Source organism: Microbacterium sp. 01T413_2 (assembly GCF_056398985.1).
This window is the reverse complement of record NZ_JBFTQL010000003.1, coordinates 166336-221820: the sequence shown is the minus strand read 5'-3', so window position 1 is coordinate 221820 and position 55485 is coordinate 166336. Positions and strand designations below refer to the sequence as shown.

General features: G+C 70.6%; 55 protein-coding genes (1 of these 55 only partly in view). 25 read left to right on the top strand and 30 right to left on the bottom strand.

All coding sequences use genetic code 11. The features are described from left to right. The 6 genes from pilM to AC1DMN_RS03655 form a co-directional block, all read right to left on the bottom strand. Positions 1-185, bottom strand: the 5' end (the start) of a protein-coding gene (pilM, locus tag AC1DMN_RS03680; RefSeq protein WP_477230226.1) for a pilus assembly protein PilM. The gene continues 874 nt to the left of window position 1, outside the view; 185 of the gene's 1059 nt are visible here — the first part of the coding sequence; its start codon is at positions 183-185; its stop codon lies beyond the left edge, outside the window. 47 nt (positions 186-232) lie between these two features. Continuing rightward, a complete protein-coding gene (locus AC1DMN_RS03675) occupies positions 233-1144 on the bottom strand; it encodes a prepilin peptidase (protein ID WP_477230225.1) in 912 nt (303 codons plus the stop codon). Further along, entirely contained in the window at positions 1141-2772 is a 1632-nt protein-coding gene (locus AC1DMN_RS03670) for a hypothetical protein (RefSeq protein WP_477230224.1), read from the bottom strand. Before AC1DMN_RS03670 ends, AC1DMN_RS03675 begins: the two co-directional genes overlap by 4 nt. Beyond that, the gene (locus AC1DMN_RS03665; RefSeq protein ID WP_477230223.1) at positions 2763-3296 is read right to left on the bottom strand and encodes a prepilin-type N-terminal cleavage/methylation domain-containing protein; all 534 of its coding nucleotides are present in this window, start codon (positions 3294-3296) and stop codon (positions 2763-2765) included. The genes AC1DMN_RS03670 and AC1DMN_RS03665 overlap by 10 nt, the downstream gene beginning before the upstream one ends. Further along, positions 3293-3709 (bottom strand): type IV pilus modification PilV family protein, encoded by a 417-nt coding sequence (locus AC1DMN_RS03660; RefSeq protein ID WP_477230222.1) that lies wholly within the window; start codon positions 3707-3709, stop codon positions 3293-3295. The genes AC1DMN_RS03665 and AC1DMN_RS03660 overlap by 4 nt, the downstream gene beginning before the upstream one ends. A gap of 68 nt (positions 3710-3777) precedes the next feature. Further along, positions 3778-4302, bottom strand: a complete 525-nt coding sequence (locus tag AC1DMN_RS03655) for a type II secretion system protein (RefSeq protein WP_477230221.1) — start codon at positions 4300-4302, stop codon at positions 3778-3780. 715 nt (positions 4303-5017) lie between these two features. On the opposite strand from AC1DMN_RS03655, the gene AC1DMN_RS03650 reads away from it, so the two are divergent. Together AC1DMN_RS03650 and AC1DMN_RS03645 are read left to right on the top strand one after the other, a co-directional pair. Then, positions 5018-6628: an HNH endonuclease signature motif containing protein gene (locus AC1DMN_RS03650; protein WP_477230220.1), complete on the top strand. Its 1611-nt coding sequence runs from the start codon at positions 5018-5020 to the stop codon at positions 6626-6628. Positions 6629-6737: 109 nt separating this feature from the next. Continuing rightward, positions 6738-8915: a M66 family metalloprotease gene (locus AC1DMN_RS03645; RefSeq protein ID WP_477230219.1), complete on the top strand. Its 2178-nt coding sequence runs from the start codon at positions 6738-6740 to the stop codon at positions 8913-8915. 81 nt (positions 8916-8996) lie between these two features. On the opposite strand, the gene AC1DMN_RS03640 is transcribed toward AC1DMN_RS03645, so the two are convergent. Continuing rightward, positions 8997-10148: a sensor histidine kinase gene (locus AC1DMN_RS03640; protein ID WP_477230218.1), complete on the bottom strand. Its 1152-nt coding sequence runs from the start codon at positions 10146-10148 to the stop codon at positions 8997-8999. Positions 10149-10233: 85 nt separating this feature from the next. Beyond that, positions 10234-10944 carry a response regulator transcription factor gene (locus AC1DMN_RS03635; RefSeq protein WP_477230217.1) on the bottom strand — a complete coding sequence of 237 codons (711 nt, stop codon included), beginning with the start codon at positions 10942-10944 and terminating at the stop codon, positions 10234-10236. A 143-nt stretch (positions 10945-11087) separates the two neighbouring features. Between AC1DMN_RS03635 and AC1DMN_RS03630 the strand changes: the two genes are divergently transcribed. Together AC1DMN_RS03630 and AC1DMN_RS03625 are read left to right on the top strand one after the other, a co-directional pair. Continuing rightward, on the top strand, positions 11088-11561 hold the full coding sequence (locus AC1DMN_RS03630) for a DM13 domain-containing protein (RefSeq protein ID WP_477230216.1): 474 nt from the start codon (positions 11088-11090) through the stop codon (positions 11559-11561). Further along, positions 11558-12100: a hypothetical protein gene (locus tag AC1DMN_RS03625; protein ID WP_477230215.1), complete on the top strand. Its 543-nt coding sequence runs from the start codon at positions 11558-11560 to the stop codon at positions 12098-12100. Before AC1DMN_RS03630 ends, AC1DMN_RS03625 begins: the two co-directional genes overlap by 4 nt. A 212-nt stretch (positions 12101-12312) precedes the next feature. Here the strand turns inward: AC1DMN_RS03625 and AC1DMN_RS03620 are convergent, their stop codons facing one another. Next, entirely contained in the window at positions 12313-12876 is a 564-nt protein-coding gene (locus tag AC1DMN_RS03620; RefSeq protein WP_477230214.1) for a DnaJ family domain-containing protein, read from the bottom strand. 347 nt (positions 12877-13223) lie between these two features. Between AC1DMN_RS03620 and AC1DMN_RS03615 the strand changes: the two genes are divergently transcribed. Together AC1DMN_RS03615 and AC1DMN_RS03610 are read left to right on the top strand one after the other, a co-directional pair. Continuing rightward, the gene (locus AC1DMN_RS03615; protein ID WP_477230213.1) at positions 13224-13817 is read left to right on the top strand and encodes a hypothetical protein; all 594 of its coding nucleotides are present in this window, start codon (positions 13224-13226) and stop codon (positions 13815-13817) included. Then, positions 13706-14734 (top strand): HNH endonuclease signature motif containing protein, encoded by a 1029-nt coding sequence (locus AC1DMN_RS03610; protein WP_477230212.1) that lies wholly within the window; start codon positions 13706-13708, stop codon positions 14732-14734. Before AC1DMN_RS03615 ends, AC1DMN_RS03610 begins: the two co-directional genes overlap by 112 nt. 27 nt (positions 14735-14761) lie before the next feature. Here the strand turns inward: AC1DMN_RS03610 and AC1DMN_RS03605 are convergent, their stop codons facing one another. After that, positions 14762-15247, bottom strand: a complete 486-nt coding sequence (locus AC1DMN_RS03605) for a hypothetical protein (RefSeq protein WP_441977986.1) — start codon at positions 15245-15247, stop codon at positions 14762-14764. A gap of 153 nt (positions 15248-15400) precedes the next feature. Here AC1DMN_RS03605 and AC1DMN_RS03600 point away from each other — a divergent pair, with 153 nt between their 5' ends. Further along, on the top strand, positions 15401-16732 hold the full coding sequence (locus AC1DMN_RS03600; RefSeq protein WP_477230360.1) for an MATE family efflux transporter: 1332 nt from the start codon (positions 15401-15403) through the stop codon (positions 16730-16732). Between the two features lie 108 nt (positions 16733-16840). Here AC1DMN_RS03600 and AC1DMN_RS03595 read toward each other — a convergent pair whose 3' ends face one another. From AC1DMN_RS03595 to AC1DMN_RS03580, 4 genes are all read right to left on the bottom strand, one after another. Next, positions 16841-18049: a hypothetical protein gene (locus tag AC1DMN_RS03595; protein WP_477230211.1), complete on the bottom strand. Its 1209-nt coding sequence runs from the start codon at positions 18047-18049 to the stop codon at positions 16841-16843. A gap of 90 nt (positions 18050-18139) precedes the next feature. Further along, complete coding sequence (locus AC1DMN_RS03590) at positions 18140-18796, bottom strand: response regulator transcription factor (RefSeq protein WP_477230210.1); 657 nt, start codon at positions 18794-18796, stop codon at positions 18140-18142. Further along, a complete protein-coding gene (locus AC1DMN_RS03585; RefSeq protein WP_477230209.1) occupies positions 18793-20067 on the bottom strand; it encodes a sensor histidine kinase in 1275 nt (424 codons plus the stop codon). The genes AC1DMN_RS03590 and AC1DMN_RS03585 overlap by 4 nt, the downstream gene beginning before the upstream one ends. Positions 20068-20137: 70 nt before the next feature. Next, on the bottom strand, positions 20138-20833 hold the full coding sequence (locus tag AC1DMN_RS03580; protein WP_441977983.1) for a TrmH family RNA methyltransferase: 696 nt from the start codon (positions 20831-20833) through the stop codon (positions 20138-20140). Positions 20834-20969: 136 nt separating this feature from the next. Here AC1DMN_RS03580 and AC1DMN_RS03575 point away from each other — a divergent pair, with 136 nt between their 5' ends. Beyond that, positions 20970-22259, top strand: coding sequence for an Nramp family divalent metal transporter (locus AC1DMN_RS03575; protein WP_477230208.1), 1290 nt, complete (start codon positions 20970-20972; stop codon positions 22257-22259). A gap of 88 nt (positions 22260-22347) precedes the next feature. Here the strand turns inward: AC1DMN_RS03575 and AC1DMN_RS03570 are convergent, their stop codons facing one another. Then, positions 22348-23031 (bottom strand): DUF1003 domain-containing protein, encoded by a 684-nt coding sequence (locus AC1DMN_RS03570; RefSeq protein ID WP_477230207.1) that lies wholly within the window; start codon positions 23029-23031, stop codon positions 22348-22350. 216 nt (positions 23032-23247) lie between these two features. On the opposite strand from AC1DMN_RS03570, the gene AC1DMN_RS03565 reads away from it, so the two are divergent. The 5 genes from AC1DMN_RS03565 to AC1DMN_RS03545 all read left to right on the top strand — a co-directional run bounded on the left by AC1DMN_RS03565 (position 23248) and on the right by AC1DMN_RS03545 (position 26123). Continuing rightward, complete coding sequence (locus tag AC1DMN_RS03565) at positions 23248-23598, top strand: hypothetical protein (protein WP_477230206.1); 351 nt, start codon at positions 23248-23250, stop codon at positions 23596-23598. Between the two features lie 112 nt (positions 23599-23710). Then, positions 23711-24343 (top strand): metal-dependent transcriptional regulator, encoded by a 633-nt coding sequence (locus AC1DMN_RS03560; protein WP_477230205.1) that lies wholly within the window; start codon positions 23711-23713, stop codon positions 24341-24343. Between the two features lie 212 nt (positions 24344-24555). Continuing rightward, entirely contained in the window at positions 24556-25383 is an 828-nt protein-coding gene (locus AC1DMN_RS03555) for an HAD-IIA family hydrolase (RefSeq protein WP_440734369.1), read from the top strand. A gap of 3 nt (positions 25384-25386) precedes the next feature. Then, entirely contained in the window at positions 25387-25959 is a 573-nt protein-coding gene (locus tag AC1DMN_RS03550; protein ID WP_477230204.1) for a YdeI/OmpD-associated family protein, read from the top strand. Beyond that, positions 25956-26123: a hypothetical protein gene (locus tag AC1DMN_RS03545; RefSeq protein ID WP_440734371.1), complete on the top strand. Its 168-nt coding sequence runs from the start codon at positions 25956-25958 to the stop codon at positions 26121-26123. The genes AC1DMN_RS03550 and AC1DMN_RS03545 overlap by 4 nt, the downstream gene beginning before the upstream one ends. Positions 26124-26230: 107 nt before the next feature. Here the strand turns inward: AC1DMN_RS03545 and AC1DMN_RS03540 are convergent, their stop codons facing one another. Both AC1DMN_RS03540 and pyrE read right to left on the bottom strand, forming a co-directional pair. Then, positions 26231-27157 carry an ROK family protein gene (locus AC1DMN_RS03540; RefSeq protein WP_477230203.1) on the bottom strand — a complete coding sequence of 309 codons (927 nt, stop codon included), beginning with the start codon at positions 27155-27157 and terminating at the stop codon, positions 26231-26233. Between the two features lie 133 nt (positions 27158-27290). Further along, positions 27291-27866 (bottom strand): orotate phosphoribosyltransferase, encoded by a 576-nt coding sequence (pyrE, locus tag AC1DMN_RS03535; RefSeq protein WP_233311770.1) that lies wholly within the window; start codon positions 27864-27866, stop codon positions 27291-27293. Positions 27867-28019: 153 nt separating this feature from the next. Here pyrE and AC1DMN_RS03530 point away from each other — a divergent pair, with 153 nt between their 5' ends. The 3 genes from AC1DMN_RS03530 to AC1DMN_RS03520 all read left to right on the top strand — a co-directional run bounded on the left by AC1DMN_RS03530 (position 28020) and on the right by AC1DMN_RS03520 (position 31304). Further along, positions 28020-28562 carry a YbhB/YbcL family Raf kinase inhibitor-like protein gene (locus tag AC1DMN_RS03530; RefSeq protein WP_477230202.1) on the top strand — a complete coding sequence of 181 codons (543 nt, stop codon included), beginning with the start codon at positions 28020-28022 and terminating at the stop codon, positions 28560-28562. Positions 28563-28689: 127 nt separating this feature from the next. Further along, positions 28690-29121: a GlcG/HbpS family heme-binding protein gene (locus AC1DMN_RS03525; RefSeq protein WP_441977959.1), complete on the top strand. Its 432-nt coding sequence runs from the start codon at positions 28690-28692 to the stop codon at positions 29119-29121. Next, complete coding sequence (locus tag AC1DMN_RS03520; RefSeq protein ID WP_477230201.1) at positions 29118-31304, top strand: malate synthase G; 2187 nt, start codon at positions 29118-29120, stop codon at positions 31302-31304. Before AC1DMN_RS03525 ends, AC1DMN_RS03520 begins: the two co-directional genes overlap by 4 nt. Before the next feature lie 86 nt (positions 31305-31390). On the opposite strand, the gene AC1DMN_RS03515 is transcribed toward AC1DMN_RS03520, so the two are convergent. Further along, the gene (locus AC1DMN_RS03515) at positions 31391-31918 is read right to left on the bottom strand and encodes a DUF6611 family protein (RefSeq protein ID WP_477230200.1); all 528 of its coding nucleotides are present in this window, start codon (positions 31916-31918) and stop codon (positions 31391-31393) included. Between the two features lie 219 nt (positions 31919-32137). On the opposite strand from AC1DMN_RS03515, the gene AC1DMN_RS03510 reads away from it, so the two are divergent. Then, on the top strand, positions 32138-32986 hold the full coding sequence (locus AC1DMN_RS03510; RefSeq protein ID WP_477230199.1) for an exodeoxyribonuclease III: 849 nt from the start codon (positions 32138-32140) through the stop codon (positions 32984-32986). Beyond that, positions 32986-33867 carry a Cof-type HAD-IIB family hydrolase gene (locus tag AC1DMN_RS03505; protein WP_477230198.1) on the top strand — a complete coding sequence of 294 codons (882 nt, stop codon included), beginning with the start codon at positions 32986-32988 and terminating at the stop codon, positions 33865-33867. Before AC1DMN_RS03510 ends, AC1DMN_RS03505 begins: the two co-directional genes overlap by 1 nt. A 46-nt stretch (positions 33868-33913) precedes the next feature. Here AC1DMN_RS03505 and AC1DMN_RS03500 read toward each other — a convergent pair whose 3' ends face one another. From AC1DMN_RS03500 to AC1DMN_RS03465, 8 genes are all read right to left on the bottom strand, one after another. Beyond that, a complete protein-coding gene (locus AC1DMN_RS03500) occupies positions 33914-34678 on the bottom strand; it encodes a hypothetical protein (protein WP_477230197.1) in 765 nt (254 codons plus the stop codon). 89 nt (positions 34679-34767) lie between these two features. Next, positions 34768-36081 carry a C2 family cysteine protease gene (locus AC1DMN_RS03495; RefSeq protein WP_477230196.1) on the bottom strand — a complete coding sequence of 438 codons (1314 nt, stop codon included), beginning with the start codon at positions 36079-36081 and terminating at the stop codon, positions 34768-34770. Next, on the bottom strand, positions 36081-36362 hold the full coding sequence (locus AC1DMN_RS03490) for a hypothetical protein (protein ID WP_477230195.1): 282 nt from the start codon (positions 36360-36362) through the stop codon (positions 36081-36083). Before AC1DMN_RS03490 ends, AC1DMN_RS03495 begins: the two co-directional genes overlap by 1 nt. A 194-nt stretch (positions 36363-36556) precedes the next feature. Beyond that, positions 36557-38608: a carboxypeptidase regulatory-like domain-containing protein gene (locus tag AC1DMN_RS03485; protein ID WP_477230194.1), complete on the bottom strand. Its 2052-nt coding sequence runs from the start codon at positions 38606-38608 to the stop codon at positions 36557-36559. A 288-nt stretch (positions 38609-38896) separates the two neighbouring features. Next, the gene (locus tag AC1DMN_RS03480) at positions 38897-39514 is read right to left on the bottom strand and encodes a dihydrofolate reductase family protein (protein ID WP_477230193.1); all 618 of its coding nucleotides are present in this window, start codon (positions 39512-39514) and stop codon (positions 38897-38899) included. Positions 39515-39607: 93 nt separating this feature from the next. Beyond that, positions 39608-40288: a winged helix-turn-helix transcriptional regulator gene (locus AC1DMN_RS03475; RefSeq protein ID WP_441977949.1), complete on the bottom strand. Its 681-nt coding sequence runs from the start codon at positions 40286-40288 to the stop codon at positions 39608-39610. Positions 40289-40306: 18 nt separating this feature from the next. Next, entirely contained in the window at positions 40307-40747 is a 441-nt protein-coding gene (locus tag AC1DMN_RS03470; protein ID WP_477230192.1) for a VOC family protein, read from the bottom strand. Between the two features lie 92 nt (positions 40748-40839). Then, positions 40840-42036, bottom strand: coding sequence for an MFS transporter (locus tag AC1DMN_RS03465; protein ID WP_477230191.1), 1197 nt, complete (start codon positions 42034-42036; stop codon positions 40840-40842). A gap of 116 nt (positions 42037-42152) precedes the next feature. On the opposite strand from AC1DMN_RS03465, the gene AC1DMN_RS03460 reads away from it, so the two are divergent. From AC1DMN_RS03460 to AC1DMN_RS03435, 6 genes are all read left to right on the top strand, one after another. Beyond that, entirely contained in the window at positions 42153-43505 is a 1353-nt protein-coding gene (locus AC1DMN_RS03460) for a sensor histidine kinase (RefSeq protein ID WP_477230190.1), read from the top strand. Continuing rightward, positions 43502-44206 (top strand): response regulator, encoded by a 705-nt coding sequence (locus tag AC1DMN_RS03455; RefSeq protein ID WP_477230189.1) that lies wholly within the window; start codon positions 43502-43504, stop codon positions 44204-44206. The genes AC1DMN_RS03460 and AC1DMN_RS03455 overlap by 4 nt, the downstream gene beginning before the upstream one ends. Positions 44207-44451: 245 nt before the next feature. Continuing rightward, positions 44452-45681: a benzoate/H(+) symporter BenE family transporter gene (locus AC1DMN_RS03450; protein ID WP_477230188.1), complete on the top strand. Its 1230-nt coding sequence runs from the start codon at positions 44452-44454 to the stop codon at positions 45679-45681. Between the two features lie 121 nt (positions 45682-45802). Beyond that, positions 45803-46687, top strand: coding sequence for an ABC transporter ATP-binding protein (locus AC1DMN_RS03445; RefSeq protein ID WP_441978083.1), 885 nt, complete (start codon positions 45803-45805; stop codon positions 46685-46687). Continuing rightward, positions 46684-47790, top strand: coding sequence for an ABC transporter permease (locus AC1DMN_RS03440; protein WP_477230187.1), 1107 nt, complete (start codon positions 46684-46686; stop codon positions 47788-47790). Before AC1DMN_RS03445 ends, AC1DMN_RS03440 begins: the two co-directional genes overlap by 4 nt. A 294-nt stretch (positions 47791-48084) precedes the next feature. Beyond that, entirely contained in the window at positions 48085-48669 is a 585-nt protein-coding gene (locus tag AC1DMN_RS03435; protein WP_440734391.1) for a nitroreductase family protein, read from the top strand. Positions 48670-48746: 77 nt separating this feature from the next. Here AC1DMN_RS03435 and AC1DMN_RS03430 read toward each other — a convergent pair whose 3' ends face one another. The 3 genes from AC1DMN_RS03430 to AC1DMN_RS03420 all read right to left on the bottom strand — a co-directional run bounded on the left by AC1DMN_RS03430 (position 48747) and on the right by AC1DMN_RS03420 (position 52131). Next, positions 48747-49475 carry a hypothetical protein gene (locus AC1DMN_RS03430; RefSeq protein ID WP_477230186.1) on the bottom strand — a complete coding sequence of 243 codons (729 nt, stop codon included), beginning with the start codon at positions 49473-49475 and terminating at the stop codon, positions 48747-48749. Between the two features lie 82 nt (positions 49476-49557). Next, a complete protein-coding gene (locus AC1DMN_RS03425) occupies positions 49558-50148 on the bottom strand; it encodes a hypothetical protein (protein WP_477230185.1) in 591 nt (196 codons plus the stop codon). A 138-nt stretch (positions 50149-50286) separates the two neighbouring features. Beyond that, positions 50287-52131 carry a glycoside hydrolase family 15 protein gene (locus tag AC1DMN_RS03420; RefSeq protein WP_477383886.1) on the bottom strand — a complete coding sequence of 615 codons (1845 nt, stop codon included), beginning with the start codon at positions 52129-52131 and terminating at the stop codon, positions 50287-50289. A 150-nt stretch (positions 52132-52281) separates the two neighbouring features. On the opposite strand from AC1DMN_RS03420, the gene AC1DMN_RS03415 reads away from it, so the two are divergent. Continuing rightward, positions 52282-53655 (top strand): glucose-6-phosphate dehydrogenase, encoded by a 1374-nt coding sequence (locus tag AC1DMN_RS03415; protein ID WP_477230183.1) that lies wholly within the window; start codon positions 52282-52284, stop codon positions 53653-53655. Between the two features lie 180 nt (positions 53656-53835). Here AC1DMN_RS03415 and AC1DMN_RS03410 read toward each other — a convergent pair whose 3' ends face one another. Continuing rightward, a complete protein-coding gene (locus tag AC1DMN_RS03410) occupies positions 53836-55203 on the bottom strand; it encodes an 8-oxoguanine deaminase (RefSeq protein WP_477230182.1) in 1368 nt (455 codons plus the stop codon). Between the last annotated feature and the right edge of the window lie 282 nt (positions 55204-55485).

Genomic DNA, 55485 nt, shown 5'->3' with positions numbered 1-55485 from the left:
GTCCGCCATAGCTGCTGGATCGCGAATGCGACGGCCCCCTGGTCGAGCACCTCGGAATCGTGCGCGGCGTCGGGCGGCAGCGCGACCTCGCCGAAGGCGGTCAACTGCGGTTGGCGTTCGTTGCTCACCTCGACGGCGCGCACGCTCTCTTCGGTGATCTCGACACCGACGTGACTTTTCGCCATGTTTCTCTCCCCAAGTCCCCAGTGCTTCTACTGCCCCCACGGCAGATTCAGCTCAGTCCCAGCATTCCGACATACCAGCGCCCGACAGGCTCACCCACTGCGATCCCAGCCCAGGCACCCGCGATCATCCACGGCCCGAACGGGATCGCCGTCTTGCGTTTCGCTCGGCGGAGCAGGATCAGCCCGATCCCGAACACTCCGCCGAACACGAAAGCTGCGAAGGCTCCAACGACGAGCGTCGCCCAGCCGCACCATCCGAGGTACAGGCCGACGAGCGCCGCGAGCTTGACGTCTCCGCCGCCCATCCCGCGTGGGCTGATCACCCGCACGATGAAGTAGAAGGCGTAGAGAATCGCCCCACCGGCCAGCGCCCGCAGGAACTTCCCCCAGCCAGCCGCTGAGCCTGTGATCCCGGTCGCTGAGCCTGTCGAAGCGCCCACCGCGGCAGCGATGCCGAGCAACACGATCCCCACGACAATGCTCGGCAGCACGATCACGTTCGGCAGCCGCTTCGTGTCGAGGTCGATAAGGGTCAGCACGACCGAGACCGCCGCGAAGTAGAGGAACGCGACGAGCACGATCCAGAACACCGGATCCGCGACCGCTGCCCAAACCGGATCGTCGAGCGATACTCCGCCCTGGGCGTTGAGCGAGCGAAGCGAGACGAAACGGCCCCCGACCGCCCCCCATGTCACCACAACGAACACGACACCTGTGAGCGCCTCGACAATGGCATACCGCCCGCTGATCGGAGCCGCACAGCTCGCGCATCTGCCCCGCAGCAGCACCCACGAAAGCACGGGCACGTTCTGCCACCAGCGGATCCCCGCGTCGCATTCGGGGCACCGGCTCTCGCGCATCAGCGAGATCCCTGCCGGCACGCGGTATGCGACCACGTTGAGGAAGGATCCGATGACGAGCCCGAACAGACCCGCGAAGACGAGGAGGAAGGCGGTCATGGCGCGACCTCCTGCTCGGAGGTCAGGGTCGGCGGGAGGATGGTCGTGGTCGTGGATCCCGGTGAGCCCGCCGCCGTCGCCACCTTGCAACCGAGGTCGATGACAGGGCTCCAGGTCATCGGCGTGCAGGTGAAGTCGGGGTGCACCCAGTGCGGGGTGCCGTCGTTGTTGGCGTAGTACTGCCCCTGGAAGATCAGCCCGTTCTGCGAGCTGTTGTTGAGCCCGCAGGGTGTGTAGAACATCAACCGCGCCTGCACCGTGCTCGGCAGGGTCAGCGCATCGCTCGCCGATCCGGATCCGCAGCTGGGCGCGGTGTCGGTGAGGTTCGCATCGGCATGGATGAAGAACAGCTGCGGCGCCGTCGCCAGCGACGGGGCGCTCGAGGTGAGCGGCCCGGAGACGTTGACGTTCATCGGCGACCCGGACGCGATCAGCATGACGGCGTCGTTGACGAGCCCCGTCGCGCCGATATTCACGGTGACCGTGCCGGTGCACGAGCTGAAGTCGATGCCGACGCGCGTGTTGGGCGGGGTCGGCGCGGCCGCGAGCAGGCCGCTCACGTTGGATCCGTTGCACGGTCCGGTGGTCCATTGAATGTTCGATCCCCACGCGGCACGTGCCGAGCCGAGGTTGCGCCAGGTGGTCATCGCCGTCACCGCGACGAGCGTCGGGTTGGTGCGATTGGTGCCGGGCTTCGCCGCGGGCGTTCCGCAGAGCGAGGCGTTGGCCGCGGGCGTCGGGCTCGTCGAGCAGTTCGCGACCGTCTGCGCGGGCTTGCCCACGACGCCGGCGCCGCTGAACCCCTTGCCGATCGAGTAGCCGCCCAGGATGACGGGCTTGTTGCCCAGGGTGAACGTGCCGTCGGCGTACACGAACCCCGAGGTCGGGACGGCCGAGTCCCCGAGCGAGAAGCCGTTCGCCACGAGGTTGACGTTGCCCGCGGTGATCAGGTTGCCCTTCACGGTCGCCGCGTTTCCGCCGCTGGCCGTGATGTCGCCGAGCGCGTAGACGTTGCCGTTGACGGTGCAGTTCGCGCTGAGATCGACGGCGCCGTTGGGCACCCAGAGGTCGCCCGTGATCACGGACGACGAGTTGCAGGTGTAGTTGCCGCTGCGGATCACCAGATCGCCGGTGTAGTTGGCGTGGGTGGCGAGGAACGACCCGTCGAAGTACGACATCGTCCCGCCGGGCGCGTTGGAGAGCGAGACCGGGCGCTGGTACAGCGCGACGATCTTGGTGGTCGAGCCGTCGGGCCCCTTGCCGCTGGCCGTGATCTGGATCGTCGAGGTCGCGGTCGCACTCAGGCACGCGTCGGTCAGATGATCCTTGTCGGGCCCGAACAGCGCGCTGACCGCGTAGTAGAGAGGTGCGGACCTGGCATCCGCGATGGACTTCGCGCACGGGTTGGCGAGCACCGTCGCGAGCATCTGGTCGCGTCCCGACTCGGCGGCGACGAACGCCTGGGTCGTGCTCTTGTTCTTGGCGTTGGACTGGATCGTGAACATCACGGTCGCGGCCACCAGCACGGCGGCGACCACGCCGACGATCATCACGATGAGCACCGCGACCAGCGCCGCACCGCGGTCGTCGCGGTCGGCCGTCTCGAGTCGATCCCGGATCACCAGCATGGGCTGAGGCTTCCTGCTGCGGAGTTGCGCATGTAGGCCGTGCCCTGGAAGTGCACGGGCGCCGCGACCGCCTGGGCCCCCGACCTGCTGAGCGCATCGAAGTTGTACGCGACGCTGTTGCCGCTCTGGGAGATGAACGCCCCGGATCCGGCGGCCACTTCGGCCTGCCAGACGGGCCAGCCCGACGCAGGGGCAGGCGAGGAGGAGACGGTCATGTGCAGACCGTCCGCGGCGAGCTGGAACGCCTGGCACTGGAGCCCGCCGCCGAGCGCGGTGTTGACCCGGATCGTGGATCCGTCGGCCGAGACGTCGAAGGCCACTGCGTTGCGCATCGCTCGCTCCACCTCTGATGCGACGAGCTGCCCCCGGGTCGTCGCCTGGCTCTGCGCCGCGACGGCGACCTGGGAGCGCCACATGTTGCTGAACAGCGTCCCCAGCACCAGGCTGACGACGCCGAGGATGGCGACCACCACCACCAGCTCGATCAGGGAGACTCCCCTGTCGTCCTGCGATCGGGGCGTCATGGCGACGTCACCGGATCCGGAGGGACGATCACGAGCGCATCCGCCGCCGCGAGGGCGTTCCCGCTCTGCGTGGCGGTGAGGTGGATCGACACCGTCGACCCTTTGCTGCACGATCCGATCGCCGCCTGGGTCGTGTAGCTGTTGCCGTGTCCGTCCAGGAAGGTGCGCGGCGTGGCCGCCGTGCCGAGGATCGACCCCATCGTCGCGCAGTCCGGGCTCTGCCGCACCTGGTCGATGAGGCCGTTGAGCTGCCGGGTGGCCGTGGCCACCGACGACTGCTGCGCCGAGAAGCGCAGTCCGTTGACCAGGGCCGGGAGGATCGAGACGGCCACCAGCGCGAGCAGGAACATCGCAATGACCACCTCGACGAGGCCGAGTCCGTCCTCGCTGCCCTGATTACGCTGGTTCGCCATCGTTCTCCGCCCCCAGATCGCGCTCGGCCCCGGAGCTCCCCGCCCCGGAGCCGAGCACGACGGTCGTGTCAGCAGCCGGGCCCGGCTTTTGCGGTGACACCGCCCGCGGTGGAGCCGGTGCCCGCCGCCGAGACGCAGAAGCCGTCCAGGGTCAGGGGCCCGGCGACCGTGACGGTCGAGTTGCCGGACGAGTTGTACACGGTGGTCGGCACCGCGCCTGCGGCCGTGATCGTCGGCGTCGTCTTCGCCAGATCCGCCGCCACCGCCGAGGCGGCGCTGCCCGCGATCGACTTCAGCGAATTGTCCTTGGCCTGCTGCTGGATCCCCGCGAAGATCGGGATTGCGATCGCCACCAGGATTCCGAGGATCACCACGACGATGATCAACTCGATGAGTGAGAAGCCGGCCTCTTCGCCGTCTTCCCGTGCCTTCTTCTTCGCCTCGAGGGCGCGCTGAATAGCGAGCATTGCTTGTCCCCATTCCAGAGAGTCGTTTCGGGTTAAAACGCACTCTGTGAACCGGCGCGTCCCCTGCGCCAAACGAACAAGCTCCGGTTGGTTCCGGTCCCCAGATTCGGAGTCGAGCTGTCCCATAGCTCTCGTCCTGGACAAAGGATGGACCCAACGGGGCACCGACGCAAGACCTATGTCGAAACCGCTATTTCGGCATACCGAGACGCAACGGGGCTCCGGAGTCCCACGAGGCACAACCGATCTCCATGGTGTGCGCCCGCCGGACTACCGCTAGGGTGCTCCCCATGGACTTCTGGGGAGTTCTCCGCACGGCCGAAGCTGGGTATCTGTACGCCGGGGCCGTGCTCGGCGCGCTGGTCACGCTCGCCGTCTTCGTCATTGTCAACGCGATCGTTCGCGACTCCCCCGCGCGTCGGATCCGTCGCGCCGAGCGCGCGAAACGTCGCCTCGATCGTGCCGTGCGATCAGCAGCTCGGCACGGAATCGTTCCGCGTCCGGCACAGTCCGCGCCGCGTCCGTTCTCGAAGAGGGTCGGCACCATCGGTCCTCTGGATCGCACGGGGTTCGTGGATTCCGGCGCACCGCAACCGGGTCCGCGCGATTGGGCACCGGGCGGGCACTGAGCAACCACCTTGCCGCGGCTGAAGCCACTGCCGAACTCCGCGCGCGCGTGCAGCGAGCGGTCCGAGCACTCGACCCGACGCGGGCGTTCCCGCAAGGCGGTAGCTAGTCGTTCCGTCCTTCACAGGGAGCGATCCCGACGAGTTCTCCACAGATTCAGTAATCCTGTCTGATCTGGGGTTCAAATGTCGGTGCCCCTGAGTTCAATAGGGGTATGGCATCCACGACGGGAGAGCTCCTGGAGCAGGTCGAGCACCTGCTCCAGGAGGTCGCTGCGTCCGAGGAGATGGGCGCTCAGTTCGACCGCGTGACGGACGGCGAGACGATCGAGACGCTGAAGGCGTTCGGCCGGGTGCAGCGCCTGCTGGATGGCCAGATCACCACGATGACCGTGCACGCCCGGCAGCGAGACGTGGGTGCCGCGTCGACGACGATCAGCACGGCGGCGGGGTGCACGGATGTGACCGAACTGCTGCGCCGGGCGCTGCGGGTCGACGTGGCCACGGCTCGCCGATTTGTGCGCGCTGCGGAAGGGGTGGGCAGGGAGTTCCTGTTCTCCTCAGGCGCGCACGGACCAGCCCGCTACGAGCAGCTCGGGCAGGCGCTGCGTGACGGCGAGCTCTCCGTCACCGGCCTGCTCGCCGCGATGGGTCCCGTGGAGGCGGCTCGTGCCCGAATCGGTGACGACGCCCGCGAGGCGGTCGACACGCTCCTCGCGACCACCGCTCGGGGCCTGGATCTGCCCGACGAGCACGGTAACCCGGGGCCTGTGCCGTCGACGGACGAGCTCGCCGACTACGCGAAGGCATTAATGCTTGCGCTCGACCCCGATGGCGCCGAACCGGCGGATCGGAAGGCCGAACGCAACCGCGGGGTCACGATCGGACGCCTCAACGCGAATGGCGTCCATCCGGTGCACGGCGGGTTGCTGCCCGAAGTCGCCGGGGCGCTGCAACGACTCTTCGACGCGTTCAACAATCCCGCTGCGACGGACGCACCCGATCTCGATGGGCGGCTCGACCAGGATCCAGAGCGGGGATCCAGCGGGGCGCATCCCCGCGTTGGTCCCGACCGGTCCGACACCGAGACGTCGCGCGCAGGCGGCGGTCAGGATGAGACAGCCGGGAACGTCCGTTTCGCCGCAGACGACGAAGATGCAGCCGAGTCCGTGTTCCCCGGCGGTCAGGCCGCCCCGGTCGACACCCGCACGCGGTCGCAACGCAATCACGACAATCTCGCCGCGATCCTGCACGCCGCCGCCGGATCCGGTTCCGTCCCCGACCTGGGCGGGGCCGCACCGACCCTCGTTGTGTCGGTCACCGCCGAGGCGTATGCGACCGGGGTGGGCCGGGCACTCATCGAAGGCACCGGCGACGACGTTCCCCTCAGCGCGGCACGGCATACCGCGTGCGCCGGCGGGATTCAACGGGTCCTGTTCGACGAGCACGGGCAGATCGTGTCCATCGGCACGACCGCGAGGATCTTCACCGCCCTGCAACGCCGTGCCATCCAGCTGCGGGACCGGGAATGCCTCATCCCTGGTTGCCACGTCCCCGCGACCTGGTGCGAGATCCACCACGTCCAGGAATGGGCCGAGGGCGGCGCGACGCACACCAGCAACGGGGTCGCCCTGTGCTGGCACCACCACCGCACCCTCGAGGTCTCCGGATGGCAGATCCGCATGCGCCATGGAGCGCCGGAGCTTCGCGGACCGCGCTGGTGGGACCCCACGCGCACCTGGCATCGTCCCCGCACCCGCAGCGGAGGCCCGCAGCACATCCATCGGATCCTCGCCGACGCACACGCCGGAGCGCCGCCGGGCTGACGCCGGAGCACTCCCGGCTGAGGCCGCCGTCGGCGCCAGATCCGACACATGTATCACCACGCCCATCCCTGCCTCCTCACCGTCACACCACCGATCGATGGAGGCTGTCATGCCGGATCTCAGCGATGTCGTCCAGACCCTCGAGCGCCTGCGCGATGTCATCGATATGCGCTCGCCCCTGCTCACACAGCGCCCCACGGGCGTCGAGGTGACCCAGGCGGTGCAGTACTACCACGCGTCGGAGCATCTGACGGATCCGGGCGATCGCAAGAAGGACAACGCGGCGCTTCTGATCGCCTACAAACCCGCGCTGGTACGCGTGTACGTCGCGCCCTCGGCCCTCGTGAGGACGGGGGATCCGACCGGCGGATCGCTGCTGCTCGAGCGCCGGCAGGGATTGTTCGGACCGTGGCGTTCGATCGTGACGATCGCGCCCTGGCTGCTGTCCACCGTCACGCCCATGGACGACGGCTACGACGACGAGCGCAGCCGCTTCGACCGGACGCTGAACTTCCGGATCCCGGCGGAGCAGTTCTTCGGCGACATGCGACTGACGGCGACGCTGGACGACGGGCAGCAGTACAGCACCACGGTGTCGGCACGTCTCGTGCAGACGCTGCGCGTCCGCGCGATCCTCGTCAGCTACCAGGGCCCCAGTACGGCCAACCCGGCACCCGGCACCATCGCGCCCACCATCTCCCTCGCCGCCCCGACGCTCGCCGACGTGCAGACCACCGCGGCGCTGGCGTTCCGGATGATGCCCGTGCAGCAGACCGGATCCTTCATGACCGCCGGCACCCTCGCCTGGACGCAGCCCCTCGATGACGTGCGCAGCTCCCCCGGCGCCTGCTCGACGAACTGGGGCGCCCTGCTCACGGCGCTGGGCAACATCCGCACGAACGACGGCAACCGCGCCGATGTCGTCTACTACGGGATCCTGCCGTCGGGGATCCCGCTCAACGTTCCCGGCTGCGGCAACGACGGACTCGGAGCCGGCGCCGCGGGTGACACCGCCACGTTCGTGCACGAGATCGGACACGGCTACGGCTTCCCCCACGCCCCTGCAGGCAACGCGGGAACCACGGATCCCGACTACCCCGTCTACGAGCCGAACATGTCCGGATCCATCGGCGAGTACGGCACCGACATCCAGACCGGCGCCGTCTTCAACCCGGCGACCTCCACCGACTACATGAGCTACGGCGCCAACCGCTGGATGTCGCTCTACCACCACGCGAAGCTCATCGAGCATGACCGCCTCGCTCCCAGTTGGATGTCGGAACCGAACCCGTTCGACCGCACCGCCGTGGAGTTCGATCCGAAGCACCTCTGGTGGCCCAACCCGCCGTGGAGCCGCGACGAGATCGAGAAGTACGCCACCCACCGGATGATCGTGATGAGCGGCGTCATCGACGAGGCCGGCGTCGTGACCGTCGACTCGGTGGCCCGCGTCGAGGCGAACTCCGCCCTGATCGGTCCGCCGATCAGCTGGTCCGCCCAGCTCGTCGGCGCAACCGGAGAGATCGCTGCGCGCGTGGTCATGGCGCGGGAGCTGCAGTACGGCGAAGACTGCGGCTGCGCTCCCTCGCATGGCGACGACGACCCCGACCGGCTTCCGCTCCGTTTCCGCGCGATGATGCCCGACACCGAGCTCGGCTCGGCGCTGCGCATCGTCGACGGGCGTGGCGAGGAGGTGTGGGTCAGGAAGGCTCCTGCGGATCCGGCGCGGTTCACCCGGGTCACGGCCGAGGTCGTCGAAGGGCGCGCCGTGCGACCGCGCTGGGACATCGCGGGTGAACCCGCGACGGACGTGTGGGCGCAGGTCAGCACAGACGGCGGGCAGACCTGGCGCGGACTGGCGGTGGGGCTCGGAGGCGGGTTCGGTGAGGGACTCGCGGATCTGGACCTCACCGGCCTGCCTGCCGGAGAGGCGCATGTGCGCCTGCTCGCGCACGATGGGTTCAGCACGGCCGTCTCCTACACAGCGTCGATCGACGTGCCCGAGCTCGCACCCTACCCGGCGATCCTCTTCCCGCCCGACGGCAGCGATGTGCCGGCCGGCGTGGAGATGGAGGTGCACGGTAGCGCCGTGAACCAGTCCGGGGATCCGATCGATGACGAGCTGCTGAGCTGGGAGGTCGACGGGGAAGCATTCGGGCGCGGTCGCATCGGCACCCTGCGGCTCGAACCGGGCGAACACGTGCTGACGCTGCGCTGCGAGACCCGCCTCGTGGCGGATGCCTCGGTGCGGATCACCGCGCTGCCATTGCCTCGCCGGACGCGGTGACGACGGGCCCGCGCTGAACGGCCCGGTCTCTGGGAACGCATCGGGGACCGGGCGGATCCACGCCCGGGCCTTGAGCGGACCTCAGGCTCCGGGCTCGCCCACCGGCAGCAGCACCTTCAGGCAGAAGCCGGCGTCGGTGTGCTCGGCGAACACGTCGCCGCCGTGCGCCCGGGCAAGACCCCGCGCGATCGCGAGGCCGAGACCGGCCCCCGACGCCACCGCGTCCGGCGCGGTGCCGCTGGTGCGGGACGGATCCGAGCGCCATCCCACCTCGAACATGCGGTCCAAGTCCTCCACGGCCACGCCGCTGCCGTGGTCGAGGACGGCCAGCACCAGCCGGTGCGGCGAAGGCGATTCGGCGAAGACGAGGATCTCGGATCCCTCGGGCGCATGCCGCACCGCGTTGGTGAGCAGGTTCACGATCACGCGCGTGAGCTGGTGCGGATCCGCCCACAGCACGTGGCCGTCGATGCCTTGCTGCACGATCCGCACGTGGTGCTCCCCCGCGGCGGCGCGCACGTCGGCGACCGCGTCCGAGACCACGTCGAGCAGTTCGACCTGCTCGGTGCGCAGCCGCAGCGAGCCCGAGGTGATCCGCGACAGCTCGAACAGGTCGTCGACCATCCGGCCCATCGTCTCGACCTGTGCGCGGACCTGACCGGGGAACGCCTCCGGATCCGCGAGCCCCTCCTCCGCGGACTCGGCGAGCGCGCGGATCGCGGTGAGCGGGGTGCGCAGGTCGTGCGAGATCCACGCGAGGAAGCGCCGGCGGTCGGAGTCCAGCCGTTCCAGCTCGGCCCGCGCGTCGCTGAGCTTCGCCGACACCTCGGCGAGCTCGACGGACAAGTCGTCGAACTCGCGCCAGCCGCTGGATCCGCGGTCGACGACATCGCCCTCGCCCACCCGACGCACGGCCGCCGACAGCCCCCGCACCGAGCTCCGCGCCGCGCGCGCCGTGATCCACGCCGTCGCGAGCGCGCACAGCAGCGCGGCGCCGAGAACCCACACCAGCACCGTGAAGTCATGCGCCGACAGGTACATCTCGGCCGAGATCGCGAGCACGCCCGTCGCCAGCGCGAGCACCGATGCCACCCCGACGACCACGAGGCGCAGCGTCAGCCCCGCCCGCCGCGCGCGGCGCAGCACCAGCACCGCCGCGCACGTCACGACCGCCGCGCAGACGAGTGCGGTGAGCAGGATCAGCAACACATCCGCGACGCCGAGGGGCATCATGAGCCGGATCCGCTCCGCTGCTGAACACGCACAGCCCGCCCGGGCACGCGCCGGGTCCGCCCCGCAACCGAGCGCAAGCGCGCCATCATGAGCCGGCTCCGTCCGCCGAGAACCGGTAGCCGGCGCCCCATTCCGTGAGCAGGTGCAGGGGGTGGCGCGGATCGTGCTCGATCTTCTCCCGCAGCCGGCGCACGTGCACAGTCACCGTGCTGGCCTCGCCGAACGACCAGCCCCAGACCTCGCGCAGGATGTCGTCGCGCGAGAGCACCTCCCCGTCGTGCTGCACGAGGTGCGCGAGCAGCTCGTACTCTCGGGCGGCGAGCGGCACCTCCTCGCCGCGCACGTGCACCCGGCGCCGGGCCGGATCCAGTCGGAAGTCGCCGCGCACGATCTCCCGCGTCGGCGCGGACGCCGCCAGGGACCGGCGCAGCAGCGCGCCCACCCGCAGCAGCAGCTCGCGCAGCGCGAAGGGCTTCACGAGGTAGTCGTCGGCGCCGGTCTCGAGGCCCTCGATGCGCTGCTCCACCTCGCCCAGCGCGGTGAGCATGATGATCGGCACCGCAGAGCGCGCCCTCGCATCGCGCGCCAGCTCGTCTCCGCTGATGCCCGGAAGCATGCGGTCGACGATGAGCACGTCAGGCGGATCCGCCTGCACCGCGCGCTGCGCGCTGACGCCGTCGCCGAACCCGTCGACCCGGTAGCCGTTCGCCGCGAGATAGCGCTCGACCGCGGCCCGCACGGTGGGATCGTCTTCGACGAGCACCACCCGGGGCAGAACGGATCCGGGCATCTCCATGCTCAGAGGCTAGCCCCGGCGACCGAGGCGGATCCGAGTTCCTTACGGCCCTGAAAGAACTCCCCCGCGGCGATTCCGGCCGTTCTAGCGTCGCCACTGTCCTCGAAACCATGTGGCGGATCCCGCCACGGAACGGAGCAATCATGCGCAAGACCGCACTCGTCCCCGCCTCGCTCGGCGTCGCCGTCCTCGCCCTGGGCCTGTCCCTCGCGGGCTGCAGCTCGACCCCCGCGGCCTCACCGACCTCCGGCGACACCATGTCGTCGTCCACCCCGATGCCATCCTCCTCTCCGATGGCGTCGGCCATGGACGACATGCACAAGACCGGCACCTTCATGGGCCTGAACGGCAAGAAGGTGCAGGGCACCGTCACGATCTCCGGATCCGAGCTGACGCTCACCGGCTTCTCCTCCGACGAGGGTCCCGACCTGCACGTCTACCTGACCAACGGCACCGACGAGGCCGCCGTCTCGGCCGGCAAGCAGATCGACCCCGTCGCCTTCGACAAGGACTCGCAGACGTTCATGCTGAACGGCGTCGACGCGTCGATGTACACCGACGTCGTGATCCACTGCGACAAGGCCAAGGCGGTCTTCGGGGCCGCTGCGCTGTCATGACCGCGACGGCGGTGCGGACCGGCTCGGGGGCGCCGGCCCGCACCGCGTCCTGGCTGCTCGCCGGCACTCTTCTCGGCGCGGCGGCTCGGATCGTCGCAGGCGTGCTGTGGCTGAACGAGGGGATCCTGAAGTACCGCGCCGGGTTCGGATCCGCCGACATCCTGCTCGTGGCGCAGGGCACCGCGGGCAACACCCGGGTGCCGTTCTTCTTCCGTCCGCTGGGGGCGCTCATGCAGTCGGCGCCGTGGCTGTTCGGGATTGCGATCCCCGTACTCGAGGTGGGGCTGGGCGTGCTGCTCATCCTCGGCCTCGGGCGGGTGCTCACGACGCTGGTGGCGCTCGGATCCGTCGCCACGCTGATGCTCTACTGGTCGTCGGACCAGCTCATCGCGCAGTATCCGGCGATGGTGCTGCTGTCTGCCGTCGTGCTGGCGCTGCCGTGGTCGGGGCGCGTCGGCGTCGCGTGGTGGTGGGAGCGGCGGCGCGGGCGGGACTCGTCTACGCCGGCTTCGTCCAGGCGGGGAGCCGCATTCCGCTGAGGGGAAGGTGGGGCTGGGAACCGCGTTCGGCTGGGTCCGGGCGGTGAGGCTGGAACCGCACACGGTCGAGTCGGAGCGGTGAGGCGTTCGCTGGTCGCCAGATGCCCTTTCGCGAGGGACGAAAGGGCATCTGGCGTCAGGTGAGCGCCTCGTTCCAGTGGGGTCCGGAATCAGCGTTCCGAGTGCGGTGACACGGATCCGGATCCGGTCCGTCAGGCTTTCCGGAACCAGCGCTTCTTCCGCTCGGCGGCGGGGGCGGGCTCGACCCTGGCTGCCTCCCGGCGGTCGCGCCGCTCGTGCCAGGCCTCGATCTCAGCCGCCACGTCGCGGGGCTTCGTCACGACGGGTGGCCCGCCGAGCAGCTGACGCCTGGCCTCGATCACGCGGCGATTGAAGTCCTCCACCACGGCGCGCACGTCGTTCTCGCGCCGCAGGTCGTCGAGCTGCGAGTCGAGTTCGCGGTCCTCGACGCGCAGCATCAGCGCCGGCGGGCCGAGGCCGGTGAGGTTCTCCCGCTCGATCTTGCGCCGGATCCACCAGTCCGGATCGTGATGGTCGCCGAGCCCGGGGATGGGCTTGCCCGCTCCCGGGAGGTCGTCGAACTGGCCCTGACGGATGGCCACCTGGATCGCGGTCTCGACGATCGCCGGCATCGTCTCGGCGTTCAGGACCGCGGGCGGCGCGGTGGGCGGCGTGGTGGCCGCGCTGGACTCCGGAGGCGTGCGGCCTAGCAGGCGCTCGGCATGCGAGCGGCGCCGGTGCGCTTCATCCGTCATGACGCTCCTCCGGTTCTGGTCGGACCTCGGGTCCTTCCAGACTACGGGACGCGGGTGACGCGGCGTCGGGTTCCTCGCGCCCCCTCCTTTTGCGCCCGTTCCTTCCATCCCTCGTTCCTTCATACTTCGTTCCCCCTTCTGCTCGTTTGCCCGCCTGCTCCGCGCGTCAGTCCTTCCGCTCAGTGGTCGCGAATTGCGGCTATTCGGGTCGGACAACCGCAATCTGCGACCACCGAATACGTCCGGTTCGTCCTCCACAGGTGCGGATCCTGACGAGTTCTCCACAAGTTTGGTTCTGTGGCCTGATCTGGGGTTCGAATGTCGGTGGCCCGGAGTTGAATGAGGGTATGACATCCCCGTTGCGCGAGGCTCTGGAGCAGGTTCAGCACCTGCTCCAGCAGGTGAGCGTGCGGAGTGAGCTCGACGCCCAGTTCGAGGGGACTGAGGATGCGGCGACGATCCGGGTCCTGCGCGAGTGCGGGCAGGTGCAGCGCCTGCTGGACGCGGCGATCACCAGCGCGGTGGCCCGTGCGCGCCACCGCGACACGGGGTTGCCCTCGGAGAAGATCACCACCTTGGCTGGCTGCCGGGATGTCACGGAGCTGATCCGGCGGGCGCTGCGGGTCGACGCCGGCACCGCGCGCGGGTATGTGCGAGCAGCCGACGCCGTGGGCAAGGACTTCCTGCTCTCCTCGGGCGAGCGCACCGCAGCCCGCTACGAACATCTCGGGCAGGCGCTCAGGGACGGTGAGCTCTCGGTCACGGGCCTGCTCGCGGCGGTCGGTCCGGTGGAACGTGCCGGTACCCGGATCAGCACGAGCGGGAAGCGGTGGACGCCCTGCTCGCGAACACCGCGCGCGGGTTGGACCTGGCCGATGAGCACGGCCGGCCAGGGCCGGCACCGTCGACGGACGAGCTCGCCGATTACGCACGGGCGTTGATGCTCGCCCTGGACTCGGACGGTGCCGAACCCGACGACGCCAAAGCGGACCGGTCCCGCAGTTTCTGGATCGGGAACCTCCGTGACGGCACGCACCCGTTCGGCGGGCGCGCCCTGCCCGAGGTCGCCGGGCTGCTGCAACGGCTGATGGACGCCTTCAACAACCCCGCCGCACCCAGCTCCCCGAACCTCGACTCCGGGACAGTCACCTTCGAGACCGACGACACGGACCCGGCGGGTCCTGATCCTGCGGTTGATTCGGATCCTGGTCTCTTCGACGGTCTCCCCGCTCCCGAGGACCCGCGCACCCCGGCACAGCGCAACCACGACAACTTTGCCGCGATCCTGCACGCCGCAGCCGCCTCCGGGGCCACCCCCGACCTGGGCGGGGCGGCACCGACCCTGGTCGTGTCCGTCACCGCGCAGGATTACGCCGCCGGGCGCGGGCGGGCGTTCATCGAAGGCACCGGCACCGACGTGCCGTTGTCCATCGCCCGGCACACCGCCTGCACCGGCGGGATCCAACGGGTCCTGTTCGACGAACACGGACAGATCGTGTCCATCGGGACAACCGCCCGTATCTTCACCGCGATCCAGCGCCGCGCCATCCAGCTCCGGGACCGGGAATGCCTCATCCCTGGCTGTCACGTCCCCGCCACCTGGTGCGAGATCCACCACGTCCAAGAACACGCCCACGGCGGCCCGACCCACACCAGCAACGGCGTCGCCCTGTGCTGGCACCACCACCGCACCCTCGACACCTCCGGATGGCAGATCCGCATGAACGCGGGCGTCCCCGAAATCCGCGGACCAGCCTGGTGGGACCCGCACGGCACCTGGCACCGACCGCGCATCCGCGGCGGCGACCCGCAGCACGTCCGCCGCGTCCTCACCGACGCCCTCGGCCCACCCGGATGACGATACGACGCCGCCCATGACGGCGGGCTATTCCTCCAGCGGTCGATCAGCCTCCGCCGAATGACGGGCCGCCCGGTGCGCCCTCCCCGATCGAAGGGTCCGCCACACAACCGCGATCAAGGCGGCAAGGAGAACAGCCACGCCTATGACTGACAGCATGATCGCGGCAAAGCCGGCAAGTGAAACGAGAGTCGGCGTGAGATTTCCGCTCACTATCGAAGCGAGTAGCACACCTAGTGCCAGTAGCCCCATCCCGAGCAGCATCGCCCGATCGAGATCCGAAAAGATCTCGGTACTCGACTCGCCGTATTTCTTGGCGATGAGTTCTCGACGTTTGGCGAGCGCCTGGCGGCCCGGACTGGGTGGCATGTCTTTGAGGATCTCCGATAGCGCACGTAGTTCTTTGGCTTGGCGTGGTTCACCTCGCGAGGAAATGAATGAAAGAAGTCCAGAGATCACAACAAAGGTGCCCGTCACTGCCGCAGCCGCGATTACGATCCAATTGCTTCCCATAGTCGCTGAGCCTAGACAGCACGCCATCCTGACGATTGCCGTTTCGTGGCGATGTCGGCCGGCCCGCCGCAGACCCGTGTCCCCGCCCGCCCCTAGGCTCGTACAGTGCCCTCCCCGACGCCGAACCCGCAGCCCGGCGACACCCCACGTGGGGTGCCGCACCCGGACGCGGCGCCGACCCTGAACCGCGAGATCATCCGCCTCGCCGTACCCGCCCTCGGCGCGCTCGTGGCAGAGCCGGCGTTCCTGATGGTCGACGCGGCGCTCGTCGGGCACCTCGGCACGACGCCGCTCGCCGGGCTCGGCATCGCATCGGCGGTCCTGCAGACCGTCGTCGGACTGATGATCTTCCTGGCCTACTCGACCACGCCCGCGGTCGCCCGACGGTTCGGCGCCGGAGAGCACGGCGATGCCGTGTCAGTCGGCATCGACGGCATGTGGCTGGCGCTCGGCCTCGGTGCGTTGCTCGCGGTGATCGGGTCCCTGCTCACCCCCGCGGTGATCCCGCTGTTCGGCGCCACTCCCGCAGTCGCAGTGCAGGCGGCCGCCTACCTCGCGCCGTCCATGTGGGGGCTGCCCGCGATGCTCGTCGTCTACGCGGCGACGGGCCTGCTGCGCGGCATGCAGGACACCGTCACCCCGCTGTGGATCGCGGGCATCGGCTTCGCCGCGAACGCGCTGCTGAACTGGCTCTTCATCTACGGCTTCGGCTGGGGCATCGCCGGATCCGCGTTCGGCACGGTCGTCGCCCAGTGGGGCATGGTCGGGGCGTACGTGCTCGTGATCGGGCGCCTGGCGCGCCGGCACGAGGCCTCGGTCGCACCAGAGCTCGCCGGAATCCGCGGATCCGCGCGCTCCGGCGGCTGGCTGTTCCTGCGCACCGTGAGCCTGCGGGTGGCGCTGCTCGCGACGGTGGGAGTCGCGACCGCAATCGGCACGCGCGAGCTCGCCGGCTGGCAGGTCGTCTTCACCATCTTCTCCGCCGCGGCCTTCGCGCTCGACGCCCTCGCGATCGCCGCGCAGGCGCTCATCGGCAAAAGTCTGGGCGCGGCGGATCCGAACGGCGCCAGGCACGTACTCGCCCGCACCGTCGCATGGGGCGCCTGGTTCGGCGTGATCGTCGGAGTGCTCATCGCGGCGCTGTCCACCGTCATCGGGCTCGCCTTCACCGGCGACCCGGCCCTCGCCGCGCTGATCCAGCCCGCACTCATCGTGCTCGCCGTCGCCCAGCCGATCGCGGGCATCGTGTTCGTGCTCGACGGGGTGCTCATGGGGGCCGGCGACGCACGCTATCTCGCCCTCGCCGGCGGCCTGAACCTCGTGCCGTTCCTGCCAGCGCTCGCGATCATCGCGGCGACCGGGGTGAACGGCGTCGCGGGCCTGATCTGGCTCGCCGTCGCGTTCTTCGGCGTGTACCTGTGCGCAAGGCTGGCGACCCTCGGCCTGCGCGTGCGCACCGGACGCTGGCTCTCGATCGAGGTCTGACGAATCGATGTCTGACGAACGGAACGCCCGTCCAAAGGAGCCGGGATCCGACGAAGCGCCGGGATCCGCACAGCAACGGCGCGGATCCCCGGTGCCTCGGGGTCGCCGTCAGCGCCGGCTGCGATGCACTTCACGCTCCTCGATCGCGTCGAGTTCGGCCGTGGCGCGCGCCCGCAGCGTGTCCGACAGCCCGCGGTCGCCGATCGCCCGCGGCACCACGGGGCGTTCCTCCGGCCGGCCGCGGTGCATCGCGTAACCCCATGTCGCGACGCCGAGGAGCGGCCCCCACAGCCAGAACGGCAGTACCAGCATCAGCTCGACGACGCCCACGGCGAGGGATCCGCGCGTCGTGGCGACGCGCAGCAGGTCCACGCCCCCGACCGTGAACATCACCGCCACGACCGATGCGGCGATCACCGCGAGTCCGGCGGGCACCGGACGTCCGCCGACGCCGCTCAGCCACTGCGGGAAGCGGTCCGCCCACGGCAGGCACAGGGCGAGCGTGAGCAGCCCGGCCGCGAGCATCGCCCCGCCGAGCAGCAGGCCCACCATCAGGACATCGGGCGTCAGGGCGGCCGGCGGCGCGAACAGCGGCCACGGCGTCAGCCACGTGAGGCGACAGAACGAGTACGGCAGCGCGCACAGCGCTGCGGCCACGGTGATCGCACGCCGGTGCCGCAGCACGCTCGCGGCGAACCGCCCGCGCACCGCGGGTTCGCCGATCGCCCAGGCGGCGAGCGCGCCCGCGGCGACCAGGTGCACGAACGAGACGGTCAGCTCGCCGAATCGCGGAGCGAGCGCCTCCAGCACGCGTGGCGCGAACGTGCCAAGCGGCAGCCGCAGCGCGGCGAACCCGACAACGCCGATCACGAGCAGGATCCCGGCCGCCCCGATCAACGGATGGCGCACCGTCAGCAGCACGAGACCCGCGACGACGAGCCCCGCCACGACGAGCACGAACGAGTACCCGGCGACCGGGATGATCCCGCCCGGGATGAGCGCCGCCACCAGCAGCGCCACGGTCACGGCGATGATGCGCAGCCCGGCGGGCGCCGCGACGGTGACACCGACCGCGCTCACCGACGCGTCCGCCCGGCGCCCGCGCAGTCCGAGCACTCCGACAGCCATCGCGGCGAGCCCCGCCGCGATCGACACCACCGCCGCCGTGGGCGCGCCGACGACCGCCGAGACCAGGCTCGGGCTCACCCCCGTGGGCACCACTCCGGCGAAGAGCAGTCCGATGGCGCCGAGCAGCGCGACAGCGGCGCCCAGCACGACACCGAGGATCAGCAGTGCGACACGCGTTCTGTTTCTCATGTCCGGCACGCTACGGATCCGGAACCGTTCTCCGCGTCGCCCCCGAGGACGGTTCCGGATCACCCGCGGGGATGATCCCGGGGCGCGTTGTCAGCGCCCGGGGCGGCGGATGCCGTTCTCGTAGGCCCAGATCACGACGTGCACGCGGTCGGCGAGGCCGAGCTTCGCGAGCACCGCCTTCACGTGCGTCTTCACCGTGTTCGCACTGAGGAACAGAGTCCGCGCGATGTCATCGTTCGAGGCACCGGTCGCGAGCGCCCGCGCGACCTCGCGCTCCCGGCCGCTGAGCGGCGCGAGCGCGGTTTCGGGATCGACCGTGGGCCCGCCCTCGCGCACGAAGCCCAGCAGCGCCGCCGTCGCGCGCGGCGACATGGCCGCGTCGCCGGCGGCCGCCGCGACGACGGCGTCGGCGAGCTCCTGCGGCGCCGCGTCCTTCGTCAGGAACCCGCTCGCCCCCTCGCGGATCGCCTCGACGACGTACTGGTCGAGGTCGAACGTGGTGAGCATGAGTATGCGGATCCCGGACTTCAACCGCAGGATCTCCCTGGTCGCGGCGATGCCGTCCATGCCGGGCATGCGGATGTCCATCAGCACGACGTCAACCGCGTGGCCGCGGACGTGCTCGATGCCGCCCTGCGCATCAGCGGCGGTCGCGACCTCGGCGATGCGCGGGTCCCGGGCCAGCATGATCGCCACGGCCTCGCAGAACAGCTCCTGGTCGTCGACGAGCAGCACCCGGATCGTCATTCGCCGTCCCCCTCATCCGCCGGGCGCGTCACCGTCGCTACCCTGTCCGAGTCGCTCTCGCGCAGCACCGGGAGCTCGACCCGCAGCAGCCAGCCGCGGGATCCGGCGAGCCCGGACGAGCCGCTCCCGACGTCCGCAACCGGCCCCGCCACGAGCGACCCGCCCGCCAGCCGGAGCCGCTCGGTCAGGCTCACGAGACCGGTGCCTGTGCCGAGGTCGGATCCGCTGCGTCCGGATCCGCCGTCGTCCTCGACCTCCGCGACCACGTGCCCCTCGGCCCAGGAGAGGCGCACCTCGACCCGCGCCGGCGGCAACGCGTGCCGCATGGCGTTCGTGAGACCCTCGCGCACCGCACGGTGCAGCGCCAGCGCCGGCGCCGGGGCCAGGTCGCGGCGCTCTCCGCTCTCGGCGAGCTCGACCGCGCACGCGGGGCTGCGCACCGAGGCGACCAGCTCGGCCAGGGAGTCCGCCGTCGGCAGCGGCTCCTTGGGCGCGTCGCCGTCGGCCGCGACGATCGCGCGCATGCCGCGCAATGCGTCGCGGCCCGTGTCCACGACGACGCCGAGCGCCTGCTCGCTGACGTCCGGACGCTCGCGCACCAGCGCCCGCGCCACCTCGGACTGCGCGATCATGACCGTCATCGCGTGCGCCACCACGTCGTGCAGCTCGCCGCTGATGCGCATCCGCTCGTCCGCGATCGCTTGCTGCACGCGCACGACGGTGCGCTCCTCGGCCCGGCTCGTCGCGAACCGCACCAGCAGACCGCACGCCCACGCGGCGGTCGCGCTGGCAGCGAGCCCGAGGAAGGCGCCGAGCCGCAGCAGCCCCACATCGGCGCCCGACCCGGTTCCGGACCCGAAGGACGGCTCGGCCCACGCGATCATCCCTGCACCCACGAGCGCGACGGCCAACGCGATGACCGACAGCCGCACCCGCTCGCGCACGGCGACCTGGGCCAGGCAGAGCAGGTAGACGACGACCGAGGGGTGCATGGCCGCAGAGGCGTCGCGCGCCGCGGGGATCAGCACGAGCAGCAGCATCACGGCGCTGGCCAGGAGGAATGCCGGCCTCGGATGCCGCACCGCGAGCAGGGACGCGCCGTGCAGTGCGGCGAAGGAGAGGGCGAGCCCTGCGGTCACCAGGGGCGCCGCGTGCGGCGTCGACCACGCGAGCGAGGCGAGACTGATCGGCAGCAGCAAGACGAGGGCGGCCAGCGCCACGATCAGCACGGTGCCGCCGCGCCCGCCGCTCCGCGCCTTCCCTGTCCGCACGTCCCCATGCTCGCACGCGGCTCTGCGCGCGTCCTCGCCCGTGCGAGTGAGACGGATCCGGATCATGGCGTCAGCCGGCGTGCCTCCGGCACCACTCGTACATGATCACGGCCGCGGCCGCTCCGGCGTTGATCGAGCGGGTGGATCCGTACTGCGTGATCTCGACGTGCCCTGACGCCGCCTCGAGCGCCTCGTCCGACAGCCCGGGCCCCTCCGCGCCGAACAGCAGCACGCAGCGCTCCGGCAGATCCGCCCGGTCCACGGGCACGGCGCCGTCGAGGTTGTCCACGGCGATGATTGGGATGCGCTCGGCCTCCGCCCACGCGGTGAACGCCTGCACGGTGTCGTGGTGCATCACGTGCTGGTATCGATCGGTGACCATGGCTCCGCGCCGGTTCCAGCGCCGTCGTCCGATGATGTGCACGGTGTCGGCGAGGAACGCGTTGGCGCTACGCACGATCGAGCCGATGTTCATGTCGTGCTGCCAGTTCTCGATCGCGACGTGGAAACCGTGCCGCCGGGTGTCGAGGTCCGCGACGATCGCCTCCATCCGCCAGTACCGGTAGCGGTCCACGACGTTGCGCCGGTCGCCGTTCGCGAGCAGCTCGGGATCGAGGTGATCTTCGGCAGGCCACTCCCCCTCCCACGGGCCGACACCGTGCGTGGGCTCCGGTTCGGGCGCGGGCTCGGGAGCACGCGCTGGCTCGGGTGCAGCAGTGGACTCGGGCGTGGGCTCGGACTCGCCGACGACCTCTGGATCCTGCATCCCGCCAGCGTATCTGCGCGCGATCCCCCACCCGGCGCTGTCGAGCGGGCGCGCCCACCTCGGGTCGTCGAGCGCGCACGCCCGCGAACGGGATCCGACTATTTCGGCGCACCTAAAAGTGGGGTAGGTTTTCGGTGTGCCTAAATCCACGGTGACCTTCGCACCCGCGCGCGCCGATGCCGCGGCGTCCGCCCGCGGTGCGGCGCTGCTCGGCCCTGCGCTGGTGGCAGGAGTCGCCTATGTGGACCCGGGCAACGTCGCCAGCAACATGACGGCGGGAGCAGGCTACGGCTACCTGCTGGTCTGGGTGGTCATCGTGGCGAACGTGATCGCGTGGCTCGTGCAGTACCTCTCCGCGAAGCTCGGCGTCGTCACCGGGCGCAGCCTCCCCGAGCTGATCGGCGACCGGCTGCAGCACCGGTTCGCGCGGCGCGCGTACTGGCTGCAGGCCGAGCTCGTCGCGATGGCGACCGACATCGCCGAGGTCATCGGCGGCGCGGTCGCGTTGCAGCTGCTGTTCGGGATCCCCCTGCTGCTCGGCGGCCTCATCACGGGCGCGGTCTCGATGGCGCTGCTCGCCGTGCAGGGCCGACGCGGCGCCCGGCCGTTCGAGTTTGTCGTGATCGGCCTGCTCGCCGTGGTCACCATCGGGTTCCTCGCCGGGCTGCTGGTCGCCCCGCCGGATCCGTCCGCCGCCCTCGGCGGGCTCATGCCGCGCTTCACCGATTCCGGATCCGTGCTGCTCGCCGCCTCGATCCTCGGCGCGACGATCATGCCGCATGCGATCTACGCGCACTCCGCCCTCGCCAGGGACCGATTCGGATCCGCCCCCGTGCACCCGGGCGGAGACCCCGAGCCGACCACGCGCACCCCGATCGCGCGGCTGCTCACCGCCACCCGATGGGATGTCACCCTGGCGATGGTCGTCGCGGGAGCCGTGAACCTCGGCATGCTGCTGCTGGCCGCCACCACGCTGCCCGGTGTGGACGGCACCGACTCCCTCGAGGGCGCGCACGCCGCGATCAGCGCGCAGCTCGGGCCGCTCATCGGCACCCTGTTCGCGGTCGGCCTGCTCGCGTCCGGCCTGGCCTCGACCGCGGTGGGGGCGTACGCGGGCGCCGAGATCATGCACGGCCTGCTGCGGATCCGCATCGCGATGCCGGTGCGGCGACTCATCACGCTCATCCCGGCGCTGCTGATCCTCGGGCTCGGCGTCGACCCCACCTTCGCCCTCGTGCTCAGCCAGGTGGCGCTGTCGTTCGGGATCCCGTTCGCGCTCATCCCCCTCGTCGCACTCACCGCCCGGCAGCGCACGCTCGGGCGCTACGCCAACCGACCGTGGACCACGATCGCGGGCATCATCGCCGCCGCCCTGCTCATCGCGCTCAACGCCGTGCTGCTCTGGCTGCTGCTGAGCGGGTCCTGACACCGGACCGGATCCGGCGTCCGCGTTTCCTGACCGCGAGACTGCAACGGAGTAACGAGACAGCGACTCAGGCGTGCAGTCTCGTTACTCAGTTGGAGTCTCGCGGTCGAAGGGACCCGGATCCGGATCCGTTCTCGGACACGGCCGGTGAGTCGCTTCCGTCCTCCTGGACGTGCGCCTCCGCCCGGACTTCGGCCCGGGTCTCCGCCGCTCTCGCCGTCGCCTTCGCGGCGGCCACCTCGGTCGCGACGTCCTGCGCATCGACGTCCGTCGCGGCCGCCCCACCGGTCTGCGCCGGTACCAGTGCGCGGGCGATCCCCTGCAACTCGGCGATCATCTCGAGTTGATGCCGGTTGATATCGAGCAGCGCCTCGATGTCGACCCTGGCGGCGACGTTGGTGTCGAAGTCGTGGTGAGCGAGCGCGGCGGAGATCGCGTCCTGCCGCTTCGCGGCGATGAGCAGGATCGCGCCCTGCAGACCGGCCAGCATGCTGAGGAACAGGTTCAGCAGGATGAACGGATAGGGATCCCACGCCGTGCTCTTGATCGTGTTGAGGGTCCACCACACCGCCATGAACAGCACGAACCCGCCGACGAAACCCCAGCTGCCCATCGCGTTGCGCAGGCGATCGGCAGACCGCTCCCCCAGTGTGAGGTGCTCCTGCGCCTGTTCGTGCCAGGTGCTCTCCGGCAGCGGCCGTGCGCTGCTCTCCGGCAGTCGCCCGAGGAACGCATCGAGGTCCTCGCTCGAGATGGCCTGCTGGCTCGACATGGTCTGCTCCCTCGCCCGCCCGCGCCGTCGCGGGGTCGGATCCAGTCTCCTGCGTCGTCCCGGCATGCCACGGCGGCGCGCTGAGCGGGGCGACGCGGCGGTCCTGGCGGATCCGGCCCCGTCCCCGAGGCCGGGCCGCAGCTCACACGTCCGGATCCATCGGACGGACGATACGGCCCAGGCAGGACCCACAGCCTCCGCCGGTAGGCTCGAGGGATGGCCAGATCCCGCCGCCCGTCCGCCGCGCAGCGCGCCGCCGAGAAGGCCGAGGCGCAGGCATCCGCACGCCGGGCCGTACGCATCTGCACCTGGGCATCGCTCGTCACAGGCGCACTCGGGATCCTGCTCGTCGCTCTGCCGAAGCTGCTGCCGGCGGGCGGCCCCTGGGTGCAGCTCGCACTGGGCGCCCTGACCCTGATCCTGTCGTTCCGCGCTCGTGCGATCGGCATGCGCGGCGTCGAGGACTTCGACGGTCGGCTCTCGCTGCTGGGCGCGTTCGCCGGCTTCGGGATCATGTTCTTCGCCGGCCAGGCCGCGTTCGCCGTGCTCTCCGCGATCGGCCGCTGACCTCGTTCCTCCGGGGCCCTCGCCCCGCGTGGGCCCGGGGGCTGAGCGCCGGGCGCCAGTCGCGCTCGCGGGGCCGGCTCGTGCCGAGAGCCGTGCCGGTTAGGCTGGACCCGTGGCATCCCCCGCGGCCGACGACTACCTGAAGACGGTGTTCGCGCACACCGAATGGCAGCCGGCACCGATCACGCCGTCGCAGCTCGCCGCGAAGCTCGGCATCGCCCCGTCCAGCGTCACCGAGATGGTGAAGAAGCTCGCCGCCGCCGGCCTCGTCTCGCACGTGCCCTACGGCGCAGTGCGCCTCACCGAGGAGGGGGAGCAGCGCGCCCTCGCGATCATCCGCCGACACCGCCTCATCGAGACCTGGCTGGTGCGCGAGTTCGGCTACGCGTGGGACGAGGTGCACGACGAGGCGGAGGTGCTCGAGCACACCATCAGCGACCGTCTGCTGGAGGGCATCGATGCACGCCTGGGACGGCCGCGATTCGATCCGCACGGTGATGCGATCCCCGACGCCGACGGCCGCATCGAGCGCGAGCCGTTCGTGCTGCTCGCCGACGCCGCCACCGGCCACGCGGGCCGGGTGCTGCGCGTGGACGATCGTGATCCCGAGCTGCTGCGCGCTCTGGAATCCGCGGGCCTGGTGATCGGCGGCGAGGTCGTCGTCACCCGCGACGGACTGCGGATCGAGGGCTCCGATGTTCCGCTCCCCTCCGACGGCGCCGACGCGGTCTGGCTGACGGCCTGACCGCGGTCATCGGATCCACGGCACTGGTTCCGCGGCACCGGATCCACGGCGGCCGCTCGGCGGCGGCGGGTGTCGGCGTGCCGTATTCAGGACGGATCTCGCATGATGGCGTGAACATGGCCGGATCCGGGCCTCCAGAGCAGATCCGACCTGAATTACGCACAGGGCCACGCTGTCATCCCCCCGTAATCCGGGAGTCCTAGGCTGGGCGCATGGCACAACGCGACGACATCGAATGCTGGCTCACCGACATGGATGGTGTGCTCGTGCACGAGAACGACGCCATCCCCGGGGCGTCCGAACTGCTCGCCGGTTGGGAGAGCAGCGGCATCCCCTACCTCGTGCTGACGAACAACTCGATCTTCACCGCGCGGGATCTGTCCGCACGTCTGCGCACGAGCGGGCTGAACGTGCCGGAGGAGCGCATCTGGACCTCGGCGCTCGCGACCGCCGACTTCCTGCAGCAGCAGCTCCCCGGCGGATCCGCGTTCGTGATCGGCGAGGCCGGGATCCTCACCGCCCTGCACGACGCGGGCTTCATCATGACTGAGACGAACCCCGACTTCGTCGTGGTCGGCGAGACCCGCAACTACTCGTTCGAGGCGATCACGAAGGCGATCCGCCTGATCAACGACGGCGCCCGGTTCATCGTCACCAACCCGGACGCCACGGGCCCGAGCGCGGACGGACCGCTGCCCGCCACCGGCGCGATCGCCGCACTCATCACGAAGGCGACCGGCAAGGACCCGTACGTCGTCGGCAAGCCCAATCCGATGATGTTCCGCTCCGCGCTCAACAAGATCGGCGCCCACTCCAAGCGCACCGGCATGATCGGCGACCGCATGGACACCGACGTCGTCGCGGGCATCGAGGCGGGCCTGCACACGATTCTCGTGCTCACCGGGATCAGCGACACCGCGGAGATCGAGAAGTACCCGTTCCGCCCGGACGAGGTCGTGCAGTCGGTCGCCGACCTGCTCCCCCGCATCACGGAGACGATCCGCACGATCCCGCAGAAGGCGCCGAAGACGAAGGGCTGATCCATGGGCGCACTCGACGAGGGCGAGCGGGTCGTCGCCACCGACGCCGCCGCCTGGCGGACCTGGCTCGCGGAGAACCATGCGACCGCGACCGGCGCCTGGCTGGTGCGGCCGCGGTCGGGGAACGACGACGTGCACGTCGGGTACGAGGAGGCCATCCTGCAGGCGCTCTGCTTCGGATGGATCGACGGTCCGGTACGCAGCTTCGATGAGCGGATCGGCGGGCTCTGGTTCGCGCCGCGCCGCGCGTCCAGCGGCTGGGCGGCGACGAACAAGGCCCGCATCGCCCTGCTCGAGGAGGCCGGCCTGCTCGAGGCCGCGGGGATCCGCGCGATCGAGGTCGCCAAGGCCAACGGCGCCTGGAGCGTGCTGGACGGTCCCGAGGCCGGCATCGAGCCGGACGACCTCATCGCCGCGCTCGACGCATCCCCTGCTGGGCGCGCGGGATGGGACGCCTTCCCGCCGTCGGCGAAGAAGGTCGGCCTGACGCAGATCGCGATGGCGAAGCGGGCCGAGACCCGGGCCGCGCGCATCGCCAAGATCGTCGCCGACGCGGCGGAGGGGAAGCGGCCGTGACGTCGAATCCGATCATCTGGGTCGCGGCCGTCATCGCGCTCGGCTCACTCACCGCGTGGATCGTGCAGTTCGCGCGCAACCGCCGCGGCGGCTCCGCCCGCGACCGTGGCGCCTGGTGGGAGGGCCCCTGGGACGAGGACGACAAGGGCTCACCCGGTCGTTGAGCGCCCCTCGACCACCGGACCGGTGAGCGCGCCATTCCACAGGACTTTCGCACGTCTGTAGGACGGATCCGTGGATTCCGTCCTACAGAAGTGGAACCTTCCTTGATCTATGCGCGCAGCACGAGCGCCGCGGCGCCGATGAGCGGCCCCTCGTCGCCGAGCCCGGAGCGCACGACGCGCGTGCGGCGGGAGTAGTCGTGCTGCGCGCTCTCGGTGAGCGCCGCCCGGACCAGGTCGATGTAGTCGTCGGCGACGCGGGAGAAACCGCCTCCGATCGCGACGACCTCCAGATCCACGAGCGTCGAGGCGTCGGCGAGCGCCGCACCTACCGTGCGGGCGGAGCGCTCGATCGCGGCGCGCGCGATCGCATCCCCCGCCTGCGCGTCGCGGGCCAGATCCTCGCCCTGCTGTCCCGACCATCCCTGCGTGCGGGCCCAGGCCACGCTCGCAGGACCGGAGGCGACCTGCTCCACGGTGAGCTCGGGTGTCGCATGCACCTGGCCGAGGTGGCCGGCGTTGCCCGAGGATCCGGGCAGGTAGCGGCCGTCCACGACGAACCCTCCACCGACGCCGGTCGACACCACGATCGACAGCGACGCCGCGGCGCCGCGCGTGGCGCCGTACCGCGACTCGGCCAGCGCGAGGCAGCCGCCGTCGTGCGCGAGCACGGTCTCGACCGCGGTCCCGTGCACCTCCTCTGCGGCGGAGCGCACGGCGTTGCGCAACCCGAAGCCGTGCGCGCCGGGCATGTTCACCGGGACGATCGTGCCCTGCACGCGGTCCACCGGGCCCGCGCTGCCGATGCCGGCGCCGACCAGCTCGTCATCCGCGCCCAGCCCGGTGAGGGCGAAGGCGACGACCTCGCCGATCGCGGCGCGCAGCGAGTCGAAGGTTGCGTCGGGGCCGGTCGGGCGACGGCTGCGCGTGCCGTCGACGACGGTGCCGTCGGCGCGCACCAGGGCGGCCTCGAGCTTGGTCCCGCCCACGTCGACGGCGAGCGCGACCCGGCGGTCTGCGGATCCGGATCCGGTCATGCGATGCTCCTGATGTCGGGGACGGATGCACTATCCGGGGACGGATGCAGGACGGGATCCGGGATCCGATCGTGCAGACGTCGCAACGTCGTGCAGACGTCGCGGAGAGCCGCGGCCGAGGTCGCGGCGAAGGTCACTGCGGGTCGAGCCCGAGGTCGTCCAGGTCGATCGCAGCGAGCCACTGCAGGCCCGCGGCCTCGATCGCGGCCTGCGCGCCGGTCTTGCGGTCGACGATCGAGATCACGGCGACCGGCTCGGCGCCCGCGGCGCGCAGCACTTCGACGGCCTTGAGCGGCGATCCACCCGTGGTCGAGGTGTCTTCTACCACCACGACGCGCTTGCCCGTGACGTCGGCGCCCTCGATCTGGCGCCCGCGGCCGTGGTCCTTGGGCTCCTTGCGCACCACGAAGGCGTCGACCGGGGATCCGGCGCGCACCGACTCGTGCATCACGGCGTTGGCGATCGGGTCCGCGCCCAGCGTGAGGCCCCCGACGGCGGCGATGCCGTCGAGCCCCTGCATGAGGTCGAGGACGATGCGGCCGATCGCGGGCGCTGCGCGGTGGTCGAGCGTGAGACGGCGCATGTCGACGTAGTAGGTGGCCTGCTTCCCACTGGCCAGCGTGAAGTCTCCGTGGAACACCGCCTCATCCTTGATCAGGGCGATGAGAGCCTGGCGGTCGGCTTCGAGTTCGGGGGTGCTGAGCGTCACGGCACAAGTCTAGGGCGGCGCTCCCCGGCCTCAGGAGCTCCCGGCGGATCCGGATCCGTGCTGGTCGCGTCCGGCAAGACGGTGCGAGGATGGGCCGTGGCCGCCACGGCGCCGCGAACGACGCGACGGCGCGGCCGTGACTGGAGGTTCCGCATGCTCGACGTCGACACCTACGCCGCCCTCGCCCGGCTCAAGCCCGTGCCTCCGCTGGAGCTCTCCAGCCCCGACTTCGACGCGGACGGCCCGCTGCCGGTCTGGGCGTGGTCCGCGTCCCGCGGCGGGGTCGACCGCTCCCCCGGCCTGGTCTGGGGCGAGCCGCCGGCAGGTACGAAGAGCTTCGCCCTCTCGATCTACGACCCCGACGCCCCGACCGGATCCGGCTTCTGGCACTGGGCCGTCGCGAACCTCCCCGCCGACGTGCGCTCGCTGCCCGCGGGCGCCGGCGACGGCGAACCCGGATCCCTTCCCGCCCCGGCGATCACGGTGCCGAACGAGGCCCGCCTGCAGCGCTACATCGGCGCCGCCCCTCCCGCCGGCACGGGCGTGCACCGCTACGTCATCACGGTCGATGCGCTGGACATCGAGCAGATCGACCTCGACGGCGACGAGACGCCCGCCTACCTCGGCTTCAACCGGCACTTCCACGTGCTGGCGCGCGGGATCCTGGTCGGGACGGCGGACCCCGCCGTTCGCTGAACGAACCAGATGGGATACCAATTTCCGCCTCCTTCTTTCGAGATGTGGAACTTAAGCTTCACATTGTGGTAATCTCGCGTCGAGAGGTAATCTCGACATCGAGATAAATCACGCCGAGGAGACGCCGATGTCCACACACCGACAGACCGTCACGATCACGTACGAGACGGCCGCGCGCGCCGTGGCGCTCGCCCTCGAGATCGGCGCCGAGCGCGGCCTGCCGACAGTGGCCGCCGTCGCCGATCCGTCGATGACTCTCATCGCCTACGGCATGGCCGACGGCTCGACGCCGCACAGCGCCGACACCTCGCAGCGCAAGGCGAAGAGCAGCGCCTCGATCCGCCGCCGCACCGGACAGATCGCCGAGGCCCTCTCGGCGACCCTGCCCCTCGGCACGGGCGGCACCATGACCACGATCGACGGGGGCATGCCGATCTTCTTCGGCGAGCTCCACGTCGGCGGCCTCGGCATCGCCGGAGGTCCGCCCGCGCTCGACGCGGAGATCGCCCTGGAAACCCTGAAGCGCCTCGGCGCCCGCACAGAAGGAATGGAACTATGACCTCGTACCTCTCCCGCGCAGACCTGTCGGTCGCCGCGCCGATCGTCGAGTTCGCTGAAGCGTCGCTTGCCGATTCCGGCCGCGACGCCACGGCGTTCTGGGCAGGCGTGAACGAGATCGTCCACGACCTGGAGCCGCGCAACGCCGCGCTGCTCGCCCGGCGCGATGAGCTGCAGCAGCAGATCGACGAGTTCCACCGCCAGAACCCGGGTCAGCCGGATCCTGCCGCCTACCGCGCCTTCCTCACCGAGATCGGCTACCTGGTCCCGGTGCCGGAGCAGGTCGCCGTCACCACGGAGAACGTCGACCCCGAGATCGCCACGATGGCCGGCCCGCAGCTCGTCGTCCCGCTGCTGAACGCCCGCTTCGCCCTGAACGCGGCGAACGCCCGCTGGGGCTCGCTGTACGACGCGCTCTACGGCACCGACGCGATCGAGCGCACTGGCGAGCTCGCCCCGGGCAAGGAGTTCAACCCCGCCCGCGCGGCCGCGGTGGTCTCCTTCGGCCGCGAGCTGCTCGACGAGATCGCCCCGCTGGCCGAGGGCTCGCACAGGGACGCCACCGCCTACCTCGTCGACGCCGACGGACTCGTCGTGACGACCGACTCGGGCGACCGCCGCCTGGCGGATCCGGCCCGCTTCGTCGGCTACACCGGCGACGCCGATGCCCCCGACACGGTGGTCCTGGTGCAGAACGGCCTGCACGCGGAGATCCTCGTCGACCGTTCCGGCCCCATCGGCCGCACCGACGCCGCGGGCGTGCAGGACATCATCCTCGAGTCGGCGCTCACCGCGATCCTCGACCTGGAGGACTCCGTCGCCGCCGTCGACGGGGACGACAAGGCGCTCGGCTACCGCAACTGGCGCGGCTTCATGGACGGCACCCTCTCCGAGACGGTGACCAAGGGCGACCGCACCTTCACGCGCACGCTGAACCCGGACCGCGTGTACCGCACCGCCGACGGCGGCGGCGGCGAAGTGACCCTGCCCGGCCGTGCCGTGCTGTTCGTCCGCAACGTGGGCCACCTCATGCGAACCCCCGCCGTGCTCGACCGCGACGGCGACGAGGTCTTCGAGGGCATCCTCGACGCGATCATGACCGCGCTCGGATCCCTTCCCGAACTCGAGGGCGCGAACAAGGGCGCCAACTCGCGCACCGGATCCATGTACATCGTGAAGCCGAAGATGCACGGCCCCGAGGAGGTCGCGTTCGCGGCGGAGCTGTTCGGCCGCGTCGAGGAGCTGCTGGGCCTGCCCGCGAACACGATGAAGATCGGCATCATGGACGAGGAGCGCCGCACCTCGGCGAACCTCGCCGCCTCGATCGCCGCCGCGAGCGACCGCGTCGTGTTCATCAACACCGGGTTCCTGGACCGCACCGGTGACGAGATCCACACCTCGCTGCACGCGGGCCCGTTCCTGCCGAAGGCCGGGATCAAGGCGCAGCCGTTCATGCAGGCCTACGAGGACCGTAACGTCGCGATCGGCGTCGCGAGCGGCCTGACCGGCCACGCCCAGATCGGCAAGGGCATGTGGGCCGAGCCCGACCTCATGCACGACATGCTGCAGAAGAAGATCGCGCACCCGCTGGCCGGCGCGTCGACGGCGTGGGTGCCGTCGCCCACGGCCGCCACGCTGCACGCGCTGCACTACCACCAGGTCGACGCGTTCGCCGCGCGCGCGGCGCTGCCCCCGGTCTCGGCCGAGGCGCTCGACCGGCTGCTGGTGCCGCCGCTCGCGGATCCCGCTGCGCTCACGCCCGAGGTCGTCGCGACCGAGGTCGACAACAACGTGCAGTCGATCCTCGGCTACGTCGTGCGCTGGATCGACCAGGGCATCGGCGTCTCGAAGGTGCCGGACATCCACGACGTGGGCCTCATGGAGGACCGCGCCACCCTGCGCATCTCGAGCCAGCTGCTGGCGAACTGGCTGCAGCACGGCGTGATCACCGAGGAGCAGGTCGACGACAGCCTGCGCCGGCTCGCCGTCGTCGTGGACGCCCAGAACGCGGGCGACGAGAACTACGAGCCGCTCGCCTTCGCGGAGGGTGAGCAGCCCGGCATCGCGTTCACCGCGGCCCGTCGCCTGATCACCGAGGGCGCCGCGCAGCCGAGCGGCTACACCGAGCCGCTGCTGCACGGCCTGCGCCGCGAGAAGAAGGCCGAGCAGGCCGCCCGGGTCTGACCCCTCTAACGCTTTCGAAGCGCGCAAATGGCTGCATCCAGGGCATGGATGCAGCCATTTGCGCGCTTTGAACGGACCCATTCGGGTTACGACGCCGCGTGTGCGTACGTCGCGCGCCAGATCTGCTCGAATCCGTCCGGGTCCAGCTCGCCCGCGCGGTAGGACGCGCTCGCGTTCTGCATCGTCTCGGCGAGTGCGTCGAGCCGGCGCTGGGCGTCATGGTCGGGTCCGTAGGCGAGCAGGAGGGAACCGCAGGCGGAGACCCGCGCCGCGCCCCGGCGCACCGCGCGGGTGCGACGGGCGAGCAGCACGCTCACCAGGATCCCGACCGTCGCGATCACCACGATGGCGACCAGCGGCGAGATGCCGGCCGCCGCGAAGCCGATCCAGGCGAGCAACGCGACGCCTGCGGCGACAGCGCCGTAGGACCGTGAGGCGTCGGCCCAGCGCCGATCGCGCTCCGAGACGTCCGGCGAGTAGATGACGAGTTCGCTCGACACGACGCCGTACCGGCTGACCGAGCGCGACAGGTAGCCCCAGGCCGGACGGGCCCGGCGGGCCATGCCGGTTGGATGCCCGTGCTGCGAGGGCGTGAACCGCTGTTCGATGACCATGGCTCCACCCTGCGCCGCCCGTCGCCGGGCCGGAGCCGTTCCCTACGGAACGCAAACGGGCGCGGGCCGGATCCCTGCGCTTCCCGAACGCCCTGCCGGGTTCGGGGAGCGACGCGGATCCGGTTCCGCATCGAGTCACGGCAGACATCGCTCCCTGAACGCAGTGCTGGATCCGTGGCAGGGCCGGGCGACGTCCCCGCCCGCCCGTAGGCTGGATCCATGCGCCTGGCCACCTGGAACGTCAACTCCATCCGCACCCGTGTCGCCCGCACCGTCGAGTTCGCCGTGCGCGAGGACATCGACGTGCTCGCGATGCAGGAGATCAAGTGCAAGCCGGAGCAGTTCCCGTACGCGCCGTTCGAAGAGGCCGGCTACCACGTCGAAGTGCACGGCCTGAACCAGTGGAACGGCGTCGCGATCGCCAGCCGCGAGCCGATGACCGACGTGCGCACCGCGTTCGACGGCATGCCCGGATTCGCCAAGGGTCACGAGGGCCCGGACGCGCCGCAGGAGGCGCGGGCGATCGGCGCGATCGTCAACGGCGTCCGCGTGTGGAGCCTGTACGTGCCGAACGGCCGCACGCTCGACGACCCGCACCTCGCCTACAAGCTGCACTGGCTGGAGGCGCTGCGCACCGCGACCGCGGCTGAGCTCGCGGCCTCGCCCGTCCTCCCGCTCGCCCTCGTCGGCGACTTCAACATCATCCCGTTCGACCACGACAACGGGGATCCGGACATCGTCGTCGGCAAGTCCACGCATGTCTCCCCCGAGGAGCGCGCGGCGTTCTTCGCCCTGGAGTCGGCGGGCGTGCACGACGTGGTGCGGCCGCTGCTGCCCGAGGGGTACACCTACTGGGACTACCAGCGGCTCAAGTTCCCGCGCAACGAGGGGATCCGGATCGACTTCGTGCTCGGATCCGCGGCGTTCGGCGACGCGGTGAAGGGCGCCTCGATCCACCGCAACGAGCGCAAGGGCGAGCAGCCCAGCGACCACGTGCCGGTGGTCGTCGACCTCGAGCTCGCGGGGGCCGCTGAGGACGACGACGACCTGCCGATGATCTTCGCCTGATGAGCACCGTCGCGGATCCGGCCGAGCGCGACTCGACGGCGACGTCGGCCGCTTCCGGATCCCGGATCCGCCTGATCGCGACGGATCTCGACGGGACCCTGCTGGACTCCGCGGGCCACGTCAGCGCCCGGACTCGCGCCGCCCTCGACGCCGCACGTGCCGCGGGCATCGTCGTCGTGCCCGTCACCGCCCGCCAGCCGATCGGGCTGCGCGCGATCGCCGCGGAGGCGGGGTTCGAGGGCTGGGCGCTGTGCGGCAACGGCGCGTACGGCATCCACCTCGGCACGCACGAGCTGCTGTTCGCATCCGAGATCGCGGTGCCGGTGCAGCAGCGGATCGCGCGGGAGCTCGGCGAGCGGGTCCCGGATCTGCTGTTCGCGAGCGTGCGCGAGGGCGGCGAGGTGTTCGTCGCGCAGGACGGGTACGCCGCCGTCGCGACCCTCAGCGACCACAAGCGCGACCCGCGCACGATGGGTGCCGTGCCGCTCGCCGACGTGCTGGCGGCGCCGAGCCTCAAGCTCGTGATCCGGCACCGCTCGATGACGCCGGCACAGGTCTTCGCCAAGCTGGCCACCCTGGATCAGGCCGGCTTCGCGGCGACGCTGTCCGGCGCGCCCTTCGTCGAGGTCATGGCCGAGGGCGTCACCAAGGCCACCGGGCTCGCGCTGCTGTGCGCCGAGCTCGGCATCGACCGCACCGAGGTGCTCGCGTTCGGCGACGCGCTGAACGACGTGGAGATGCTGCGCTGGGCCGGCCGCGGCATCGCCATGGCGAACGCCGAGCCCGAAGCAGTCGCGGCCGCGGACGAGGTCACCACCTCGAACGCCGTAGACGGCGTCGCGGTCGTGCTGGAGCGAGTGCTCGCGGGGCTGACGCCGTGACATCCCTCGAGATCGCGTCGGAGGTCGGGTTCGACGGCTGACGGCGTCAGCCTCGCGGGATCCGGTTCTCGTTGATCTGGCTGGGCCTGGTCGTGTTGAGCACGGTTGGCGTGCCGCTGGAGGTGTCGATGAAGTAGATCCCGTCCTCGCCCGCCTCGGTCACGGGGAACGCCCACGTACCGCCGACCGTCTCCGGCTGAGGCCCCTGCACGACCTGCATCGGCGAGGTCATCGTTCCCTTCAGCACCTCGATCGGGGTGAGGGTGGCGGATGTCGAGAAGTCGGTCCGTGGCATGCGCAGCGTGACGTGGTCGGACGCGCCGCGGGCGGTCGCGAACACGATGATGTCGGCCCGGGCAGTCCAGTCCTTCAGCTGCGCCTCGGTCGCCGCGGGCGCATGCTCGGGCTGCCCGGCGAGCACGCGCTGGAAGGCCGGCAGAGCCCCGGCATCGTCCTGCACGCCGGTGTTGCCGAACAAGACGTAGCCCTCACCGTCGCGCTTGAGGGTGAAGACCCCGGCCCACTTGGCGTCGTACGACTCCTCGGTCGTATCGGTGAGGAAGTACCAGGTGCCGGCGGGCTTCGTCACCGTGATCGTCGTGGGTGCATCGCCCTTCAGCACCTGCTCCACCGTCACGGTGGCGGTCTGCGCCGTGCGCGGACGCGGATGCTCGGCATCGATGACAACGTCGACGGAATCGACCTTTCCGAACACGACGAGATCGGCTTCCGCGAGCAACTCCGCAACCGGCTCCTGCGGATTCGGATCCGCCGCCGCGGCGGACGGCGAGGGCGTGGACGATGTGCGCATGGTTTCCTCCTCGGGATGTGCGCTGCACGCGGTCAGCAGAAGGCTCGCGGCGATGACGACGACGCCGGTGCGAACGATGGGCCCGCGCATCACTTCTGGATCTCCACGGCGGTGAAAGCCTTCGCGAAGTCCGCGAACGACATCGTGAAATAGCCGTCATCCGGGTCGTGCAGAGTGCCGCCGGCGTCGCGGATGGCCCCCTCGTGCCCGTTGTTGCTGCCCCATGGATTGCGGATCTCAACCATCGCCACACCGTCCTTGTCATAGGACCGCGTCACGGTGAGGGCGTGACCGCCTCCGTCGAAGCCGAGCGCGCCGTCCGAGGCGATCGCGACGACCGGACGACCGTGCGAGAGGGCGTCCTTGATCTGGCCGCCGCTGTCGTCGATGTCGTTACCACCGGTCAGCCAGTCCCAGATGCCGCTCTTGTTGTCCTTGTAGTCGGCATCCCCGCCGTAGATGGCCTTCATCACAGCCGCGGGGTCGCCGCCGTTGTCGAACTCCTCGAAACTGCCCTCGTGCACCTGGTATGCGCCCTCGATGACGCGCACCCAGTCGGCCTGACCGTCGTCGGGCAGCTGGTCGACGCGCACCGTGATGTCGCCGTCCTTGAAATGGACCGTGTAGGTGCCATCCGCGTTGGCGGTGATCAGATCCTTGATCTTGTCCGGGTCGCCCTTCGCGATCCCTGCGAGCACCGACAGCAGATAGCAGTCGCCGACACTGCCCTGGTCCACATCCGTCGGATCCGGATCACCGTTGGGGAACAGAGTGAGCGGCGTGACCTCCGGAAGCTCTCCCTTGCGGATGGCCTCCAGTCGCGGATCCGAGAGGCTCGTCACCGCGGAGGTGTACTGGGCGAACCAACTGACGTAGGTGTTGTTCCAGAGCGTCGCATTGTGACTCCATGCGTCATACGCATCCATCACCTCGGTCTCCGCCTTGGAGCGCTCTCGCTGCTTCTGGTCGTAGTCGGGATCGTCCGGTGCCGGTGCGGTCGACGACTTGTACGCGGCGAGCAGCCGCTGATACGTACGCCACTGCTCCTGGCAGGTGAGCGCCAGTTTGTTGAGCTCGGTCTGATAGTCGCTCGTCTTGGTCCCGTAGATCTCCAGCGCCTGCCCGATGGGGGCGTAGAGAGCGCTGGCGATGGCGAGCATCTGTGCTGCCTCTGCCACTCCCGACCTCAGCTTGTCCGTGGCCTTGCCGGTAATCCGCCACTCCGCGATCTCGGAATCCTTGATCATCAGCAGCTGCTGACCGACCTCCGTCATCAGCCGGCCGTAGCCGGACATCGCGTGGCCCGCCTTCTGGACGGCATCCGGCTCACCGACCATCGATCGGATCTCCTGCCCGGTGCCGACCGCGACGCCCGCGGTGCCGCCCTCGACCGATCCACCCATCAGAACCACCGGTCCAGTCCGTAGTACGAATCGATGACATCGCTGATGTATCCGGAGACGTCCTCGAGAGAAGTGATGAGATCTTCGCGGCGGGACTCCCATTCACCGCGGAAGTCCCCGGCGAGTGCCTGCAGCTGCGGCTGCTCGAAAGGACGGTCGATCGCGCCGGCCGCATCGTGCGCGTTCTCGGGCGCATCCTTCAATGCGGAGATGATCGTCGTGATCGACGTGCGCACACCGTCCAGCAGGTCGTAGTCGATGACGACTTTCTCCGCACTCATGGTTCCCCCCGGAAGCTCCTGTGCTCTCGAGGCTACTGACCCTTCCGGATCGACGCGACGGGGAGAACTCCCCATGGTGCCGGCGAAGGGGTCGGGGGCGACGTACTGCTCCGGGGGACGTCGTCGTGCGTGTCGATGCACCACGGGCGCCCCGCCGCCGAAGCATGCGAGGCGCCCGCGAGGCGTCGATCCGATCAGGCCTGCTGCCGACGGTGGATCCGTACGAGCGCGGCCCCGATGAGCAGCAGCAGGGCACCGAGCAGCAGAGCGGCGTCCGGGATCTCCGCGCCGGTCGCCGGAAGCTGCGCAGCGCCGGACCCCGACGACGCTCCCGAGGGGTCCGTTCCCGTACCGGCCGATCCGGTGCCTGTTCCGGGACCTTCGGATCCGCCGGGCCCCGCAACTCCCGGAATGGTCAGCGCAGCACCGCCTGTCAGCGTTGACATCTGGCCCTTGAGCACGATCCGGTGCGCTCCGGCGGGCGCGTCTGCCGGAATGGTGACGGTCGCGTCGATGGTGCCGTCGGCGCCGGCAGTGACCGATGCGAGCTGGACGGGTACGGAATGCAGTTCGATATCGACGGGCTCACCGTGCGCGAAGCCAGACGCAGTCACGTGGACCGTATCGCCCGGATGGACCGTACCCGACGACAGCGCGACGTCCGCAGTGAGCGAGGACACGTCGAAGTCGATGCCCGTGACATCGCCGGTGCCGGAGACGACGACCGGGGTCGCGCCCGCCTCGGAAACCGAGTGCGAGCAGTACTGCGGCGCGATCGCGTAGGCGAAGCCCTCCGTGCCCTCGACGCGCACCGTGTAGGTGCCGGGTCCGATCGACAGGGCGTACGTGCCGTCGGGGTGGACATAGCTCATCCCGACGAACTGGCCGTCCGACTCGGCGATCACAGCGATGCTCGAGGAATGACCGCGCAGATCCGTCGATCCGTCGAGGAGCACGGAACCGCGGATCGCCACGGTCGCATCGAGGCTCGCATCGATGCCCGTGAGCTGCGAGCCCTCGAGGAGTGTGATCGGCGTCGCGTCCTGTGCACTGGCGGCACCACTCCACCACTGGGTGGCGAACGTCTGATAGTTGTCGCGGAACTCGACGGCGTACTGCCCCGGCGCGGCAGAGATCCGATAGGCGCCGGTGTCATCGGTGGTCGCCCAGTAGTACCCGCCGGTACCGCTCGCGCTCACCGAGATGCCCGCCACCGGCGTTCCATCGGATGCTCGCGTCACGGTGCCGCTGATCTGCGACGGAAGTGCCTGCAGCGCCGCGTCGATGCCGCTCACCGTCTGGCCGGCGGCGACGGTGACTGAGGTCGCCATGGCCGCTGTCGCGGCGCCGGCCCAATACTGCGGGAGCAGGCTCGAATCATTGGACGAGAACTTGACCTTGTAGTCGCCCGGGCGGATCCCGTCGATCCGATATGTGCCATCGATGGAGACACCCGCCTGGGCGACCGTATTGCCGTTCGCGTCCAAGACGGCGACCCAGCCATTGGTGACGGCGGAGCCGTCGGAGGCCTTCGTGACCATGCCCTGGACGGATCCGCCCGCCGAGAGCACGGCATCGATTCCGGTGACCGCGCCACCGGCCGCCACGGAGACCCTGGTCGCGGAGAAGTAGTCAGCCGCGTTGTTCCAGTACTCGCCGACGAGCCCGTCCCAGGTCCCCTGGAACTGGACCACGTAGGAATCGGCTGCGAGGCCCGGAATCGTGTAAGCGCCCGAAGAGTCGGTGAACCCGCTGCTGAAACCCCCATTCGCGCCGTTCGCCCAGACAGGACTACTCGCGACGGGCGTGCCGTCTTCCCGAGTGACGACCCCGCTGATGGAGGCGCCGGCGCTGAGCCCCGCGTCGATCCCGGCGACGACGGCGCCTTCCTGCACGTCCACCGTCGTCGAGCCGAAGTAGCTCGACGAGTTGTTCCAGTACTCGCTGATGTACGGCGTGCCATAGGTCAGGAAATGCACACGATGCGCACCCGCGCGCAATCCATCGATTCGATAGGTGCCGTCCGGGCCGGTCGTCGCCCCGGCGAGGGAGGAGGCGTCATTGTTCTGCGCCTCGACGTACACGCCTGCGATCGGGGATCCGTCGACGTCGCTCGTGACGACACCCGCGATCGACCCACCAGTTCCCGGCGTCGGATCGGCATTAGCTGCCCCTACTCCGGTGAACATCAGCGCCGCGGCAAGCAGCGCGACGAGTGCGCCCTTCCAGCCGCGACGTGCAGACACGCCTGTAGACATCCTGGTCCCCCTCGGGTCAGCGACCGTTGCCCTTCGTCGGGCGCGGCCGGAGCCTGAAGAACCAGGCGTCGATGCAATCTATCGTCACAGGGTTCTCTCAGGAAAGAGGAAATTCCTGCGACCGGATCCGCACATGGGAACACCCGCACTCCCCAGAGTGCGGGTGTTCGGGTCAACGTCCCCACGCGTTACGGATGACTGTAGTTTCGCGACCGACTCCCGGAAAGACGGATCCGCGATATTCCGGTCACGAATGCGACACGCGGTCTCGCGGGCTCACATCGTGCCGGTGGTGGGCTCCCCGGGCAGCGGCGCGTAGCGCAGCAGCAGTGTGCCGCCGTCGCCCGACTCGGCGTGCACGAGGCGCAGATTGTGCGGGGTCGCCCCCTCGGGGAACACCTTCTTGCCCTGGCCGAGCACGATGGGATACACCCACAGCTGCAGCTCGTCGTAGAGCTGCTCGGCGAGCAGGGTCTGCACGAAGTCGACGCTGCCGATCACGTGCACGTCCTGGTGCTTCTCGCGCAGCGCCGCGATCTCGGCCGGAAGATCGGCGCCGACCCGGCTGCTGCCCTCCCAGTCGAGTTCGATGTCGGCGTCGCGCGACGCCACGTACTTGGGCACGCGATTGAACAGCTGCCCGATGAAGCCCTCGGGGCCCGTGGTGTGCTCCGGCCAGTAGCCCGCGAAGATGTCGTACGTGCGGCGCCCGAGCAGCAGCGCGTCGAGGGTCTCCATGCCCTGGGTCACGCTGCGCATGACCGCCTCGCTGGGCAGCGTGGCCTGCCAGCCCCCGAAACGGAAGCCGTCGCTGGTGTCCTCCTCGGGGCCGCCCGGCGCCTGGGCGACGCCGTCGACGGTCGTGAACAGGTCGATGATGATGCGTCCGGTCATGATCTCCTCCTTCGGGGGTCGGCCCCTTCGACCGGTTGCTGAGCCTGTCGAAGCACGGGGACCGACGTTTCGGCGTAGCGTCCCACGGCGACGCTACGCCGCGAGCCGGTCGATGTGGAAGGTCTGCGCGAAAACGCCCAGGATCCGCTCCTCGCCGCGCACGACGGCGACCAGATCCTGCGCGATCGCCTCGTGCGGCGTGACCTCGCCGCCGATGAGGTGCCGGATGCCCGGGCCGGCGACGAGGACGGCCTCGGGGTCGCCCGGCGGAAGCACGCCGCCCACGGGCGGCGCGGACGGGGCGATCTGCGCGACCGAGAGCTCCCCTCCGCGGACCACCGCACGCAGCGCGACGTCTCCGACGTGCAGCTCGACATCGAGGTCCTTTGCGCGGTCCGCGCGGAACGCGGTTCGCAGCGCCATGGTGAGCGAGTCAGCCGTGACGACGTCGCCCTCGCCGGGATCGCCCATCGTCTGGAAGCCCCAGCGCCCGAGCGCGAGCACCACCGGTTCGAGCGCCCGACCGTATGGCGTGAGCTCGTACACGAGCCCGCAGCCGTGCAGCGGCACCCGGCGCACGACCCCGCCCTCCTGCAGCTCCTTGAGCCGGGTGGACAGGATGTTCGTCGGAATCCGCGGCAGCCCCTGCTTCAGGTCCGTGTAGCGGCGCGGGCCGACGAGCAGATCGCGCACGATGAGCAGCGCCCACCGCTCGCCGATCAGCTCGACGGCGGTGGTGACCCCGCAGTACTGGCCGTAGCTGCGTGCGGCCATGTCAGCGCCCGCCCCGCATCAGACCCCGGCGTTCTGGGTCGCCGGCTGCGCGTCGGCGTCCTGCCGGGCATCCTCCGGCACCGAGTACAGGAAGCCGAGGGCATTGCCGTCGGGATCGTTCAGATCGCGCATGTACATGAAGCCGTAGTCCTGCGCGGGCTGCGGCTCGGTGCCGCCCGCGGCGACGCCCTTCGCGATCATCGCATCCACGTCCTCGCGCGAGTCGCGGGAGAAGTTGATCGAGACCTGCACCGCGGTGTGCGGATCCACGATCGGCTTGTCCGTGAAAGTCGCGAAGAACTCGCGTGTGATGAGCATGAGGAAGACGTTGTCGTCCCACGCGAAACACGTGCCGTTCTCGTCCGAGAAGTCCGGACGGAACTCGCAGCCGAGCGCACCGTAGAAGGCCTTCGCGCGCTCGAGGTCGGACGTGGGCAGGCTGATGAAGACGTTCGTCACGATGACTCCTCTGTCGGCGGATCCCGGATCGGGTCCGATGCGACTAGCTTGCTTTTTGCAAGTTTGCTTGTCAAGAGCAAGTAATGTCGTGGTCAGCTCCCGGCGGGCGGGCGGCGGAACCCGAGAGCGGCGAGGATCCCCGCGCCTGCTGTCAGACCGGCCACGACGACGAGGCCCACGCCGGGCAGCGTCGCGGTCGCCACGGCACCGGCGACGAGGGGTCCGCCCGCGTCGCCGAGTTCGCGACCGAGCTCCGCGGAGCCCATCGTGCGCCCCATCCGCTCCGACGGCGTGGTGGCAGCCAGGTGCGAGAACGCCAGCGGCGTCGCCAGCCCCACACCCGCGCCGATGAGCACAGCCGCGACGACGAGCGTCGGCAGCAGCGGCCACAGTCCGGCGACCAGGATCCCGGCCGCCAGCAGCGCGAGCCCGCCGACCGCGCCGGAACGCACGGGAAGCCGTCCGCGGTCGTGCAGGGATCCCGCCAGCGGCTGCACGACACTGCTGACGACGGCCAGCACGGTGACGAGCGCCATGCTGCCGACCGTGCCGATGCCGGTCTCGCGGCCGAGCAGGGGGAGGAACCCGACCGCGACCGCGAGGCCGCCTGTCGTCGCCGCGAGCACGAGAGTCGGCACCAGGAACCCGCGTGCGGTGGCCTCGCGCGCGAGATCCGCGAGGGTCACGCGCTTCCGGGGCAGCACCGGCACCGTCGGGACGCCGACCCGCACCCACGCGGCCGCGACCAGGGCGACGGCTGCGAGCGCCCAGAACAGCGCGGGCAGGCCCGCCCAGACGACGAGCCCCGCACCCAGCAGCGGGCCCAGCGCATAGCCGAGACTCTTCCAGGATCCGTAGCGTCCGAAGTAGCGACCGCGGGAGGCGTCGTCTGCGAGCCGCGCGACCGCGGCCGACGACGCCGGAGAGAACGCCGAGGCCGCCGCACCCTGCCCGAACCTCGCCACGATGAGCCCGACGGTGCCGGGCACGAGCGCGCCGACCACGGAGAACGCGGCGAACGCGAGCAGCCCTGCGGCGATGACGGGTCGCACCCCGATCCTGTCGCTGAGCGCGCCGAACACGGGTTTGAGCAGCACCTCGGCGAGGTCGTACAGCGCGAGCGTGAAGCCGAATGCGAGGAGGGTCCAGCCGATGTCCTCGGTCTCCGCCCCCAGAGCAGCCGCGATCCCGTGCGCGCCGAAGGCGGTGGTGAATCCCGCGAGATACAGCGGGGCGAGGCGCGGGCGCGGCGGTACCGGCGAGGGCGAGGTCACGTTCCAGTCTCGCATCCGCGGATCCGCCGTACGGGGTCGCATCGAGCCGGATTCGCCGGGTCGTGCCGCATCGAGCCGGATCCGCCGTACGGGGGATGCTCTCCGGCCGGGGCCCGCCCTACGGTGGAGGGATGCCGCCGTTCACCCGCACCCCGACCCCGCGCGAACTGCGGCAGGACGTGCTCCTGGCCGGCGTCATGCTCGTGGGAGGGATCCTCAGCGCCGGGCTCTCCTCGATCGCGAAGGTCTACGGCGCGGACCAGGCCGAGCTGTGGACGGCCATGCCGTACGTCATCGTCATCTCCGCGGCGCTCGCGGTGCGGCGCCGGTGGCCGGCCGCGGTCGCGATCGTCGTCTCGCTCGCCTTCGTGGTGGCGACCTCGCTGAAGGTCCCCGAGATCTACGCCGGCAACATCGCGATGTTCATCAGCCTCTACACGGTCGGCGCCTGGATGAACACGCGCCGCAGTGCGTTCCTGGTGCGCACCGGGATCATCGTCGTGATGGCCGTCTGGCTCGTGATCGAGATGTACCGGCAGGCGATCGATCAGGCGCACAAGGCGGACGTCGTGGCCGGGATGTTCTCCCCGCTCGTGGCGTTCCTCATGCTGCAGGTGCTGCTGAACGTGCTGTACTTCGGCGGCGCCTACTACTTCGGCGAGCGCAGCTGGAGCGCCGCCCGGCAGCGAGCCGCCCTCGAGCAGCGCACGGCCGAGCTCGAGCGCGAGCGCGCGCTCAGCGCAGCTCAGGCGGTGGCGCTGGACCGTGTGCGCATCGCCCGGGAGCTGCACGACGTGGTGGCGCACCACGTCTCGGTCATGGGCGTGCAGGCGGGAGCGGCGCGCATGATGATCCCGCAGGATCCGCAGGCGGCGGCGGCGATCGTCGCCGGCATCGAGACCGCCGCGCGCGACGCCATCCGCGACTTCCACCAGCTGCTCGACACGCTGCGGGCGCCCGGCGACAGCGACGACGGATCCTCGACGGTCGGTGTCGACGACATCGCCGAGCTCGCGGCAGCGTCGACGGCGGCGGGCCTGCCCACGCGGCTGCAGGTGATCGGCGAGGCCGCGCCGGTGCCGCGCCTGACCGCGGTGAACCTCTACCGGATCGCCCAGGAGTCGCTCACGAACGCCCGCCGCCATGCCGGCCCCGACGCCGAGGCGGATGTGCGGATCCGCTACGAGCCGGGAGCTGTCGAGCTCGAGGTCGTGAACACGGGGCGGCTCGTCACCGGACTGCGGCCCGGCCTGGGCCAACTCGGCATGCGGGAGCGTGCGACGGCATCCGGCGGATCGATCGAGCTCGTGCCGCGGCCGACCGGCGGGTTCCGGGTGCGGGCGACGCTGCCCGTGGGCGCTTCCGGCCCTGGCCCGGTGCCCGCGCCCGCGCCCGGTTCCACGCCCGCGCCCGATTCCACGCCCGCCGGCGCCCTGGCGGAGTCGGGATCCGGTGCGCCGGGCCGCGGCGGAGAGTCTTCGTGAGCGCCCCGATCCGCGTGCTGATCGTCGACGACCACGCCATGCTGCGTGCGGGGTTCCGCACGATCCTCGACCTGCAGCCCGACATCGAGGTCGTCGGAGAGGCCGGCACCGGATCAGAGGCGGTCGACCTCGCCGGCTCCCTGCTGCCCGACGTGATCACGATGGACGTGCAGATGCCCGACATGGACGGGCTCGAGGCGACCCGGCGGATCACGGCGGACGGGCGGATCCGCTCGTCGATCGCGATCGTGACGACCTTCGACCGCGACGACTACCTGTTCGACGCGCTGGATGCCGGAGCCAGCGGGTTCCTGCTCAAGAACGCCGGGCCGGAGGAGCTCGTCGCCGCCGTGCGGGCCCTGGCCGCCGGGGACGGCATGCTCGCGCCGGAGGTGACCCGCCGGGTGCTGCAGCGGTTCGCGGCGCAGCCGGCAGCGCCCCCGTCCGGCCTTGACACGCACGCGGCCACCGTGACCGGATCCACAGCCCTCCCCAGCGCCGAACTGCCCGAGCCGCTCACCGAGCGCGAGGCCGAGGTGCTGCGCCTTGTCGCCGAGGCCTGGAGCAACGCCGAGATCGCCGCGGAGCTGTTCATCGGCGAGGCGACCGTGAAGACGCACGTGTCGCGGATCCTGCAGAAGCTGGGCGCCCGCGATCGGGTGCAGGCCGTGGTGCTGGCGCATCGGCTGGGTCTGGCGTAAAGCATCACGCCGGGTACCGGCCCGCTCGGGATCCTCGCCCCATTTCACAGGACGTTTGCAACTCTGCAGGAGGATCCCGCGAGCGTCGTCCTGCGGAGTTGCAAACGTCCTCCGGAGTTGAGACCCGCAGACCGCCGCGAGGTGTCGGCCCGCTCCGCCCGTCGCTCCGCCAACGCTCCGTCCGCTCGTCGCTCCGCCAACACCCGTGCGCTCGGTGCACCCGCGCACCCCGCTAGCCTCTCCCCATGCCCGAAACGTCGAGCCCGCCGGTCCCCCGCCCGTCCTCGTCCCGGCCGATCATGGCCGGGGTCGTCACGGCGCTCGTCGGATTCACGAGTTCGTTCGCGGTCGTGCTCACCGGCCTCGCCGCCGTCGGAGCGACCCACGCCCAGGCCGCGAGCGGGCTGCTCGCCCTCTGTCTCACCATGGGCATCGCCTGCATCGTGCTGGCCTGGCGGTACCGCATGCCGATCACCGCGGCGTGGTCGACCCCGGGCGCGGCGCTGCTCGCCGCCTCCGGCTCGATCGAGGGAGGGTGGCCGGCGGCGGTCGGCGCCTTCCTCATCGTGGCCGGTCTGATCCTGCTCACGGCGCTCGTCCCGCAACTCGGATCCCTCATCGCCGCGATCCCGCCGTCGATCGCGCAGGCGATGCTCGCCGGCGTGCTGCTGCCGCTGTGCCTGGCCCCGATCGTCGGTCTCGGGAAGAACCCGTGGGGCGTGGTCCCGGTCGTGCTGACGTGGCTGGTGTTCGCCCGGCTCGCACCCCGGTGGGCGGTACCGCTGGCCTTCCTCACGGCGACCGTCGTGATCGTTGTGGGGATCGTGACAGGCGGTCCTTCGACGGGCGCGGGGACCGGGACGGGCGCGGGCGCGGTCCTGGATCCGATCTCCCTGCTGCCGCACGTCGAGCTGACGATGCCGACCTTCACCGTCGGGGCGCTGGTCGGCATCGCGCTGCCGCTGTTCATCGTGACGATGGCGTCGCAGAACGTACCCGGCGTCGCGGTGATGCGCAGCTTCGGCTATGCCGTGCCATGGCGCCCCGCGATGCTGGTGACAGGCATCGGGAGCGCGCTCGGCGCCCCCGCGGGCGGCCACGCGATCAACCTCGCCGCCATCAGCGCCGCCCTCGCCGCCGCACCCGACGCGGAGCCGGATCCGAAGCGCCGCTGGATCGCCGGGGTCTCGACCGGGGTGTCGTACCTGGTGCTGGGCGGATGCTCGGCCGCGTTCGCGGCGCTCGTGGTGCTCGCCCCGGTCGCGGTGATCCCGGCCGTCGCCGGCCTCGCCCTGTTCGGCGCGTTCGGATCCGCGGTGCAGCAGGCGATCGACGATCCCGGCGAGCGCACCCCGGCTGTGGTGACGTTCCTCGTCGCCGCCAGCGGCATGGCGTTCTGGGGCGTCAGCGCCGCGTTCTGGGCCCTGCTCGCCGGCCTGCTCGTGCGCGGCGTCCTGCACCTCGGGCGGCGCTGAGCGCACGTCCGTCCCGCGAAGGACGCCGCCGGATCCGCCGCAGGGGGGATGTCCGCGCTCGGCATGGCTCATTAGCGTTGCTCTCATGACCACAGTGCTCACCCGCACCACGACCACGGGGCTGCTCGAACTCGATGGCCTCACCAAGAGCTACGGCGCCCGGCGCGTGCTCGACGACGTCTCGTTCCGCGTCGAACCCGGCCGGCTCACGGGCTTCGTCGGCGGCAACGGCGCCGGCAAGACCACCACGATGCGGATCGTGCTGGGTGTGCTCGGCGCCGACGGCGGCACGGTGCGCCTGGGCGGGCACGACGTCGCGGCCGCCGACCGCCGCCGTTTCGGATACATGCCCGAGGAACGCGGCCTGTATCCGAAGATGAAGGTGCTCGAGCAGGTCGCGTACCTCGCGCGGCTGCACGGATTCGGCAAGTCCGAGGCGACCGCCCGCGGCGAGGCGCTGCTGACCGAGCTCGGCCTCGGCGAACGGCTGCACGACACCATCGAGTCGCTCTCGCTCGGCAACCAGCAGCGCGCCCAGATCGCCGCCGCCCTGGTGCACGACCCCGAGGTGCTCATCCTCGACGAGCCGTTCTCGGGACTGGATCCGCTCGCCGTCGACGTCGTGGCCGGAGTGCTGCAGGCCAGGGCCGCGCAGGGCGCGTCGATCCTGTTCTCCTCGCACCAGCTCGACGTTGTGGAGCGACTCTGCGACGACCTCGTCATCATCGCGGGTGGCACGATCCGGGCCGCCGGCTCCCGCGAGCAGCTGCGCGCGCAGCACTCCGCCCCGCGCTACGAACTGGTCTCCGACGCAGATGCGGGCTGGATCCGCTCCGAGCCCGGCATCACCGTCGTCGACTTCGAACGCGGCACCGCCGTCTTCGACGCCGACACCCCGGAGGACGCCCAGCGCGTGCTGCGCACCGCGCTCGGCCACGGCGTCGTGCACTCCTTCTCCCCGCAGCACCCCACCCTCGCCCAGATCTTCAAGGAGGTCATCCAGTGAGCACCGCGACCCCGAAGTACGGCGCGCTCTCCGTCTCGAGCGGCATCTTCCTCGTCGCCGAGCGCGAGATCGGATCCAAGCTGCGCAGCAAGGCCTTCCTGATCTCCACGGGGATCCTGCTGCTCATCGCCCTCGCCGGCGTGCTCATCGGCGGATTCATGAGCAAGAACACCTCGGAGACCAAGATCGCGGTGACCGCCGAGACCGCCCAGGCCGTGCAGGGCGTGGCCGGTCTGGCGCCGACGGAGGTCGCCGACCCCACCGCTGCGGAGAAGCTGGTCCGCGAAGGGAAGGTCGAGGCCGCCCTGATCCCGGCGCCCGGCGACACCGCGTTCGGCTACGAGATCGTGGCGCTCAAGAGCGCGCCGAACAGCCTGCAGGGCCTGCTCGCGAAGACGCCCAAGGTCACGATCCTCGAACCGGACACGACCAATCCGCTGCTGCGGTACCTCGTCGCGATCGGCTTCGGCGTCGTGTTCCTCATGGCGGCGTCCACGTTCGGAATGACCATGGCGCAGAGCGTGGTCGAGGAGAAGTCCACACGCGTGGTCGAGCTGCTGCTCGCGGCGATCCCCGCGCGGGTGCTGCTGGCCGGCAAGGTCCTCGGCAACACGGTGCTGGCGATGGCGCAGATCCTCGCTCTCGCCGCGATCGCGATGGTCGGGCTCATCGTCACCGGGCAGAACACCGTCTTGGAGGGGCTCGGAGCGCCGCTCGTGTGGTTCGCCGTGTTCTTCCTGTTCGGGTTCGTGCTGCTGGCCTCGTTGTTCGCCGCCGCCGCCGCCCTGGTGTCACGTCAGGAGGACATCGGATCCACCACGATGCCGATCACGATGCTGGTGATGGCGCCGTACATCCTCACGATCATCTTCAACGACAACCCGGTCGTGATGACGATCCTGTCCTACATCCCGTTCTCCGCCCCGGTCGCGATGCCGGTACGGCTGTTCGTCGGCGATGCGCAGTGGTGGGAGCCGCTCCTGTCGCTGGTGATCCTGCTCGTCGCCTGCGTGGCCGCGATCCTCGTCGCCGCGAAGATCTACGAGAACTCGCTGCTGCGCATGGGCGGCAGGGTCAAGCTGTTGGAGGCGCTGAAGGGCTGACCGGATCCGGGTCGCGCCTCGGCGCGTCCGGGGCCTCGGCGGGTTCCCGTCTACCTACCCGCGAGACTGCATCTTCGTCTCGAGACAGCATGAATGGACTGCAGTCTCGAGACAGAGATGCAGTCTCGCGGTCGTGGAGGGCGCGATCCGCGGGTCCGGGTTCGGGTTCGGGTCTGGCGCTCTCCGAACGGATCCGAACCCGCTCGGAATATTCACGTGCATGGATCGTTAACCCCTGCTGTACGGACGATGAGGTCCGGCAGCAGACAACCCGATCCGAAAGGCCTCATCGCCATGAGCACGCCCGCCATCGACCGCACCGCGGTCACCGACGCCCCAATCCTCGACGTCCTCGCCGAGCGCTGGAGCACCCGTATCTTCGACGCCACCTCCGCCATCGACGAGGCCGCGCTGGCCAGCGCACTCGAGGCCGCCCGCTGGGCGCCGACCGCCGTGAACTTCCAGCCCTGGCGCGCGATCGTGGCGCGCCGCGGTTCCGAGGCGCACGCGAAGATCGTGGCGACCCTGGCCGGCTTCAACAGCGGCTGGGCCCCCGACGCTGCGGCACTCGTGGTGTTCGTCGCCGAGACGACCCGCGACGGGGAGCCCATGACCTGGGCCCTGTACGACACCGGCCAGGCGGCCGCGCACTTCACCGTGCAGGCGCACGCCAACGGCCTGTCCACCCACCAGATGGGCGGCTTCGACCGCGACGCCATCGCGGCCGCGTTCGACCTGAGCAGCGACTTCACCCCGATCTCGGTCATGGCCGTCGGCGAGCTGGGCGACATCCGCACCGCGTCGGAGGAGCTGCAGCAGCGCGAGAACGCGCCGCGCACCCGCCGTCCGATCGCCGAGACGCTGCTCGTCAACGACTGATCCGACCGGATCCGAACGCCCTCTCCGCGCACGGAGGGGGCGTTCGTCGTCCCGGCCACGGTCGCCCGCATTCCGCGTCAGGGCGCGTCCGTCGCTACTCGGTCGAATGCCCAGGCGACCACGATGTTGCGCTGTGATCGCCCTTCCGGGTCGTCCGACTCGCGCAGGCAGCCGATTGTGAGGAGGCGTCCGGGCTGCGCGCCGGTGCCCCAGATGTCCGTGGAACCGGAAAGCGAATCCGGCCCGTCTCCGTACTTCAGCGGGCGGAAGAAGTCCGCGGCGCGGTAGACGAGCCAGTTCGCCCCCGAGGTCGACGTCCGGATCCAGATCTCATCACCCGCGTGCACGGTGAAATGCGGATCCGGCTCATCCCAGTCGTAGAGCGCGTTGAACGCCGCCGTGCCGATGTTGCCTTGCCAATCGGCACCGTTTCGCGCCCAGGTGTGGCCGGCGATCGCGGCCAGGTCTGGAGCGCCGGTCGAGGGCAGCGCATACGGTTTGCCCTCCACGACGAGGGTGCACGCCTCCTCCGGGGTGTCGATATCCGGCGTGATCATCCCGTCGACGAGGGGGCACGGATCCGCGGCGACTTGCACGGTCAGCCCTATGGCAGGGATGCGCATCTCCTGCGGCATGCCCGGTCCCACCTCGACCGGAGCAGTGCTCGCGGAAGGCACCGGGTGCTCCCCCCTGGTCGGAGCACCCGAGCTCGGAGCCCCGGTGGACGAGCCGGCCGTGGGGAACCCGATACTGCATCCGGCGAGCACCATCACCCCGAGCACCGCAGCGACCATGACGAGCGCCACGCGCGGCCGGCTTCTCCCCGGCCGACGCGTGGCCCTCGTCAGACGCGCGGCGCCCCGCCGCTCGTGGTCGCAGCCCGCGTGCTCAGCGACGCCGGAGCCCATCGCGCGAGAGACGGCGCCACAGGAGCAAGACGCCCGCGGAGAACCCGGCCGCGCCGAGCAGCAGACTGGCGACAGCGCCGAGGTCGGGGGCGGGCTGCGCAGTGCGCGCCGATCCTGTGATGCCCGTGTCGACGCCGATGCCGCGATCCGGAACGACGGACTCGTCCGAATCCGGGCACGCCTGCGTCGGCAGGTCGGCGGAGATATAGCTCCGTCCGGTCATGCCGTGCGTGCCTCCCGCCAGTTCGAACCAGACAAGTCGAGTTGCATCGTCCCAGTCGCTCTCCGTCAGCGTCGTCACGATGCTGCCGCCGGCGTTCACCGGCACAGGGTCGGGGCGCTGATCGCCCAGCGCGAAGTGCATCTCATACTCGGGAGATTCCGGCCATCCGGAGGTCAGATAGTCGAGCCGATACGCGCCGTCCGGTAGCACGCAGAATGCGAGATCCATCGTCGTGTCGGGAGGCGGCGGTGCCGGCTCTGCCGCAGCGGGAACCGCAGAGAACAGCGCGGATACCGCGATGAGAGCTCCGGCGGCGGTGATGGCGATCGCTCGCCCGGGATTGGTCATGACGGCCTCCAGTCCGGGGATCCATAGGTCCCGGCATCGATCCTGGCAGACATCTCCCGCCCGTGACCAGTACATCCTCCTCGGTGTGGTGGGACCGGAGTATCGGCGCGCGGATCTGGATCTGCGACACCGCGCGGATCACCGTTCGCGGTGGTCCGAGCCGGCGAGCGCGTCGGCGGCCCGCACGAGCGACAGGTGCGAGAACGCCTGCGGTGTGTTCCCGACGTGCCGATGCCCCACCGGGTCGTACTCCTCGCTCAGCATGCCGACGTCGTTGCGCAGCGCGCACAGCCGGTCCATGAGCTCCCGCGCCTCCGCCATGCGCCCGGTGACCGCATACTGCTCCACGAGCCAGAACGAGCACGCGAGGAACGTGTGCTCACCGCCAGCCAGACCGTCCACGCCCGACCCGGTGCGGTAGCGGTTCACCAGCCCGCCGTGGATCAGGGTCTGCTCGATCCGCTCCACGGTCGCCAGCATGCGAGGGTCGTCGGGCGCGCAGTACCCCGTGCGCGGGATGAGCAGCAACGATGCGTCGACCTCGTCCGTGTCGCGGTGCTGCACGAAGCATCCGCCGCGCACGCCGTGCGCATCGATCTCGGCGCGCAGCCGATCGCGCACCTCCCGCCAGCGATCCACCTCGCCGTGCTCGCCGTCCTCCTCGACCGCGCGCACCCCGCGGTCGAACGCCGCCCACAGCATCACCCGGGAGTGGGTGAAGAACTGCGGATCCCCGCGGATCTCCCACATGCCGTTGTCCGGCCGATCCAATCGCTGCTCGGCGTGCCGCAGCAGCACCCGCTGCAGCGACCAGGAGCGCGCGGAGTCGTCGAGGCCCGCCCGGCGCGCGGCGGCGAGCGTCACCATCACCTCGCCGACGACGTCCGCCTGGAACTGCTCCGCCGCGGCGTTGCCCACGCGCACCGGAGCGGATCCGGCGTAGCCGGGCAGAGAGCGCATCTCGCGCTCGTGCAGATCTCGCTCCCCCGCCAGTCCGTACATGATCTGCAGATCGGCCGGATCCCCCGCGACCGCCCGCAGCAGCCAGTCGCGCCACGCGCGCGCTTCGTCCGCGAGGCCGTGCGCCAGCAGGGCCTCGAGCGTGAGCGCCGCGTCGCGCAGCCAGACGTAGCGGTAGTCCCAGTTGCGCGCACCGCCGAAGTCCTCGGGCAGCGACGTCGTCGCCGCGGCCGCGATGCCGCCGGTCTCGCGGTTCGTGAGCGCGCGCAGGATCAGCAGCGAGCGCCGCACGTCGTCCTCGTGCGGACCCTCGTGGGCGATTCCGTCGGCCCAGTCCTGCCACCACGCCCGGGTGGCCCGTTCCGCGGCCTCCGCGTCGAGCGGCGCCGGAGCCGGGCGGTATGACGGGAACCAGGTGAGAGCCAGGTCCACGCTCTCACCCGCGGCGACCTCGACCGTGCCGACGTGACTGTGCCCGTGCGGCTGCAGCGCGGCGCCGCGCACCACGACGGCGTCGGGGCCGGCGGTCGCGGTCAGCTCCGGGGATTCCGGGCTGCCGGTCTGGCGCACCCACGGCAGCGCCCTGGCATAGTCGAACCGCAGGCGCAGCTCCTGCACGAAATCCACGCGCCCGGTGATGCCCGTGATCCGCCGGATGATGTCGGTGCGATCTGCGCCCAGCGCGGCCCGCGCTCCCTCGAGCGACCCCGCATCCTTGGGAAGCAGGATCGGCATCCACTCGGTCACCTCGGCGACGCCGTCGGCGGTGGACCACCGGGTCACGAGGCAGAACGTGTCGCCGTCGTAGTGCCGCGTCGCGGTCGCGTCAGGATCCGCCGGGCGCAGACTCCAGTGCCCCTGCTCGACCCCGCCGAGCAGGGCGCCGAACAGCGACGCGGAGTCGAGGCGCGGCGCGCAGAGCCAGTCGATGCTGCCGGCCCGCGACACGAGCGCGGCGGTGCGCCCGTCGCTGAGCAGCGCGTAGTCCTCGATCGGCACGGCCGGCACGTCACCCTCACCCATGGCCGCAGTCTCGCACATGCGTTTCTCCCCCTCCCCCATTCGAGCTATAGGCGTGCTCAGGGAGACGACTCGAATGTTGCGAGGCGCAGGATCCGGGGCCTAGCCCGGGTCACCGACAGGAAGGGCGCGGCGCGGCCTATCGTGGGGGCTATGACCACCCCGACGACGCTGCTCATCCTCGGCGCTTCCGGCGACCTCACCTCCCGCCTGCTGCTGCCCGCGATCGCGCAACTCCTGAAACGCCAGCCCGACCGCGCTCTGGTGCTCCGCGGCGCCGGATCCGACGACTGGTCCGATGAGCGCTGGCAGGAGGCCGTAAGCACCGCATTCGCCACGGTCGACGGCACGGATCAGCTGCCGCGGATCGCCGGGACCACGTACGTCAAGGCCGACGTCACCGACCGCGATTCGCTGGCGGGGCTCATCGCGGGCACCGAGGGCTCGCTCGTGATCTATTTCGCGCTCCCGCCCGCCGTGGCCGAGGCCGCGTGCGAGAAGCTCGTCGACATCCCCCTGCCCGCGGGCACGGTCCTGGCGCTGGAGAAGCCGTTCGGTCATGACGAGCAGAGCGCCGCCGCGCTCAACGCTCTGGTCACCCGGATCGTGCCGGAGAACCAGGTCTTCCGCGTCGATCACTTCCTGGGCCGCTCCACGATCCTCAACGTCATGGGCGTGCGCTTCGCGAACCGGCTGGTCGAGCCGGTCTGGTCGGCGGATCACGTGCAGTCGGTTCTGGTGCGCTACGACGAGTCGCTGGCCCTGGAGAATCGGGCCCGCTACTACGACAAGGCCGGGGCGCTGGTCGACATGATCCAGAGCCACCTGCTGCAGGTGCTCGCGATCCTCGCGATGGAGCAGCCGGCGGATCTGGACGAGATCGACCTGCGCGACGCCATGGCCGCCGCCCTGCGCGCGACTCGGATCCTCGGCGACGACCCGGTCGTGTCGACCCGCCGCGCCCGCTACACCGCCGGCACGAGCGGCGACCGCGCCGTGCCGTCCTACGCGGACGAAGAGGGCGTGGATCCGGCGCGCAACACCGAGACCCTCGCCGAGATCACCTGCGAGGTCGACACGGCGCGTTGGGCGGGCGTGCCCTTCACGCTGCGCAGCGGCAAGGCCCTCGGCGAGCGCTGCGCCGAGATCGTCGTCACGTTCCGTCCCGTGCGGCACATCCCCGGCGGGCTCACCGGGGTGCCCACGGACGGCGGCGTGCTGCGCTTCTCCCTCGGCCCCGACCGGATCGCGCTCGAGCTGAACGTGAACGGCGGCGACGACCCGTTCGCCCTGCGCCGCGACGTGCTGTCCACCGAACTCGGCAAGGGCACGCTGCTGGCCTACACCGAAGTGCTCAGCGAGATCCTCGACGGCGATGTGGCGCTGTCCGTCCGGGGCGACGCGGCGGAGCAGTGCTGGCGGATCATCCAGCCCGCCCTCGACGCCTGGCGCTCGGACGCGGTGCCGATGCAGGAGTACCCGGCCGGATCCACGGGTCCCGAGGACTGGGCGACCACGCGACGCTGAGGTGCCCGGCCCGGATCCCGCCTCCGGCCCGGATCCGCCCCGGACCCGGATCCGCCCTCGGCCCGGATCCGCGCCCGGACCTGCTCACTGGTCGCGAATTGCGGCATTCGAGCTCGCGAAGCCGCAATATGCGACCAGTGAGCAAGGGGGTCGGCGGCCCGGGGCGCGGCGGCCCGGGCCTCAGCCGTGCCGGGCGAGCAGCCGGCGGGCCGCGGCGCTGTGCTCGGCGATGAGCTGCGGCACGTCCAGGCCGACGATCTGCCCGTCGAGCACGCGCCAGGCGCCGCCCACCATGACCCGGTCGGCGCGCTCGGCGCCGCACAGCAGCAGGGCGGCGAGCGGGTCGTGGCTGCCCGAGAAGCGCAGCTCGTCGAGGGTGAGCATCGCCAGATCCGCCTGCTTGCCCGGCGCCAGAATGCCGATGTCGTTGCGGCCGAGGGCGCGCGCCGAGCCCTGCGTCGCCCAGTTCAGGGCGTGTTCGGGCGTGACGGCGGCGGCGCCGTAGCGCAGGCGCTGCAGGTACAGGGCCTGGCGCACCTCCATCATCATGTTGGAGCCGTCGTTCGACGCGGATCCGTCCACGCCCAGGCCGACCGGCACGCCCGCTGCCTCGAGCTCGACCGCCCGTGCGATGCCCGAGGCGAGCCGCATGTTCGAGGTGGCGCAGTGCGAGACGGCGGTGCCGGCCGCGCCCAGGCGCGCGATCTCGGCGTCGTCGAAGTGGATGCCGTGGGCGAGCCAGGTGCGGTCGGAGAGCCAGCCGACGCTCTCGAGGTAGTCGACCGTGCGCAGCCCGAAGGTCTCGCGGCAGAAGTCCTCCTCGTCGATCGTCTCGGCGAGGTGGGTGTGCAGGCGCACGTCGAGGCGCTCGGCGAGGGCGGCGGTGTCGCGCATCACGCCCGTGGTGACCGAGAACGGAGAGCATGGCGCGAGACCGATCTGCACGAAGGCGCCGTCGCCGCGCTCGTGATACGCGCCGACGAGGCGCTCGCTGTCGGCGAGGATGACGTCGGCGTCCTGCACGGTGCTCTGCGGCGGCAGCCCTCCGTCCTTCTCGCCCAGCGACATGGATCCGCGGGTCAGCGTGGCGCGCATGCCGAGGCGCTTCACGACATCGACCTGCACGTCGATGCCCTCCTCGAGCCCGTTCGGGAAGAGGTAGTGGTGGTCGGCGGCAGTCGTGCAGCCCGAGAGCAGCAGCTCCGCGAGCGCCGCGGTCGTCGCGAGCTCGAGGTCGCGCGGGGTGAGCCCCGCCCAGACGCCGTACAGCCCCTTCAGCCAGGGGAACAGCTCGGCGCTGACCACGGGCGTCCAGGCGCGGGTGAGGGTCTGGTAGAAGTGGTGGTGCGTGTTGATCAAGCCGGGGATGATCACGTGCCGCGAGGCGTCGTAGACCTCGTCGACCGGCTGCGACGGGGATCCGCCGGCGGGCACCGCCTCGAGGATCGTGGAACCGGCGACCACCAGGCCGCCGCGGGCGTCGGCGGTGTCGCCGGTGTGGATCGCGAGCGGGTTCTTCAGCCAGACGGTGCGAGTGGATTCGGACATTGCGCAGACTCCCTGTGGATGAGGCGGAGCCGGATCCGGCCCCGCGGGGGCCAGCTCAGTGTTGACCTGTCTGCTGATCCAGGTGCGTCCCCGATGAGGGAGACAGTTCAGATCTATCACTGCTCCGATGTCGAGGTCAATGCTTTTCCGGATCCCGGATCCTGATTTCCGCTATTCGGATTGCGGATCCCGAGCGCCATCCGCCTCCGACTGTCCGAACCCGCGAGACTGCAGCCCCGTCTCGAAACTGCAGGATTGTGCCGCAGTTTCGAGACTCAGTTG

Bases quoted from the DNA above. Each gene is read 5' to 3' on its own strand.
- AC1DMN_RS03420 (WP_477383886.1), bottom strand. From the start codon at position 52,131: ATGGGTGAGGGTGACGTGCCGGCCGTGCCGATCGAGGACTACGCGCTG.
- AC1DMN_RS03555 (WP_440734369.1), top strand. From the start codon at position 24,556: ATGGCACAACGCGACGACATCGAATGCTGGCTCACCGACATGGATGGT.
- AC1DMN_RS03590 (WP_477230210.1), bottom strand. From the start codon at position 18,796: ATGACGATCCGGGTGCTGCTCGTCGACGACCAGGAGCTGTTCTGCGAG.
- AC1DMN_RS03580 (WP_441977983.1), bottom strand. From the start codon at position 20,833: ATGCAGGATCCAGAGGTCGTCGGCGAGTCCGAGCCCACGCCCGAGTCC.
- AC1DMN_RS03425 (WP_477230185.1), bottom strand. From the start codon at position 50,148: ATGACCAATCCCGGGCGAGCGATCGCCATCACCGCCGCCGGAGCTCTC.
- AC1DMN_RS03665 (WP_477230223.1), bottom strand. From the start codon at position 3,296: ATGACGCCCCGATCGCAGGACGACAGGGGAGTCTCCCTGATCGAGCTG.
- AC1DMN_RS03500 (WP_477230197.1), bottom strand. From the start codon at position 34,678: ATGCGCACATCGTCCACGCCCTCGCCGTCCGCCGCGGCGGCGGATCCG.
- AC1DMN_RS03550 (WP_477230204.1), top strand. From the start codon at position 25,387: ATGGGCGCACTCGACGAGGGCGAGCGGGTCGTCGCCACCGACGCCGCC.
- AC1DMN_RS03615 (WP_477230213.1), top strand. From the start codon at position 13,224: ATGACATCCCCGTTGCGCGAGGCTCTGGAGCAGGTTCAGCACCTGCTC.
- AC1DMN_RS03605 (WP_441977986.1), bottom strand. From the start codon at position 15,247: ATGGGAAGCAATTGGATCGTAATCGCGGCTGCGGCAGTGACGGGCACC.
- AC1DMN_RS03655 (WP_477230221.1), bottom strand. From the start codon at position 4,302: ATGGGACAGCTCGACTCCGAATCTGGGGACCGGAACCAACCGGAGCTT.
- AC1DMN_RS03435 (WP_440734391.1), top strand. From the start codon at position 48,085: ATGAGCACGCCCGCCATCGACCGCACCGCGGTCACCGACGCCCCAATC.
- AC1DMN_RS03525 (WP_441977959.1), top strand. From the start codon at position 28,690: ATGTCCACACACCGACAGACCGTCACGATCACGTACGAGACGGCCGCG.
- AC1DMN_RS03510 (WP_477230199.1), top strand. From the start codon at position 32,138: ATGCGCCTGGCCACCTGGAACGTCAACTCCATCCGCACCCGTGTCGCC.
- AC1DMN_RS03650 (WP_477230220.1), top strand. From the start codon at position 5,018: ATGGCATCCACGACGGGAGAGCTCCTGGAGCAGGTCGAGCACCTGCTC.
- AC1DMN_RS03505 (WP_477230198.1), top strand. From the start codon at position 32,986: ATGAGCACCGTCGCGGATCCGGCCGAGCGCGACTCGACGGCGACGTCG.
- AC1DMN_RS03670 (WP_477230224.1), bottom strand. From the start codon at position 2,772: ATGCTGGTGATCCGGGATCGACTCGAGACGGCCGACCGCGACGACCGC.
- AC1DMN_RS03540 (WP_477230203.1), bottom strand. From the start codon at position 27,157: ATGACCGGATCCGGATCCGCAGACCGCCGGGTCGCGCTCGCCGTCGAC.
- AC1DMN_RS03595 (WP_477230211.1), bottom strand. From the start codon at position 18,049: ATGAGAAACAGAACGCGTGTCGCACTGCTGATCCTCGGTGTCGTGCTG.
- AC1DMN_RS03415 (WP_477230183.1), top strand. From the start codon at position 52,282: ATGACCACCCCGACGACGCTGCTCATCCTCGGCGCTTCCGGCGACCTC.
- AC1DMN_RS03495 (WP_477230196.1), bottom strand. From the start codon at position 36,081: ATGGGTGGATCGGTCGAGGGCGGCACCGCGGGCGTCGCGGTCGGCACC.
- AC1DMN_RS03515 (WP_477230200.1), bottom strand. From the start codon at position 31,918: ATGGTCATCGAACAGCGGTTCACGCCCTCGCAGCACGGGCATCCAACC.
- AC1DMN_RS03475 (WP_441977949.1), bottom strand. From the start codon at position 40,288: ATGGCCGCACGCAGCTACGGCCAGTACTGCGGGGTCACCACCGCCGTC.
- AC1DMN_RS03635 (WP_477230217.1), bottom strand. From the start codon at position 10,944: ATGGAGATGCCCGGATCCGTTCTGCCCCGGGTGGTGCTCGTCGAAGAC.
- AC1DMN_RS03620 (WP_477230214.1), bottom strand. From the start codon at position 12,876: ATGACGGATGAAGCGCACCGGCGCCGCTCGCATGCCGAGCGCCTGCTA.
- AC1DMN_RS03675 (WP_477230225.1), bottom strand. From the start codon at position 1,144: ATGACCGCCTTCCTCCTCGTCTTCGCGGGTCTGTTCGGGCTCGTCATC.
- AC1DMN_RS03630 (WP_477230216.1), top strand. From the start codon at position 11,088: ATGCGCAAGACCGCACTCGTCCCCGCCTCGCTCGGCGTCGCCGTCCTC.
- AC1DMN_RS03450 (WP_477230188.1), top strand. From the start codon at position 44,452: ATGCCCGAAACGTCGAGCCCGCCGGTCCCCCGCCCGTCCTCGTCCCGG.
- AC1DMN_RS03465 (WP_477230191.1), bottom strand. From the start codon at position 42,036: ATGCGAGACTGGAACGTGACCTCGCCCTCGCCGGTACCGCCGCGCCCG.
- AC1DMN_RS03490 (WP_477230195.1), bottom strand. From the start codon at position 36,362: ATGAGTGCGGAGAAAGTCGTCATCGACTACGACCTGCTGGACGGTGTG.
- AC1DMN_RS03530 (WP_477230202.1), top strand. From the start codon at position 28,020: ATGCTCGACGTCGACACCTACGCCGCCCTCGCCCGGCTCAAGCCCGTG.
- AC1DMN_RS03570 (WP_477230207.1), bottom strand. From the start codon at position 23,031: ATGTCGAGCCAGCAGGCCATCTCGAGCGAGGACCTCGATGCGTTCCTC.
- AC1DMN_RS03460 (WP_477230190.1), top strand. From the start codon at position 42,153: ATGCCGCCGTTCACCCGCACCCCGACCCCGCGCGAACTGCGGCAGGAC.
- AC1DMN_RS03480 (WP_477230193.1), bottom strand. From the start codon at position 39,514: ATGACCGGACGCATCATCATCGACCTGTTCACGACCGTCGACGGCGTC.
- AC1DMN_RS03625 (WP_477230215.1), top strand. From the start codon at position 11,558: ATGACCGCGACGGCGGTGCGGACCGGCTCGGGGGCGCCGGCCCGCACC.
- AC1DMN_RS03565 (WP_477230206.1), top strand. From the start codon at position 23,248: ATGGCCAGATCCCGCCGCCCGTCCGCCGCGCAGCGCGCCGCCGAGAAG.
- AC1DMN_RS03410 (WP_477230182.1), bottom strand. From the start codon at position 55,203: ATGTCCGAATCCACTCGCACCGTCTGGCTGAAGAACCCGCTCGCGATC.
- AC1DMN_RS03660 (WP_477230222.1), bottom strand. From the start codon at position 3,709: ATGGCGAACCAGCGTAATCAGGGCAGCGAGGACGGACTCGGCCTCGTC.
- AC1DMN_RS03645 (WP_477230219.1), top strand. From the start codon at position 6,738: ATGCCGGATCTCAGCGATGTCGTCCAGACCCTCGAGCGCCTGCGCGAT.
- AC1DMN_RS03640 (WP_477230218.1), bottom strand. From the start codon at position 10,148: ATGATGCCCCTCGGCGTCGCGGATGTGTTGCTGATCCTGCTCACCGCA.
- AC1DMN_RS03520 (WP_477230201.1), top strand. From the start codon at position 29,118: ATGACCTCGTACCTCTCCCGCGCAGACCTGTCGGTCGCCGCGCCGATC.